46 protein-coding genes and 1 riboswitch (1 of these 47 running past the window's edge) are annotated in these 57671 nt (G+C 49.0%); of the genes, 31 read left to right on the top strand and 15 right to left on the bottom strand.

What is annotated here, in order from left to right; translation table 11 throughout:
* The 3 genes in view from HHX48_RS10290 to prsR are tightly spaced (at most 37 nt apart) and all read left to right on the top strand, a layout consistent with a single transcriptional unit that may run on beyond the window.
* Nucleotides 1-603, top strand: partial view of a beta-ketoacyl-ACP synthase III gene (locus tag HHX48_RS10290; protein WP_191024821.1) — the 3' portion only. The gene continues 522 nt to the left of window position 1, outside the view; only the last 603 of its 1125 coding nucleotides appear in the window; its start codon lies beyond the left edge, outside the window; it ends in the stop codon at nt 601-603.
* Between the two features lie 37 nt (nt 604-640).
* Nucleotides 641-2665: an XrtA/PEP-CTERM system histidine kinase PrsK gene (gene prsK, locus HHX48_RS10285; RefSeq protein ID WP_191024819.1), complete on the top strand. Its 2025-nt coding sequence runs from the start codon at nt 641-643 to the stop codon at nt 2663-2665.
* 34 nt (nt 2666-2699) lie between these two features.
* Nucleotides 2700-4061, top strand: a complete 1362-nt coding sequence (gene prsR, locus HHX48_RS10280; RefSeq protein WP_191024817.1) for a PEP-CTERM-box response regulator transcription factor — start codon at nt 2700-2702, stop codon at nt 4059-4061.
* Nucleotides 4062-4102: 41 nt separating this feature from the next.
* On the opposite strand, the gene HHX48_RS10275 is transcribed toward prsR, so the two are convergent.
* The 3 genes from HHX48_RS10275 to HHX48_RS10265 all read right to left on the bottom strand — a co-directional run bounded on the left by HHX48_RS10275 (nt 4103) and on the right by HHX48_RS10265 (nt 7343).
* Nucleotides 4103-6172, bottom strand: coding sequence for a tetratricopeptide repeat-containing diguanylate cyclase (locus HHX48_RS10275; RefSeq protein WP_191024815.1), 2070 nt, complete (start codon nt 6170-6172; stop codon nt 4103-4105).
* A gap of 171 nt (nt 6173-6343) precedes the next feature.
* Nucleotides 6344-6685 carry a ribbon-helix-helix domain-containing protein gene (locus tag HHX48_RS10270; RefSeq protein WP_191024813.1) on the bottom strand — a complete coding sequence of 114 codons (342 nt, stop codon included), beginning with the start codon at nt 6683-6685 and terminating at the stop codon, nt 6344-6346.
* Nucleotides 6645-7343 carry an AAA family ATPase gene (locus HHX48_RS10265; RefSeq protein WP_191024811.1) on the bottom strand — a complete coding sequence of 233 codons (699 nt, stop codon included), beginning with the start codon at nt 7341-7343 and terminating at the stop codon, nt 6645-6647. The genes HHX48_RS10270 and HHX48_RS10265 overlap by 41 nt, the downstream gene beginning before the upstream one ends.
* 105 nt (nt 7344-7448) lie before the next feature.
* Nucleotides 7449-7538, bottom strand: a riboswitch (cyclic di-GMP riboswitch).
* A 203-nt stretch (nt 7539-7741) separates the two neighbouring features.
* On the opposite strand from HHX48_RS10265, the gene HHX48_RS10260 reads away from it, so the two are divergent.
* Entirely contained in the window at nt 7742-8872 is a 1131-nt protein-coding gene (locus HHX48_RS10260; RefSeq protein ID WP_223858273.1) for an alpha/beta hydrolase, read from the top strand.
* A gap of 56 nt (nt 8873-8928) precedes the next feature.
* Here the strand turns inward: HHX48_RS10260 and HHX48_RS10255 are convergent, their stop codons facing one another.
* A complete protein-coding gene (locus HHX48_RS10255) occupies nt 8929-10134 on the bottom strand; it encodes a dipeptidase (RefSeq protein ID WP_191024807.1) in 1206 nt (401 codons plus the stop codon).
* Nucleotides 10135-10550: 416 nt separating this feature from the next.
* On the opposite strand from HHX48_RS10255, the gene HHX48_RS10250 reads away from it, so the two are divergent.
* From HHX48_RS10250 to lpxC, 17 genes are all read left to right on the top strand, one after another.
* Entirely contained in the window at nt 10551-11318 is a 768-nt protein-coding gene (locus HHX48_RS10250; RefSeq protein ID WP_191024805.1) for a SapC family protein, read from the top strand.
* A 335-nt stretch (nt 11319-11653) separates the two neighbouring features.
* On the top strand, nt 11654-12112 hold the full coding sequence (mraZ, locus tag HHX48_RS10245) for a division/cell wall cluster transcriptional repressor MraZ (protein WP_191024803.1): 459 nt from the start codon (nt 11654-11656) through the stop codon (nt 12110-12112).
* Nucleotides 12109-13044 carry a 16S rRNA (cytosine(1402)-N(4))-methyltransferase RsmH gene (gene rsmH, locus HHX48_RS10240; protein ID WP_191024801.1) on the top strand — a complete coding sequence of 312 codons (936 nt, stop codon included), beginning with the start codon at nt 12109-12111 and terminating at the stop codon, nt 13042-13044. The genes mraZ and rsmH overlap by 4 nt, the downstream gene beginning before the upstream one ends.
* Entirely contained in the window at nt 13041-13376 is a 336-nt protein-coding gene (gene ftsL, locus HHX48_RS10235; protein ID WP_191024799.1) for a cell division protein FtsL, read from the top strand. The genes rsmH and ftsL overlap by 4 nt, the downstream gene beginning before the upstream one ends.
* A complete protein-coding gene (locus HHX48_RS10230; protein WP_191024797.1) occupies nt 13373-15148 on the top strand; it encodes a peptidoglycan D,D-transpeptidase FtsI family protein in 1776 nt (591 codons plus the stop codon). Before ftsL ends, HHX48_RS10230 begins: the two co-directional genes overlap by 4 nt.
* Entirely contained in the window at nt 15138-16667 is a 1530-nt protein-coding gene (gene murE, locus HHX48_RS10225; RefSeq protein ID WP_191024795.1) for a UDP-N-acetylmuramoyl-L-alanyl-D-glutamate--2,6-diaminopimelate ligase, read from the top strand. Before HHX48_RS10230 ends, murE begins: the two co-directional genes overlap by 11 nt.
* Nucleotides 16664-18067: a UDP-N-acetylmuramoyl-tripeptide--D-alanyl-D-alanine ligase gene (locus HHX48_RS10220; RefSeq protein ID WP_191024793.1), complete on the top strand. Its 1404-nt coding sequence runs from the start codon at nt 16664-16666 to the stop codon at nt 18065-18067. The genes murE and HHX48_RS10220 overlap by 4 nt, the downstream gene beginning before the upstream one ends.
* Complete coding sequence (gene mraY / locus HHX48_RS10215; RefSeq protein ID WP_191024791.1) at nt 18061-19143, top strand: phospho-N-acetylmuramoyl-pentapeptide-transferase; 1083 nt, start codon at nt 18061-18063, stop codon at nt 19141-19143. Before HHX48_RS10220 ends, mraY begins: the two co-directional genes overlap by 7 nt.
* Before the next feature lie 6 nt (nt 19144-19149).
* Nucleotides 19150-20457 (top strand): UDP-N-acetylmuramoyl-L-alanine--D-glutamate ligase, encoded by a 1308-nt coding sequence (murD, locus tag HHX48_RS10210; RefSeq protein WP_191024789.1) that lies wholly within the window; start codon nt 19150-19152, stop codon nt 20455-20457.
* The gene (ftsW, locus tag HHX48_RS10205) at nt 20454-21767 is read left to right on the top strand and encodes a cell division protein FtsW (RefSeq protein WP_191024787.1); all 1314 of its coding nucleotides are present in this window, start codon (nt 20454-20456) and stop codon (nt 21765-21767) included. Before murD ends, ftsW begins: the two co-directional genes overlap by 4 nt.
* Nucleotides 21760-22833 (top strand): undecaprenyldiphospho-muramoylpentapeptide beta-N-acetylglucosaminyltransferase, encoded by a 1074-nt coding sequence (gene murG, locus HHX48_RS10200; RefSeq protein WP_191024785.1) that lies wholly within the window; start codon nt 21760-21762, stop codon nt 22831-22833. Before ftsW ends, murG begins: the two co-directional genes overlap by 8 nt.
* Nucleotides 22833-24278 (top strand): UDP-N-acetylmuramate--L-alanine ligase, encoded by a 1446-nt coding sequence (gene murC, locus HHX48_RS10195; RefSeq protein WP_191024783.1) that lies wholly within the window; start codon nt 22833-22835, stop codon nt 24276-24278. Before murG ends, murC begins: the two co-directional genes overlap by 1 nt.
* The gene (locus HHX48_RS10190) at nt 24278-25237 is read left to right on the top strand and encodes a D-alanine--D-alanine ligase (protein WP_191024781.1); all 960 of its coding nucleotides are present in this window, start codon (nt 24278-24280) and stop codon (nt 25235-25237) included. The genes murC and HHX48_RS10190 overlap by 1 nt, the downstream gene beginning before the upstream one ends.
* Before the next feature lie 3 nt (nt 25238-25240).
* Nucleotides 25241-25975, top strand: a complete 735-nt coding sequence (locus HHX48_RS10185) for a cell division protein FtsQ/DivIB (protein WP_191024779.1) — start codon at nt 25241-25243, stop codon at nt 25973-25975.
* 19 nt (nt 25976-25994) lie between these two features.
* A complete protein-coding gene (ftsA, locus tag HHX48_RS10180; RefSeq protein WP_191024777.1) occupies nt 25995-27224 on the top strand; it encodes a cell division protein FtsA in 1230 nt (409 codons plus the stop codon).
* A 112-nt stretch (nt 27225-27336) separates the two neighbouring features.
* Complete coding sequence (gene ftsZ / locus HHX48_RS10175) at nt 27337-28503, top strand: cell division protein FtsZ (RefSeq protein ID WP_191024775.1); 1167 nt, start codon at nt 27337-27339, stop codon at nt 28501-28503.
* Between the two features lie 141 nt (nt 28504-28644).
* Entirely contained in the window at nt 28645-29556 is a 912-nt protein-coding gene (gene lpxC, locus HHX48_RS10170; RefSeq protein ID WP_139755522.1) for a UDP-3-O-acyl-N-acetylglucosamine deacetylase, read from the top strand.
* A gap of 65 nt (nt 29557-29621) precedes the next feature.
* On the opposite strand, the gene HHX48_RS10165 is transcribed toward lpxC, so the two are convergent.
* Nucleotides 29622-31421 carry a DUF5060 domain-containing protein gene (locus HHX48_RS10165; RefSeq protein WP_317983500.1) on the bottom strand — a complete coding sequence of 600 codons (1800 nt, stop codon included), beginning with the start codon at nt 31419-31421 and terminating at the stop codon, nt 29622-29624.
* A 258-nt stretch (nt 31422-31679) separates the two neighbouring features.
* Between HHX48_RS10165 and HHX48_RS10160 the strand changes: the two genes are divergently transcribed.
* The 3 genes from HHX48_RS10160 (at nt 31680) to mutT (ending at nt 35802) form a co-directional block, all read left to right on the top strand.
* Nucleotides 31680-32558: a M23 family metallopeptidase gene (locus HHX48_RS10160; protein ID WP_191024772.1), complete on the top strand. Its 879-nt coding sequence runs from the start codon at nt 31680-31682 to the stop codon at nt 32556-32558.
* A 149-nt stretch (nt 32559-32707) separates the two neighbouring features.
* Nucleotides 32708-35416, top strand: a complete 2709-nt coding sequence (secA, locus tag HHX48_RS10155; RefSeq protein WP_191024770.1) for a preprotein translocase subunit SecA — start codon at nt 32708-32710, stop codon at nt 35414-35416.
* Complete coding sequence (gene mutT, locus HHX48_RS10150) at nt 35416-35802, top strand: 8-oxo-dGTP diphosphatase MutT (RefSeq protein ID WP_191024768.1); 387 nt, start codon at nt 35416-35418, stop codon at nt 35800-35802. Before secA ends, mutT begins: the two co-directional genes overlap by 1 nt.
* Nucleotides 35803-35907: 105 nt before the next feature.
* Here the strand turns inward: mutT and HHX48_RS10145 are convergent, their stop codons facing one another.
* The 9 genes from HHX48_RS10145 to HHX48_RS10105 all read right to left on the bottom strand — a co-directional run bounded on the left by HHX48_RS10145 (nt 35908) and on the right by HHX48_RS10105 (nt 42782).
* A complete protein-coding gene (locus HHX48_RS10145; protein WP_191024766.1) occupies nt 35908-36774 on the bottom strand; it encodes an aspartoacylase in 867 nt (288 codons plus the stop codon).
* Between the two features lie 12 nt (nt 36775-36786).
* Nucleotides 36787-37017: a DNA gyrase inhibitor YacG gene (gene yacG, locus HHX48_RS10140; protein ID WP_191024764.1), complete on the bottom strand. Its 231-nt coding sequence runs from the start codon at nt 37015-37017 to the stop codon at nt 36787-36789.
* 46 nt (nt 37018-37063) lie between these two features.
* Nucleotides 37064-37816 (bottom strand): cell division protein ZapD, encoded by a 753-nt coding sequence (zapD, locus tag HHX48_RS10135; RefSeq protein WP_191024763.1) that lies wholly within the window; start codon nt 37814-37816, stop codon nt 37064-37066.
* A gap of 68 nt (nt 37817-37884) precedes the next feature.
* A complete protein-coding gene (coaE, locus tag HHX48_RS10130; protein WP_223858272.1) occupies nt 37885-38505 on the bottom strand; it encodes a dephospho-CoA kinase in 621 nt (206 codons plus the stop codon).
* A complete protein-coding gene (locus tag HHX48_RS10125) occupies nt 38502-39374 on the bottom strand; it encodes a prepilin peptidase (RefSeq protein ID WP_191024759.1) in 873 nt (290 codons plus the stop codon). Before HHX48_RS10125 ends, coaE begins: the two co-directional genes overlap by 4 nt.
* Before the next feature lie 73 nt (nt 39375-39447).
* Nucleotides 39448-40659 carry a type II secretion system F family protein gene (locus HHX48_RS10120; RefSeq protein WP_191024757.1) on the bottom strand — a complete coding sequence of 404 codons (1212 nt, stop codon included), beginning with the start codon at nt 40657-40659 and terminating at the stop codon, nt 39448-39450.
* A 68-nt stretch (nt 40660-40727) separates the two neighbouring features.
* The gene (locus HHX48_RS10115) at nt 40728-41147 is read right to left on the bottom strand and encodes a pilin (protein ID WP_191024755.1); all 420 of its coding nucleotides are present in this window, start codon (nt 41145-41147) and stop codon (nt 40728-40730) included.
* A 244-nt stretch (nt 41148-41391) separates the two neighbouring features.
* Entirely contained in the window at nt 41392-42252 is an 861-nt protein-coding gene (nadC, locus tag HHX48_RS10110) for a carboxylating nicotinate-nucleotide diphosphorylase (RefSeq protein WP_191024753.1), read from the bottom strand.
* 20 nt (nt 42253-42272) lie between these two features.
* Nucleotides 42273-42782, bottom strand: a complete 510-nt coding sequence (locus tag HHX48_RS10105; RefSeq protein WP_191024751.1) for a retropepsin-like aspartic protease family protein — start codon at nt 42780-42782, stop codon at nt 42273-42275.
* Nucleotides 42783-42891: 109 nt separating this feature from the next.
* Here HHX48_RS10105 and ampD point away from each other — a divergent pair, with 109 nt between their 5' ends.
* The 5 genes from ampD to lpdA all read left to right on the top strand — a co-directional run bounded on the left by ampD (nt 42892) and on the right by lpdA (nt 50939).
* A complete protein-coding gene (gene ampD, locus HHX48_RS10100; protein ID WP_191024749.1) occupies nt 42892-43446 on the top strand; it encodes a 1,6-anhydro-N-acetylmuramyl-L-alanine amidase AmpD in 555 nt (184 codons plus the stop codon).
* Nucleotides 43447-43730: 284 nt separating this feature from the next.
* Entirely contained in the window at nt 43731-44477 is a 747-nt protein-coding gene (locus HHX48_RS10095) for a GntR family transcriptional regulator (protein ID WP_191024742.1), read from the top strand.
* Between the two features lie 159 nt (nt 44478-44636).
* Entirely contained in the window at nt 44637-47303 is a 2667-nt protein-coding gene (gene aceE / locus HHX48_RS10090; protein WP_191024740.1) for a pyruvate dehydrogenase (acetyl-transferring), homodimeric type, read from the top strand.
* A 19-nt stretch (nt 47304-47322) separates the two neighbouring features.
* Nucleotides 47323-49383 (top strand): dihydrolipoyllysine-residue acetyltransferase, encoded by a 2061-nt coding sequence (aceF, locus tag HHX48_RS10085; RefSeq protein WP_191024738.1) that lies wholly within the window; start codon nt 47323-47325, stop codon nt 49381-49383.
* 137 nt (nt 49384-49520) lie between these two features.
* Nucleotides 49521-50939, top strand: a complete 1419-nt coding sequence (lpdA, locus tag HHX48_RS10080) for a dihydrolipoyl dehydrogenase (RefSeq protein WP_191024736.1) — start codon at nt 49521-49523, stop codon at nt 50937-50939.
* A 63-nt stretch (nt 50940-51002) separates the two neighbouring features.
* Here lpdA and HHX48_RS10075 read toward each other — a convergent pair whose 3' ends face one another.
* Nucleotides 51003-52043 (bottom strand): LysR family transcriptional regulator, encoded by a 1041-nt coding sequence (locus tag HHX48_RS10075; RefSeq protein ID WP_191024735.1) that lies wholly within the window; start codon nt 52041-52043, stop codon nt 51003-51005.
* Nucleotides 52044-52173: 130 nt separating this feature from the next.
* Here HHX48_RS10075 and HHX48_RS10070 point away from each other — a divergent pair, with 130 nt between their 5' ends.
* Both HHX48_RS10070 and HHX48_RS10065 read left to right on the top strand, forming a co-directional pair.
* The gene (locus HHX48_RS10070; RefSeq protein WP_191024733.1) at nt 52174-53400 is read left to right on the top strand and encodes an efflux RND transporter periplasmic adaptor subunit; all 1227 of its coding nucleotides are present in this window, start codon (nt 52174-52176) and stop codon (nt 53398-53400) included.
* Nucleotides 53401-56523: an efflux RND transporter permease subunit gene (locus HHX48_RS10065; protein ID WP_191024731.1), complete on the top strand. Its 3123-nt coding sequence runs from the start codon at nt 53401-53403 to the stop codon at nt 56521-56523. It begins immediately after the preceding gene.
* Nucleotides 56524-57671: the final 1148 nt, after the last annotated feature.

Genomic DNA, 57671 nt, shown 5'->3' with positions numbered 1-57671 from the left:
AATGCCCGCTGTGTACTGGTTATCAATCCGGAACTGGTCTCCCCACAGATCAATTATACTGACCGGGACAGTCACTTTATTTTTGGCGATGTTGCCACTGCTACTGTGCTGGAAAGTGCAGAAACCGCCTCAGCGGAGCATGTGTATGAGGTGCTCAGCACAAAGGCACTGACGAAGTACTCAAGCAATATCCGTTCGAATTTCGGCTATATGTCTCGTGCTAACGATGTGGATCCCTACGGACCGGATAAATTGTTTCATCAGGCGGGACGCAAAGTATTTAAAGAGGTTTGCCCGTTGGCAGCTGAACACATAGAGCAGCATCTGGCAAAGCATGAGCTGACGCCTGCAAACGTTCAGCGCTGGTGGCTGCATCAGGCAAATATCAATATGAATACACTGATATGCAAGCGGCTATTGGGCCGTGAAGCATCAGCCGAAGAAGCCCCTATCGTACTTGATGAGTATGCTAATACCGCTTCAGCGGGCTCAGTCATCGCATTCGGGTTACATCACAAAGATCTTAAATCCGGCGACTACGGTGTGCTGTGTTCATTTGGAGCGGGTTACTCTATCGGCAGCCTGGTACTGAAAAAGCGATAAATTACCTTAGCCTGGTACACTAATAATAGGGATGTAGATGATTGCGGATATCGGCTATGGCATGAATGCGTTAGGTTACCTGACGCTTCTGTTGTTGTTATTTACGGTTCGTAAATCAGGGTTAGCCAAGTATCTTCTGATGCTGGCCTCTATGGTTACTTTTGCCTGGTCACTGAGCTTTGTAACCGTATTATTTGGTCCTATCAGCATGCCGCGTCTGCTTAACGCAGACACCTTTAAAATGCTGGTATGGTTACTCTTTCTTGCCAGTTGCTTGCGCGAAGACTTTGTGAGTCTGTGGCGGGTGCTCAGTCGCCCTGTCACGGCGGTAATATTGACGCCGCCGATCCTTACGCTGGTCCTCCCCCAAATCCTCCCAGTGGCCGCTTCTACGCATTTTCTGCTAATGACAATCCTGTCGCTGGAAGTGCTGGTGCTGCTTGAAGTACTGTACCGTCAGGCCGGCAAGGACCGTTGGGCATATAAACCGCTGGTTATCTATCTCGGGGCGATTCATTTATTCGAGTTTTTTACTTACATGAATGCAACGATGGTTAATCAGGTGGGGCTGGGATATATCGCCGCACGAGGATATGTTTATCTGATGTTGTTGCCGCTTTTAGTGGTGGCAATCCGGCGTATTAAGCACTGGGGAGTCGATATTTTTATCTCCAGGCAGGTGGTATTACACAGCTCAATGTTGGTAGTGGCCGGTGTATTTCTCTCCGTGGTCGCGCTGGCAGGGTATGCGGTGAACTATTTTGGTGGCAGCTGGGGCGCGACCATTCAGATACTTTTCTTTGCATTATCGCTGACCATGTTGGGCGCAGTGATCATGTCCAACAGCCTGCGCAACAGAGCCAAGGTCTTTATTGCCAAACACTTTTTTGCCAATCAGTTTGATTACCGTGTGGAGTGGGTCAAGCTGACCAAGGCGCTGACTTCTCAGACCGACAGCATTAATGATGTGTACAACAACGCACTGATAGGCACATGCGAGGCGGTAAATTATGAAAACGGGGTGCTGGTCAAGGTGGCGGGCAGCAATGTAGAAGAAGTGGCCCGCCGCGGACATGCTGTGTTGAGCGATGATGATAAAGTCATACTCAGACATCTTGTGCCGTTTTGCGCCACCACTAACTGGCTGGTGGATCTTCAGGAGTATCAGGTCAACCCGTTTAATTACGAAGGGCTTCATCTTGACAGAAGCGTGGTTGCAAACAGTCACTTTCACCTGGTAGTCCCCTTTTTTGAACAGGAAAAAATCTGGGGCTTTGCACTGCTCAGCTCAACCGATGAAAAAGTGAACCTGAACTGGGAAGTCAGAGATTATCTGCATGCTGTCAGTGAGCAGGTAACCACGTATATCCTGCACAGCGAAGCCGCCAAAGCGGTGGCAGAAAATGCGCAATTTGCAGCGTTTAGCCGGATGTCGGCGTTTGTATTACACGATTTGAAAAACGTGATGGCACAAATCGATCTGATTCTTTGTAATGCAGAACAGCATAAGAATAACCCTGAGTTTATTGATGATACGTTCGAGACATTGCATTACACCAAGGCCAGAATGGACAAGATGCTGCGTGAGCTTAATGAAAAGAAAGTGGATGAAAAGGGCCTGGATTCAGCGCAGACATTATCCATCATCATCGCGCAGGTTATCGATGCTCGCTGCCAATCGCTAAAGCCTTTGCCGCAATTAACTGTAGACGAAGAATTCCAGGTTGTTGTCGATGCGGACAAATTCGCCAATGTCATTTATCATCTGATTAGTAACGCCCAACAGGCCACGGATGATGCTGGTAGGGTAACAGTCTGTTTGTGTGTCGATCACAGTGAACACAAGCAACTTGTGAAGATCACAGATACAGGATGTGGCATGGATGAGCAATTTATCGCAGAACGTTTATTTAAGCCTTTTGATACTACGAAAGGTAACGCAGGGATGGGGATTGGCGCTTACGACGCCAAGCAGTATATGGCTTCTCTGGGAGGTCGTCTGACAGTGGAAAGCGAGGTAGGGAAAGGAAGCTGGTTCACGCTGGAATTTCCACTGGATTAGCCCGGATAACGAATAAAAAATATAAGGTATGTCAATGACGGATACGATACTGGTTGTAGATGATGATCTTGGGATCCAGAAACAACTCAAATGGAGTTTCACAGATTACAATGTAGTGTTTGCCGATGATCGCAGCTCTGCTATCGCGCAGTTACGTCGCCACGAGCCCAAGGTAGTCACGTTGGATTTGGGTCTGCCACCCGATCCGGCCAATGCCTCGGAAGGGCTTAAGACACTCGAGGAAATTATTGCACTTGCACCTCGCACCAAAGTCATTGTGGTAACAGGAAATAACGATAAAGAGAACGCGTTAAAAGCCATTGAGCTGGGCGCTTACGACTTTTATCAGAAACCTATCGATTCAGATACTATTAAGCTTCTGGTGCACCGCGCACAAAATCTGGCCAAACTTGAAGATGAAAACCGGATTCTGGCGAAAGCGCGTCCGGGGATGGGCAAAATCATCGGCAACAGTGAAGCGATTCAGGCTGTAGTCAGACGCGCTGAAAAAATCGCCAATACGGACATCAGTACCTTACTGCAAGGGGAAAGTGGTACAGGTAAAGAGGTATTTGCCAGAAGTATCCATGATCACAGCCCGAGAAAGGATAAGCCATTTGTGGCAATCAACTGTGCATCTATTCCCGAAAACCTGCTGGAAAGTGAACTTTTCGGATACGAAAAGGGCGCGTTTACCGGCGCGAACAAAACCACGCTGGGTAAAATAGAAACTGCGCAAGGCGGCACATTGTTCCTTGATGAAATCGGCGACATGCCACTGGGCCTGCAGGCTAAGATGCTGCGTTTTCTTCAGGAACGGGTCATTGAACGTGTGGGCGGACGCAGCGAAATTCCGGTTGATATTCGTGTCATATGCGCAACCCACCGTGACCTGCAAAATATGGTGGCAGAAGAAAGCTTCCGGGAAGATTTGTATTATCGAATCGGCGAAATTCCTATCATGATCCCACCACTTAGAGAGCGCGATCAGGATATCATTCTTCTGGCCCGAACCTTTTTAAATCAATATCGCGAAGAGTTTAACGCCAAGGCGAAAAGCTTCAGCGATGGTGCGATTAATGCCATGCTGGCGCATCGCTGGCCGGGCAATATTCGCGAGCTGCAAAACAAGCTTAAATCTGCTGTGATTATGGCAGAGGGCAGTTTAGTGCATGCAGAAGATCTTGGGTTAATGGAGCCGGCACAGGGCGCGGAGCCAGAAACCCTTAACCTGCGCGAAGTGCGGGAATTGGCTGAGAGCAGGGCGATTCGTCGTGCTTATCAGACGGCAGATAAAAATATGTCAAAAACGGCTGAGCTACTGGGTGTGACCCGACCCACGCTTTATTCACTGATTGATAAGTACCATCTTGAAGATGTGAAAACCGGCGCCTGAGCAAAAAACTTACGGAATCCCCCCGCTTTATGCGGGGTTTTTTATTCATAAGGCCAGGTGATGGAAGCCGTGTTGTTTAATGATGTAGCAATATTCACTGACGATAATTTATAGCGTCCCGCCAGCGGATTAGCAGGCGCCGAAATTGGTTTGTCGCTGATGGTGGCTTCCAACAGTCCTACCCAGCAATCACGGCCTGAGAGCTTGGCCGCATATAGGCAATCATCCATAATCGAGAAAGCCTGTTCCCACTGCATTTTGAAGGGTTGTTGGATATCCAGTGGAAAGGCGCAAAAGCCGATACTGCAGGTTGCAGATATTCGGGCCCCATCCTCAAGTTCAAAAATATGCGATTTTACAGCCTGCCGGAATCGCTCAATTAATGCTGCCATTTTTGTCCGGCAAGACTGACGACAAATAATTAAAAACTCTTCGCCGCCCCAGCGAATTTGTAGATCTGTATCGCGAAACACATCACTGATAATACGGGTGAATTGCACCAGGAAGCGATCACCACTTAAATGACCGTGTTCATCATTTATCGCCTTGAAGTAATCAATATCGATGAGGAAACAGAGCAAATCTGACTGTCCCTCATCAGCCTCGGCATGAGTCGCAGTGTAAGCAAACTGCGCACGCTTCAACTCACCCGGCAGGCGCGATTTAAGATAATAACGGTTGTACAGACCGGTCAGCGGATCGCGCAGACTGGCGTCTTCCAGCGTTTTATAGGCGTCTTTAAGTTGCTTGTTTTTTTGCTCAAGCTCGGCGGTGCGCGCTTTTACTTCCCGTTTTAGCAGCAAATTCTGTCTGCGGTGGTTATACCGGCTATAGAGCAGAAAAAGGAACATCAGCAGCGAAACCAGCGAGCCGAGAATCAGCATATTGCGAAGATTACGCTGCTCTGCACGGGCAAGCTCTATGGCTTTGTCACGCTTTAACGTATCAATGGATTCGGCCTGGCGCTCTACCTGTAATTGTGCACTTTGCTGCAACAGTGGCTGTATACGAAGTTCGTCTACCAGAGATGTGCTCAGCTTTTGACTTTTTTCTTGCGCCTGATAGGCCCACCGATAGTTTTTCATTTGAAAAAGTAGGTCCGCTTTTTCCCGCAAAAACTCGGCCTGCATCCCTATCTGGCCATATTTTTGTGCAAGCTCCTGACCTTGCCTTATATGCATCAGCGCCTCTTCATGCGCATCAGTCATTCGCATTGCCTGCGCATGAACCAGATGGAGTTCAAGCTGGAGGGGGACAATGTCCCGTTGCAGTGCAAAATCCATGGCTTGCGATATGGCTTTCATACCATCGCTGACATTGCCTTCCCTGACTGCTGCAAGTCCAATCAGGCTATGGGTAAGGTGCATTTCTGCCGATGCATTCATGCCGGCAAACACGCTAAGGGCATTAGCAAACCAGCCTTTAGCTTCAGCATAGTTTGCCTGCCTGAGCATCAATTTACCTTTGCTGATGTATGCTTCGCCAAGAAAAAATGAGTTAGGGAGTTGCTTAAGTGTTTCTACTGCATCTTTTAAATACTGACGCGCCATCTGGTATTGCTCAAGCTGCATGTAAGCGGTGCCAACATAATACAGCGCTCTGCCAACGACAGCAGGTTCCTGACTGACGGGCTCTTCTTTCAACACGTGCTGAAGCAGAGCCAGGGCGGGTTCAAAGCGGCCCTGGCTAATCAGAATGCCACTGACAATAACTTTCTGTTCCGCCTGGCCGGATGCATCCTCTAATATCTGATAGGTATTCAGGGCCAGATAAGCATACTCCAGAGCATCTGAAAATTCACAACGCGCCCGGTGCAAGCGGGCTAGCTCAGAATAGACCGACGCCTTGGGTGCCGGGTTTTCCAGCGTACTGAACAGTTCAAGCGACCGCTCAAAAGCGATCAGAGATTCATCGTAAGCACTTTGTAAGCGTGAAAAGCGACCTTTGTAAAAGTAAGCGGCTGCCAGCGCTTCGGTATGCGCGTCGCCGGTAAACGCATCAATCAGTCCGTCTAGCTGAGTACTTGCTTCAAGGGGCTTACCGCTTTGGAATTGAGATATAACAGGATCTATCTGGCCGCACTCGCTACTGCTACACGTTAAAGGTAACATTGCAGTTGCTTGGTTTACCTGAGTAAGTGTCAGGCAAATACTGACTAGGATACAGCGAGTCGCGTTCATCCGGCCTTAAAGTTTTAGGTGTATGGCAGGCTCCAGCTCATATTATAAGCTTTGAATATTTCATTCAATCACTTATTGCTTGCCCCAGCCACCAGTTTGCGATTAAGGGGTTGGGTCGTAAGTTAAATCCATGATATCGCCAAATTTACAGGCTCGTTCAACCCAAATTCTTATTAGCCGGGAGCGGGATACACCGGTTTGTTCACTAAGCTGGCTCAGTTTATCAATAGTGCTTTCATTAAGGCTGAAAGTGGCCCGGCGCCTGGCTGAACAAACGGTCACAGGTAGCAGCAAAGGCGGGCCTGACAGGCTATCGGGTATCGCTGGAAGTGGCAGCCGGCGTTCGCCAGCTGCATAATGTTGCGCACCATCAATAAACGTTTCTACTGAAACGTCCAGCGCTTTAGCTGACTGCGTGGATCGTTTGAGACTGCACAGGCCCATGCCCCTTTTCCTCTTTGCTACGAGCGACCAGCTCATCAAATATACTGCGAATTTCGATTGCCGCTTTACCCGTTGGCTCGCTTTCCACCACTGATTTTCCTGATTCTTCAGAATCGTCATAGATGTTGCGGCTATATGTCACAGAGTTGAGGACCGGGATCTCAAAAGAGCGACAGACCTCTTTTGCTTCCAGAATCCGGCTGGCTAATGAAGGAAGAGAAGGGCACTGGGTAACCACAAACGCGGCATTCATTTTCGGATTTACCATCTTGCACGTCGCCAGCAGATCTTCCATATGTGGTACGGTTTTTAAATCCCGTCGCTTAGGGCGCAAGGGGATGAGTATGTGGTCGGCAACGGCCATAGAAGAGCGTAAAGCCAGATTATCCTGACCACCACAATCAATGACCACATAATCATAATGTTGTCTGAGACTAAGTAAATCGTTACGGATTTTGCCATAGAGCTGTACGCAGTTGATTGGTGCTAGCCCCTCACTGGCATTTCGTTCCTGGATCCAGTCTGATGTTGTGCGTTGGGGGTCGCAGTCAACAATCAGTACGCTGGAGCTTTTTTCTGTGCGCAGGTAAACAGCGATATTCTGAGCCAGACAACTCTTACCGCTACCTCCTTTTTCACCACCCACAAGAATTATCATATATGCAGTCCTCAATGTTTATGCACCGACATCATTATCAAAAATGTGCACATTGGTATGACTGAAAAAGCGAACAGTTAATTGCGCCGGCTTTGGTACAACAGGTTCGGTAACCCCGCTATCTTTCAGCGTAAAGCTGGGGAAGACCGGAGGCTTTGCGTCACGGGCTTTCGCGCCGTTTTGCCTTTTTCAAAACGTGTAACTGATACTATCTGCTGAACAATGATCTGTTCAGTAAATGAGCAGATGTAGACTATCGTATTTGATGTGTGGTTCACGCATGAAGGTCGATAGCTGAATATTAAAAGTCATACCTATCCTGACGTTAATGGGGAAAGCGCTAAATCATGATAAACTTCGTATATGCATCGCATCGCCCATTTTGTAAGGAGATTCTGTTGAAATGTTGTAAATTCCTATCCGCCTGCCTGCTGTTATTTTCTTCGGCTGTATTTGCGACAGACTTTACTGACAACCTGAAGGCTTTCCGTCAGTTATATGAAGCAGAGCTGGGCAGTGTCAAACCGTGTCAGGAAACACGGTTACAGCGCTATGCAGTGTGTGCGAACACACTGAGAAGTGATGGCAATGGTCCGTTTATTCTGCACCACGGTGCACCGACCCAAAATGTCGCAGTACTTTTTCATGGTTTAAGTGACTCACCGTATTTCATGCGTGCGATAGCGGCGAATCTCCATGCAAACGGCTTTACCGTGATTGTTCCGTTGTTGCCCGGACATGGCTTAAGGGATGCTGACGATGATATGGAAGACCGGCAGCTTGCAGAGCGCTGGCAACGCCATGTTGATGACATCATGGGGCTGGCGGATAAGTTTGGCGACGATAAGTTCATTGGCGGCTTCTCAACTGGTGGTGCGTTGGCGGTAGATCAGTATCTGGACGATCCCGAGGAGATAGCCGGAATCATGTTATTCTCCGGGGCGCTGGCATTAACAGACAACGCCGAATCCATGTGGAAGATATGGGGGATTAAAACCCTTGCCAGCTGGATTGACGGTCACTATGAAACGCATGGCCCCAACCCTTATAAATATCCTTCCGTTGCCGGTTTTGCGGGCCTGGAGCTTATGGATATCATCGATAGTATCCGCACCCGACTTGAAGCAGGTAAGCGTATAAAAGTGCCTCTTTTTGTCGCCCATTCGCAGGCTGATGGCACCACCCCCATTTCAGGCGTTCGTTCGCTGCTTGCTAACGCTGAAGCTACCAATACATTTTTTGAAATCGATGAAGACTATGACCTGTGTCATGCTGATCTTCCACTAAATAGTAAGCTGGTTGCAGATATGCATTTTAAGACCAGCATGGTTAATCGAAATGAGCGTTGCGCCGTGCCTAAAGCCAACCCGCTATACCGTCAGATGATGTTCATGCTAAATGCATTTATTGATGCGAATACGAAAAAAGGCGCGACCCAATACGATATAAACAGACCGGCGCCAATTGAGTTGCCCAAGCCACCTGCCGGTCTGACACAACGCGATACGAAAAAGGATGACTTAAAATAAAAAAAGCGCCCGCAACATGTGGGCGCTTTTTTCGTTTTAACCTGTACGTTTAATGGTTATTTTTGACGAGCCGCATAGCGCTCTACTTCAGACCACACGCGCAAAAAGTTCTCGCCCAGCAGTTTCACAATGTCTTCATCGCTGTAACCACGATTCAGCAGACCCTGAACCAAGTTCGGATACGCGGCCACGTCTTTTAAATCAGTAGGCAGGGAATCGCCCACACCGTCGAAATCCGAACCGATCCCAACATGGTCAATGCCAATCAATTCAACTACATGATCAATATGGTCTAATACTTCATCCAGTGAAGAATAAGGATAAGGATTTTCTTCACGGTACTGCTTTTCGAATTCATCAATATCAGCTTTGGTATTTTCCTGTTTACGTAAAAAGGCATTGGTGGCCTTTGCCAGGCCATCGCGCCACTGACGGGCTTCCTTACTGACAAACCCTGAGCCGAAGTTAATCATGACGATGCCGCCATTTTCACCTAGCTGCTTGATCATCTCATCACTCATATTTCGCTCAAAACCCGGCGTGAAATTTCTCAATGACGAGTGAGAGGCAATAACGGGCGTCTTAGTTTGTGCAATGACCTGATGAAATGCATCATCGGAGACGTGAGAAATATCAATCAACATGCCGATGTCATTCATGGCTGTTACCAGTTTTTTTCCGAATGGACTGAGACCTTTCCACTGGCGGCGCAAGTCGTAAGAAGAATCACTGATGTGGTTAGACTGTGAGTGCGCAAGGGTAATATAACGAATACCGCGCTTGTAAAAATGCTCCAGATTGGCCATGTCGCCTTGTATGGGGGAACCATTCTCCATTCCCATAGGCAGTGAGATCAGACCTTTTTTAAACTGCTTACGTACGTCTTCAACGCTCGTGGCAATGGCAAATTTGTCCGGAGCCCGGTAAACCATCGCCTCAACCAAATCGATAAGCTGGTGTGCAAGTTGTGTAGACTCTGGAGAGTTGTCCATAGACGCCGGTACATATACAGACATAAACGGCGCGTTAAGACCGCCGGCGCGTGCGCGAGGATAATCAAAGTCTCCGCCGTCGGTCGCCTCGGTAACATCAACCCAGTTGTCATGTACACGATAAGGGACATCAATATGGCCATCCACAATGATGTTTTCCTGGGCCAGCTTGTTGGCTTTGTCGGAAACATCGATGGCGTGGGCGAATGTCGCTGACACTCCCAGCGCCAGGGCTACGGCCGTTCTCACAACACAGTGCCTTAAAGACATAACAGTTCCTTTTTTATTGTAATAAGTTACAGGCGTCAGACGCCGGTGAAATTGTGCAGATTTTATATTGCCATGACGCCGTCCTGTTTCCAACAACGGGATAGTGGCCCAATGCGCGCAACGCCCTTAACTGAAAAAGTTGTGTGAATTGCTTGTCATAAAAAGTTAAAACTTGATATGGTTCTGTCGCGTGACTTACGCCCGTAAATACGGGATACTGACCGCCTCTGTCTGTTTCATGCCGGTTTCAGGCACCTGTCAGGGCAGGGCGATTGTTGAAGTAAATAATGTGGTAATTATCCTCATCTGAATAATACGTCGAAAAACGTTCAGGCGCAGACATGTATATGTGCACCGTGGTAACCACGTGGGCGAACGCAAATAATTACCACCCTTAACTGTTACGAGAAAAGATTATGGCGATTAACTACATCCCGCTAGATAAAGAAAAACATAAAAACACGAAATTAGCGGTGAACAATACCTTTGCGTTTGCAAAGAATACTCACCTGGCCGCGGCATCTATCAAAGAGTATGCGCAACTGGCTTCTACCATGCCTATCGTGTTCATCAGAGATCCTAAATCAGAGCGCTTCCATTCTGTTGCCATGCTGGGCATGGAGCAGGGTCAGAACCTGTTCTTAGCGACAGACCGCTGGAAGGGCCCGCACGTTCCTATGAATGTTATGCGCTATCCTTTTGATGTTCGTCCAGAAGGCGACAAGCTGGGTATCTACATTGACGAAAATGCAGAGATGCTGGGTGACGAAGGTCAGCCACTATTCACAGATGCTGGCGAACCGTCTGATTTCCTGAAAAACCGTCAGGAGTTTCTGGGTGAGCTGGCGAACAGCGAAATGATGACCCAGCGCTTCATCAAGCAGGTGACAGAACTGGATCTGCTCGAAGAAGTGCAAATTCGTCTTGTGTACCAGAACAACCAGCAACGTAATGTGACTGGTATGCTGAGCATCAACGAGAAAAAACTGTTGGAGCTGCCTGAAGAGAAGGTACTTGAACTTCATAAAGCCGGTTTCCTGGGTGCGATGTATGCAATGATGCTTTCATTAGGACAGCTTAATCGTCTGGTAGAACTGTCTAAAGATACTGAGAATCCAATTCAGAGCATGCAGATGAGCGTTGTGAAAAAAGAAGAAGCGCAAGAAGAAGCGACTGCGCAATAATCATCAGTAAACATAGTAAAAAACGGGCTGCAATGGCCCGTTTTTTTATTTATTTAAATTTTTTTGCATTTATTTTCCCCTCTCCCTTTCAAACCTGTACTTTTTTTAACCTTATTTTCAATGGCTTCACGCACTTACTGTATGTAAAACCAGTTAAATGCCAGACCTGACGCGGTCTCCAGCACAGTTTTTTGCTTGACAGTGGGAACGTTCCCTACCTAAACTGTCAATCAGTGGGTAAAAGTGGCAAATTGTGGATCAAGTGATTATGGATTTGCAGAACGGCACTCGATAAAACAAGAAAAACACAGCAAAAAATAAAAAAGGCTAGGGGAATGTTCCGCGGCGCTAATGCAATCAATCTGGACGCAAAGGGAAGGTTGGCTATACCAACAAAATACCGTCAACCTTTACTGGATGATTGTAACGGACAGCTAGTCTGCACCATAGATACACAACAAAGTTGTTTGCTGCTTTACCCACTTCCCGAATGGGAAGAAATTGAGCTTAAGCTCAGTAAATTCTCAAGTATGGTCCCCGCTGAACGTCGGATGCAGCGCTTACTGTTAGGCTATGCCACAGAAGGCGAAATGGATAAAAGCGGGCGATTTCTTCTTTCTTCTCCTTTACGCCAACACGCTAAACTTAATAAAGAAGTGATGTTAGTCGGGCAGCTTAATAAGTTTGAGATATGGGATGCCGATATCTGGGCAGCGCAAATTGATGCTGATATGCATACCGAGCGCGAAGGTAGTTTTGAGCTGACAGAACGTTTACAGGATTTTTCTTTATGACCAGTGAACTGGCTCACATTTCAGTGTTGCTTAATGAATGCATCGAGGGGCTGGCAATTGACCCTGACGGCATTTACGTGGATGCGACATTCGGACGCGGTGGTCATTCTGCAAAAATCCTTGAACAACTATCGCCACAGGGGCGTCTTATCGCTTTTGATCGTGATCCGCAGGCCATTAAAGCGGCTGAACGTTTTGCTGATGATAAGCGCTTTACCATTATTCATGAGCCGTTTTCAGAAATGGAAAATCAGCTTACTGAGATGGGCCTGGCAGGACAAATCAATGGCGTGCTCATGGATCTCGGCGTGTCTTCTCCGCAATTAGATGATGCCAGCCGCGGATTCAGCTTTTTACGCGATGGCCCGTTAGACATGCGCATGGATACCTCCCGTGGCGTCAGTGCAGCGCAGTGGCTGAACAATGCTGAAGAGCAGGATATCGCTCAGGTCATCAAAGAGTTCGGTGAAGAAAAGTTCGGTAAGCGTATCGCCCACGCTATTGTGAACCGTCGTCAGACGGCGCCATTAAGCCGTACAGCAGAATTAGCAGCACTGATTGATGAAGCGGTCCCGGTAAAAGATAAATACAAACATCCCGCTACGCGCGCCTTTCAGGGCATCCGGATTTATATTAATGCGGAGCTTGAACAGCTTCGGGTTGGTCTTAAATGCGCCGTCGCCGTGTTAGGGCCCAAAGGACGATTAGCCGTAATTTCGTTCCATTCGCTGGAAGACCGTCTCGTCAAACGTTTTATAAAAGAGCAGAGCAAAGGAAAAGCGGTACCGCATAATTTACCGGTAACACAAGCCGAAATAGATGCGGATAAAGTCCTCAAGCCCATCGGCAAGGCAATAAAGCCGTCAGATGAAGAGATAAAACAGAATGTGCGCTCACGCAGTTCGGTACTTCGGGTGGCAGAAAAGCTATGAGTTCCCAACGGCAGGATGCCCCCGAAGGCCAGTTACATCTGGCCTATCTACTGCTCGCTGATTTAACCCGCAATAAACTGCGGGTTTTGTTGTATTTAATGGTTATCGCTTCGGCGTTCGCGGTGATCCTTTCCAGTCACCATAATCGGCAGCAAAATATTGCTTTAGAAAAACTAATGCAAGAGCGTGATGAGCTGGATGTTCAGTGGCGCAATCTGGTGTTGGAGCAACGTGCACTCACCGAGCACAACCGAATTGAAGCCATGGTTGAAAAACAGCTTGATATGCATCGTCCGGGCGCTGAAGAAGAAGTGGTGGTAAGAATAAAATGAGTCGCCAGATAAACACATCAAAAAAGCGTAGTCGCGGCGCCCGTCAGAATGTAAAACCCAGTATGGTTCACTGGCGTTTTTTGACGGTTATGGGCGCGGTGGCGCTGGTATTTGTAGCCATTGCAGTGCGCGCCGCGTATATCCAGGTCATCTCGCCGGATAATTTGATTGAACAGGGCGACAGCCGTACCCTGCGTACCCGCAACATGCCCACCTATCGTGGACTCATTAGTGATCGCAATGGTGTCGAGCTGGCCGTCAGCGTGCCGGTACGCGCGATTTATGCCGACCCGAAAATTGTTCATGAACAAAACGGATTGGCCAAAACCCGTCGCTGGGAAGCGCTGGCCGATGTGTTGGGCCGCGATGTAGAGTCACTAAAGAAAAAAGTCAGCAATCCCAGCCGCCGGTTTGTTTATCTGCAACGCCAGGTATCCCCGGCGATGGCCGACTATGTCAGCGAACTTGATATTCCCGGCATTTACCTGCGCCGAGAGAGCCGTCGATACTATCCCAATGGCGAAGTTACGGCTCAGCTGATTGGTATAACCAATGTCGATGATACCGGCATAGAAGGGCTGGAGCGCTTGTACAATGACTGGCTGACGGGCACGCCAGGGTCCAAGATTATACGACGTGATGCAAAAGGTCGTCAGGTAGAGATTTTAGAGACCAAAGACGGTGAAGCAGCCGGCAACCTTACACTGACCATTGACCAGCGCATTCAGGCTCTGGCCTATCGTGAAATCAAAGAAGCGATGTTGTATTACCAGGCCACGTCCGCCTCGGCAATGGTCCTGGATGTTGAGACCGGTGAGATCCTGGCAATGGTCAATGCGCCATCGTTCAATCCTAATGATCGCTCAGATGTGTCCCCGCGCCGCATGCGTAATCGTGTGTTAACCGATGCTTTTGAGCCAGGTTCATCAATGAAACCGCTGGCCGTATTGTCAGCGTTAGAGTTTGGTAATGTCGATATTGGCGATACGGTAGACACTCATCCTGGCTGGATGCGCCTGGGCGGCAGTCTGGTCAAAGATCATCGTAATTATGGCGAGCTGACTCTGGAAGAAATTATCCAGCATTCGAGCAATATGGGTACATCCCGCCTGGCGCTGGGCGTGCCTAAGAATTTCCTGCTGGATACTTACTACAATATGGGGTTGATGACAGACACCGGGACTAACATGCCGGGAGAAAGCAATGGTATTTTTCACGAGCGCAGTCGCTGGTCTGAATTTGAGCTGGCGACCTTGTCATTCGGCTACGGCATCTCTGTAACGACCGCGCAAATTGCCCGCATGTACGCCACCATTGCAAATGGCGGCACCAAATATCCGCTGAGTATTGTTAAAAGTCCGAAATCCAAAGGCTGGAAACCACAGGCCGAGCGGGTGGTAAGTGAACGCAATGCCCAGGCGGTACGAAATATGCTGGAGAGTGTTGTACAGCGCGGCGGAACTGCTGTGAAAGCCGCTGTGCCGGGGTACCGCGTTGGCGGTAAAACAGGTACCAGTCGTAAAGCCGTGGCCGGCGGGTATGGCGAAGAGTATGTCAATATCTTTGCTGGCATTGCGCCATTAAGCGACCCTAAGCTGGTGACGGTTGTGTTAATTAATGAGCCTGGCGGGGATCTTTACCATGCCGGTGACACAGCAGCACCGACGTTCTCAGCCATAATGGGCGGCGCCCTGCAGCTTTTGAACATCCCGCCGGACGATAAGCAAGTCACTTCGACCCAGTGGCTCAGCGGAGACCAGCATGGCAGCTAATACCTTTACTCAGAGTATTCGCCCCTTATTGGCGAAATTCGGCATTGAAGCACCTGACATCAGAATCAATGGTCTGACCCTTGATAGCCGTCAGGTTTCTAGAGATTTAGCCTTTGTGGCGGTACAGGGACATAACCTGGATGGACGCGACTTTATCCCTCAGGCCATCAGCCTCGGCGCGCGGGTTATTATGACGCAAACTGACGACAGTGAAGCGCATGGCGCGCTGGAGATGCGCGCTGGAACGGTCATTGTTCATCTGTTTGATCTTCCCACGATGTTGTCGTCACTGGCGGCCGCATTTTATGATTATCCAGCCACCAAGCTTGAGACCGTCGCTGTAACCGGTACAAATGGTAAAACATCGGTCGTTCAGCTACTTAGCCAGTTAAAGTCATTGCTTGATAGCCGCAGTGCAGCCATCGGCACACTGGGCAGTGGGGTGTATGAAGGCACCACCACGCGTTGGGTGCCATCACCGGCAGATAACACCACGCCCGATGCCATTCATATGCAGCAAATCCTGGCAGACTTTGTGCTTCAAAAGGTCCGTCATGTGGCCTTTGAGGCATCATCACATGCGATAGTACAAGGGCGGTTGAGCCAGGTAAAAACAGACTTTGCTGTGTTTACCAACCTGTCCCGTGATCATTTGGATTACCACCAGACGATGGCTAACTATGCCGCCGCCAAACGTGCGCTGCTAAAACAACCCGGCTTGCGTGCAGCCGTACTTAACGCCGATAACAGAGAATATAAAAACTGGTGTGATGCCGCGCAGCCCGCTACTGAAATTGTGCTGACCGCTGTGGGACACAATTCCCCGCTTTTACCAGAACATCGCCATTGTTTAGCCACAAATGTGCAATACCATCAATCAGGCGTCCAGTTCAGACTGGAAAGCAGCTGGGGCACAACAGTGGTGAGAGCGCCATTACTTGGCGAATTCAACGTCAGAAATCTGCTTAGTGCAATGGCGGTTTTATTTTTACAGGGGGAGCGGTTTGACGATGTGGTGCGTGTTCTGCCCATGGTGGCACCTGTTAACGGCAGAATGGAAGTATTTTCATTCCCGCATCACGCCAACATTGTGGTGGATTATGCACATACACCGGATGCGCTTGACCAGGTGCTTACCAGTGCCAGGGCGCATACTAATGGCGAGCTGTGGTGCGTGTTTGGATGTGGTGGTGATCGGGATAAAGGCAAGCGGCCGCTGATGGGAGAGGTTGCCGAGCATAAGGCTGACCATGTGGTGATTACCACCGATAATAGCCGCTCTGAAGATCCGAAGCAGATCGCACAGGATATTCGGGACGGACTCACGCAGCCTGCGGCGGCCATCTATGAGCCGGATCGTGAAGCCGCGGTGCGCTACTGTCTGACTCAGGCAAAACCGGATGATTTAATTATCGTGGCAGGCAAAGGTCACGAGAACTATCAAATTATCGACCAGAAAAAAATTGATTATAACGAGCGGGCAGTGATTGCACGCCTGCAAGAGGAGTACAGCAAATGATAATAAGAACGCTGTCCTGGATTGCCGAAAAAGTACAGGGTCGCTTACAGGGCGATGATCGGGAAGTTGGCGGTGTAAGCACAGACACCCGAACACTGGCAGCCGGTGATCTTTTCATCGCCCTTACAGGGCCAAACTTCAATGGTCACCGTTTTTTGCAGCAGGCCATTGAAAAAGGCGCCAGCGCCGTAATCGCCAGCGAGCCGGTGGATGTGTCGGTACCTGTTATTTATGTAGAGGATACCCGGCTGGCATTAGGCGCACTGGGCAGTGCGGTTAAACAGGAAGTGAACGTTAAAACCGTGGCAATTACCGGTAGTAGCGGTAAAACAACGGTGAAGGAAATGACCTCTGCCATTCTTTCGCGCCGGGGCAATGTGCTGGCTACCGCAGGCAATTTCAATAACGATATTGGCGTACCGCTTACTTTGTTACGTCTTGAGGAAAATCACGACTTTGCTGTCATGGAGCTGGGCGCTAATCATCTTGGTGAAATTGCTTACACCACGGATTTAGTCAAGCCGGACGTGGCTACGGTGGTTAATGCTGCGGCATCGCACCTTGAGGGCTTTGGCAGCTTATTAGGTGTGGCCCGTGCGAAAAGCGAGATTTTTAAAGGCCTGGACAATAGCGGTGTAGCGCTGGTCAATGCTGACAGCCAGTTTTCAGAATTCTGGCTGGGTAAGTTAAAGCATCAGAAAACACTGACTTTTTCTCCTGACCAGAAGAACGACGCTGATTATACCGCCGAAGATATCAGCCTTGGTCTCAATGGTTGCGCAGAATTTCAGATGGTCACCCCGCAGGGACGAGTCAGCATTCAGCTCACTGTGCCCGGGCTGCACAATGTGGGTAACGCATTGGTGGCAGCTGCATTAAGCCTTCATGTGGGCGCGTCACTGGATGACGTGCGCGATGGGTTACGTGAAATGAGTCAGGTAAAAGGCCGGTTGAACGTAAAACAATTGTCAGGGCAGGTGCGTCTGCTGGATGACACCTATAACGCCAATGTCGCGTCAGTCAATGCGGCTATCGACACCCTTGCAAGCTTTAGCGGTATGAAGGTGCTGGTATTGGGCGATATGGCAGAACTGGGTGAAAAAGCCCGTTACTACCATGAGCAGGTAGGTGAATATGCCAGACAAAAAGGCATTGATCATCTGTATTCGCTGGGTGTGCTGAGTCAGCACGCCAGTTCGGTGTATCAGGAGTTAGGACAACACTTTACCGATGTGCAACCCCTGGTGGCATCACTTGAAAACATATGTGCAAGTGAACAACGTGACATTTCCATTCTGGTAAAGGGGTCACGCAGTTCAAAAATGGAAAATGTAGTAGAAGCAATCGAGGTATCCCCGCTGGGAAAGCTTGAACGCCGTCGGGAGCGTATGGCATGTTAATTTGGCTGGCTGAGTGGTTAACCCAGTTCGAAACAGGATTTAACGTATTTTCATATCTGACAATGCGGGCAATTCTGAGCACCCTGACGGCGCTGCTTATTGCGATTATTATTGGCCCCAAAATGATTCGTGCGCTGCAGCGTATGCAAATTGGCCAGACAGTGCGTGATGACGGTCCTGAAAGTCACCTTTCCAAAGCCGGAACACCCACCATGGGTGGACTATTGATTTTAGCGGCTATCGTAGCCAGCGTGCTACTTTGGGCAGACCTTACCAATCGCTATGTTCTGGTCACCCTTACCGTCGTGATAGGTTATGGCATCATTGGCTTTATTGACGATTACCGCAAAGTGATCCGCAAGGATTCCAAGGGCCTGATTGCGCGCTGGAAATATTTCTGGCAATCCCTGATTGCGCTGGGCGTTGCGTTATACCTCTACAGTACGGCCAGCTCTCCAGCTGAAACCAGTTTACTGGTGCCGTTTTTCAAGGACGTCTTTCCTCAGTTGGGACTGCTCTTTATTGCGGTAGTGTACTTCGCCCTGGTGGGAACCAGCAACGCTGTCAATCTGACGGATGGACTGGACGGTCTGGCGATTGTGCCCACTATTCTGGTGGCAGGCGCACTGGCGATTTTTGCTTATGTGACCGGTAATACGAACTTTGCTTCTTACCTCAATATTCCCTTTATTCCGCTGACCGGCGAACTGGTCATTGTGTGCACGGCAATAGTGGGCGCGGGCCTGGGCTTTCTGTGGTTCAACACGTATCCGGCACAGGTATTTATGGGTGATGTAGGCTCTCTGGCCCTGGGCGGTACGCTGGGAATTCTGGCTGTTCTGGTTCGGCAGGAAATTGTGCTGATCATCATGGGTGGGGTGTTTGTTATCGAAACCCTGTCTGTCATCCTGCAGGTGGGCTCTTATAAACTCAGGGGCCAGCGTATTTTCAGAATGGCACCTATTCATCATCATTACGAATTGAAAGGCTGGCCTGAACCGCGTGTGATTGTGCGTTTCTGGATCATTTCTCTGATTCTGGTTCTGGTTGGTTTAGCCACGCTGAAGCTCAGGTAATTGGACATGCGTAGTACTGTCGAAAACAAAAACATCGTGGTCGCTGGCTTTGGAAAAAGCGGGCAGGCGAGTGCGCAGTTTTTGAACGACAAAGGTCTCAACTTCTCTGTCTGGGACACCCGGCAGGATATCGCTATACCGGACTGGGTGAACGGACCTTTCTATGCCGGCGAATTACCGGATAACTTCTGGCAGAATATCGACATCGCCATTGTATCACCGGGCCTTGCGTTATCTCATCCGGAACTGCAGCGCGCAGTTGCGCATGACGTTGAACTGATTGGCGAGATTGAGCTGTTCGCGCGTTACAACAATGCCTCCGTTATCGGTATCACCGGTTCAAATGGCAAAACAACCGTCACACTGCTGGTTACGCATATTTTGAAAGCAGCCGGTATGGATGCTGTTGCAGCAGGCAATGTAGGGACGCCCGCGCTAAGTACACTCAACGATGCGCCGGATTGGGTCGTCCTTGAGCTGTCCAGTTTTCAGCTTGAAACCACACATTCGCTGCAACTTGAAGCTGCTACCATTCTTAACATCAGCGATGACCACCTGGATCGCCATAAAACGCTTACCGCGTATAGTGATGCCAAACAGCGTATATACAATCATGCCAGCCACGCACTGTGTTGGCGTGAGCAGCAGGTTACCTATCCGCTGCCTCTGGCGGTAGAGGTTACTGAATTTGGTGCGTCCCGGTCTGACGATGATTTTGGTCTGAACGACAACTGGATAACCTGGCAGGGTGAAAAGTTACTTGATGTCACCAGAGTTAAGCTGACCGGCACGCATAACATTCTGAATATCCAGGCGGCGGTAGGGCTGGCGATGCTGGCTGGCGTGCCGGCAGCAGCGGCCGCCGAGGCCGTTTATTCTTTTGAGCCAGTACCGCACCGCTGCGTGCAGGTTGCCAGCTACAATGATGTCAGCTGGATCGATGACTCAAAGGCAACCAATGTGGGGGCGACCCTTGCTGCAATTACGGGAATTGGCGCACAGTGTGCCGGTAAGCTGATTCTTATTGCAGGCGGGGATGCCAAAGGGGCTGACCTTTCAATAATGCGTGATGCGTTGCATGCCCACGTAGATATTCTGATCACACTAGGCAAAGATGGACCAGCAATTGCCGCATTGTATCCTGAGGCGATTCAGGTTGAGACAATGCACCGCGCCGTCGAAAAAGCGTACGATCTGGCCTGCGCCGGTGATACCGTTTTATTGTCTCCGGCCTGCGCCAGCTTGGATATGTTTGACAATTATGAGCATCGGGCGGCGGTGTTCAAACATGCCATCAGCGAGGTACATGCATGATCGCCAGCATGAATGCAAAGCTGAGTGAACTGTTCAGCGCCCGCCACGGCGTACCCGCGCAGTCAGCGTCTACCAACCTTTATGATAAACCACTGATTCTGGTGACGCTGGCTCTGATGTCAATCGGCCTGATCGTGGTGACCTCCGCCTCAATGCCCGTGGCTGAAAGAGAGTACGGTAATCCATTCTTTTTCTCGATTCGCCATGGCATTTATCTGGTGTTGTCGTTAATTGCCGCGGGCGTCGTCCTGCAGATCCCTATGCGATTCTGGCGCATCTTCAATCCCTACTTATTGTTATTCGCCATGGGTTTATTACTGGCAGTTTTGCTGGTGGGAAAAAGTATTAACGGCAGTACACGATGGATTGTTATCGGCCCCATGACCCTGCAACCTGCAGAGCCGGCGAAACTATTTTTCTTCGCCTATCTGGCTGGCTATCTGGTTCGCCGGTATGAAGAAGTCACTGAAAACCTTAAGGGCTTTTTCAAACCCCTGGTTGTGCTGTTTTTTGTTGCCATCATGCTGTTGATGCAGCCGGACTTCGGCACGGTGGTTGTTATGCTGACAACCACTATGGGCCTGTTGTTTCTGGCAGGAGCCAGATTGTGGCAGTTTTTCGGCGTGGTATTTGTTGGCCTGGCAGCAGTGGTTGGCCTGATTGTCATGGAAGAATATCGTTTACGACGGGTCACTTCCTTTCTTGACCCGTGGGCAGATCCGTTCGGTAGTGGGTACCAACTTACACAATCACTGATGGCTTACGGACGCGGCAGCTGGTTTGGACAGGGGCTAGGTAACAGTTATCAGAAGCTGGAGTTTCTGACCCAGGCGCACTCTGATTTTGTTATGGCGATTCTGGCCGAAGAGCTGGGGTTTGCAGGCGTCTTGCTTATTCTGGGGTTGATTCTTTTTCTGGTGCTACGCGCCTTGCGAATCGGCAATCGCGCCTTACAGGCCGGACGGCCCTTTGAGGGCTACCTGGCCTATGGTATCGGTATATGGTTGAGTTTTCAGACTGCAGTAAACGTGGGAGCGAGCGTTGGCGTCGTGCCTACTAAAGGACTGACCCTGCCGCTGGTCAGTTATGGCGGAACCAGCCTGATTGTCATGATGGTTGCCATTGCGCTACTGATCAGAATCGATTTTGAAATCAGACTGGATGGGCAGCTTCCACCGAAAAAGAAAAAAACGGTTAAGCGATTGGAAAATAAGTCCCAGTCTCAGGGGGACGCCCGCGAACAATCTCAAAGCAAAGCGCAGGTGAAAACCATGCTTGAGGATGTACAGCAGGAGGCTGGACATGACTAAGCGTTGCCTGATTATGGCAGGAGGCACTGGCGGCCATGTTTTCCCTGCACTTGCTGTAGCACATGCGCTAACGGCGAAAGGCTGGCAGGTCGAATGGCTGGGCACGGCTGAACGGATGGAAGCCAAGGTTGTGCCTGAGCAGGGCTTTCCTATCCACTTTTTGCCTGTTAAAGGTCTGCGCGGCAAAGGGTTTTCAGCACGTTTGCAAGGGGTAAGCGGGCTAATCAGGAGTCTGGGACAGGCGAAAGCGTTAATGACAGCACTGCAGCCCGATTTAGTCATCGGTTTTGGCGGGTATGCCAGCGGACCGGGTGGCGTGGCTGCCCGTCTGTCAAAAATCCCCTTGGTTATTCATGAGCAAAATGCCGCGATTGGTATGACCAACAAATTATTAGGCAGAGTTGCCAATCGAATTTTGCTCGGCTTTAAAGAGGCCGCTGCGCAGTTTGGTGCGGCTTCTTCAAAATGCGTGGTAGTGGGCAATCCCATTCGTGATGAAATACGCCGGCTGCCTGAAAAAGCGAGTGTTCACTCACCACTAAGAGTCCTAATTGTAGGGGGAAGCTTAGGTTCGGTGCCGTTAAATACGATGGTGCCCGCTGCATTGACGTCTCATGCTCAGGTGGAAGTCTGGCATCAATGTGGAAAGGGCAATCAGGAGAGGCTGAACGGTGCTTACGAAAATGCACAGTGTCAGTGGAAGGTGACCGAGTTTATTGATGATATGGCGGGTGCTTACAAGTGGGCAGATGTGATAATCTGCCGCGCGGGTGCACTCACGGTTGCTGAAGTAGCGGCAGCCGGCTTGTCTGCCGTATTTGTTCCGCTACCTCACGCTGTCGATGATCATCAGACAAAAAATGCCGCGGCGCTGGTCAACGCCGGTGCTGCTACGCTAATTCAACAAAACGAATTAACACAACAATTACCCGACGTTATTGCCCGATGGATAGCTCATCCCGAGGAATGCCTGGCGCAAGGCAGTAAAGCGCGTCAGCTGGCAATCGTCGACGCAACAGAACAAGCAGTAAACCAGTGTCTGCAGCTGGTAGGAGATACGGCCTGATGGTATTGGAAACGCCGTTTCAAAGTCCGCAGATGCGGAAAGTAAACAAGATATTTTTTATCGGAATTGGTGGTGCTGGAATGGGCGGCATCGCAGAAGTACTGGCTAATGAAGGTTATCTTATTGCCGGATCGGATATTCAACCAGGTGCAATGACCGAGCGTCTGAGCGAGCTGGGTGCGCAGGTCTATATCGGTCATGCGCAGGAAAACGTGGTTGGTGCAGATGTGGTGGTGGTATCCAGTGCCATTAACGAGCAAAATCCGGAAGTTCAGTACGCGCGCAAGCACCGAATCCCGATTATTCGTCGGGCGGAAATGCTGGCCGAATTAATGCGCTTTCGTCATGGTGTTGCTATAGCCGGTACGCACGGCAAGACCACGACAACCAGTCTTATTGCCACGATCTTTGCTGAAGCGGAACTGGACCCGACATTTGTGATTGGTGGTCTGCTCAACAGTGCAGGCACCAATGCCCGGTTAGGAAAAAGTCGGTATCTGATTGCCGAAGCAGATGAAAGCGATGCCTCTTTTTTGCATTTGCAGCCTATGGTGTCGGTAGTGACCAATATCGAGCCAGACCACATGGATACGTATGAGGGTGACTTCAACAGAATGAAGGACACTTATATCGATTTTCTGCATAACCTGCCTTTCTATGGTCAGGCGATTATGTGTGGCGATGATGAAAATATTCAGTCGATGCGCGACCGAATTGGTCGCAGCATTATTACCTACGGTTTCGATGAGAGTAATGATGTGCGGGCAGAAGATGTGATCCTAGGCTTTAACCAGGCGCGCTTTACCGCTATACGTAAAGGAGCGCCGGCGCTGGACGTCACCCTGAATCTCAGTGGGCGCCACAATGTACTTAACGCATTGGCAGCAATAGCCGTGGCCACCGATGAGGGCGTAGATGATGCAGCGATCGCCAGAGCCCTGGCAGAATTTGGGGGTATTGGTCGTCGCTTTGAAATGCTTGGTCAGTTCGACACGTCGACCGGTCTGCTGACACTGGTTGATGATTACGGTCACCACCCTACGGAAGTGGCCGCTACCATTGCCGCTGCCAGAGCTAACTGGCCTGAAAATCGGCTGGTTATGATTTATCAGCCGCACCGGTTTTCCAGAACCCGCGATTTGTACGAAGACTTTGTCGAAGTGCTCTCACAGGTTGACGTACTGCTGATGCTTGATGTCTACGCAGCGAGCGAGCAACCCATCGACGGTGCGGATAGTAAATCACTGTGCCGCTCAATGCGCGTTCGGGGTCAGCTTGAGCCCATCTATGTTGGTGATAAGGAAAACTTGCCCGGTATTCTGGCCAATATTTTACAGGATAATGACGTGGTAATGACGCAGGGCGCGGGAAATATTGGCCAAATAGCACGATTTCTTGCTGCCAACGACCTTGAGCCAAAAAATTTTTTGGATGAGAAAAAGTAATGAACGATCGGTATCAGACAACTGATTTTGGCCGCGTCGCTGTGTTGCTGGGAGGCAATTCAGCCGAGCGGGAGGTGTCCCTACGGTCCGGGCAAGCCGTTTTAGCTAGTCTGCAAAGGCAGTCGATAGAGGCCTTTGCCTTTGATCCTGCAAAGTCACAACTAACTGATTTAATAAAAGAAAAAGTGGATCGCGTGCTGATAATGCTCCATGGTCGCGGCGGCGAGGACGGCACTGTTCAGGGGGCGCTGGAATGGCTTGAGATCCCCTATACCGGCAGTGGTGTTTTGGGCTCTGCGTTGGCCATGGACAAGATTCGCAGTAAGCAAATTTGGGAAAGCCGTGGGTTGCCTACGGCAAAATACCAAATTGCTGATAAAACAAGCTTTGAAGCTGGATCATGCAGCGCTATAATGCAAAAATTGGGGAATAAGGTCATGGTAAAGCCAGCTCGGGAAGGTTCGAGCATCGGAATGGCTAAAGTGACCAGCGCTAAACAACTCGAAACTGCCATTCAGGACGCCTTTAACTATGATAATCAGGTCCTGTTGGAACAGTTCATAGACGGACCAGAATACACCGTATCGCTGGTACAGGGCCGCGCCCTGCCGTCCATTCGAATGTCTACCCCCCATACGTTTTATGATTATGCGGCAAAGTATCACGACAATACGACAGAGTATTTTTGTCCAAGTGGCTTAACTGACAGCCAGGAGGCAGAACTGGCCAGGCTTTCTACAGAAGCGTTTTATGCGTTATCTGGGAAGGGCTGGGGAAGAGTCGATGTGATGCAGCAAAATGATGGTTCTTTCTGCTTGCTGGAATCAAATACAGTACCCGGCATGACAGAAAAAAGCCTGGTGCCAAAAGCTGCCAAAGTAGCAGGTATGGATTTTGACCGTCTGACCCGCGCCATACTGGAAACCAGTATGCCGGATGAAATGACGGATTTTGGATAACGCATGCAGTTATTGAGTCGGGAACAGGTACGGTTTTACAGTGGTGTACTTTTTCTGCTGGCAGTTGTTGGCAGCCTGATCTATGGCTCGATGGTGGTAAGGGACTGGCTCAAAGATGAGCAGCGCATGCCTGTGCAGGTAATTGATTTTTCCGGCCAGTATGAGCACATCAATATCGCCCGGCTGGAACGTAAAATTCGACGCTCGCAACCAGGTAGTTTTTTTGAGCTGGATGTGAATGAAGTTTTCGAACTGATTGAATCACAGCCGTGGGTGTATCGGGCATCGGTGAGAAAACAGTGGCCGAACCGATTAAAAATTTATCTGGTCGAGCAGCAGCCAGTGGCCCGTTGGAACGATGATATGCTGCTTAATCCTTACGGGGATACCTTTGAAAGTGAAGGAATAACACTGTCGTTACCGCAATTATTCGGGCCTGGTGGTAGCGAGAAAACAGCGCTGGAAGGATATAACGCCATGAAGTCATTACTGGCAACCTCGTCGATGAGTATCGCCGAGCTTTCCTTAAGCGAACGTTTTGCCTGGCAGTTGCAGCTGACCAGTGGCATTAAGCTCAATTTGGGGCGTAAAGAATTTATTGATCGGTTACAGCGATTTATTGATGTTTTTCCGCTGCTTAGTAAGCAGGACAAGCCGGTCAAATATGTGGATTTGCGCTACGACACCGGATTAGCGGTAGGGTGGCAGTCAGATGAAAACGATAACGAACAAAGTTAGTAAGAGAGTATAAGTAACCATGTCAAAAACGGCTGAACGCAACTTGATCGTCGGACTGGATATTGGAACCAGTCAGGTGAAGGCGGTAGTGGGCGAAGCGCTCAACGACGGCCAGATCAGCATTGTTGGCGTGGGAACCCATGCATCAAAGGGCATGGACAAAGGTGGTGTTAACGACCTGAATCTGGTGGTGAAGTCGGTTCAAAGCGCGGTCAGTGAGATGGAGCTAATGGCTGACTGCCGGGTTTCATCGGTATTAATGTCGATTTCTGGTCGCCATGTTAAATGCCAGAACGAAAACGGCATGGTGCCAATTAACAATCAGGAAGTGACCCAGGAAGACGTCGACAACGTTATACATGCAGCCCGCTCAGTGCCTATTGCTGCGGAACGCAGGTTGCTTCATGTTTTACCCCAGGAATACACCATTGATGTGCAGGAAGGGATCAAAAATCCTATCGGAATGTCAGGTGTGCGAATGGAAGCCGACGCGCACATTATTACCTGCGCTGATGATATGGCAAAGAACCTGACTAAATGTGTAGAGCGCTGTGATTTACAGGCTGATCAGTTAATATTTTCAGCCCTGGCATCGAGTTACGCCGTACTAACTGATGACGAAAAAGAATTAGGCGTGTGTGTTGTTGATATTGGTGGCGGAACCATGGATATCGTCATCTACACCGATGGTGCTATCCGTCATACAGCGGTGATTCCCGTAGCGGGAAATCAGATAACCAGCGATATTGCGAAAATCTTTCGCACGCCCATAAGCAACGCTGAAGAAATAAAAGTGAATTACGCATGCGCACTGAAAGATATGGTGAGCATGGAAGACAATATTGAGGTACCAAGCGTAGGAGGGCGTCCGGCAAGGGCAATGTCCAGACATACGCTGGCAGAAGTGATCGAGCCACGGTATCAGGAACTATTTGAATTAGTGCACGATGAAATTCGTGCCAGTGGCCTGGAAGAACAAATTGCAGCAGGGCTTGTCCTGACTGGCGGAACCGCCAAGATGGAAGGGGCAGTTGAATTCGCTGAAGAGTTATTCCAAATGCCTGTGCGTGTGGGCAAACCCATCGAAGTAAGAGGGTTGTCCGAATATACTGACGATGCTGGTTTTGCTACCGTTGTAGGCCTACTACAATATGGCAAGCTGCAGTCAGAAAATAAGAAAATCAGTAAGCCAAAACCGGTGGAAACATTTTTACACCGGGTGCAAAGCTGGTTCAAAGGTGAATTTTAGTTTTTAAATTTTTGGGGGCGCTAAGGTTACGACATGAGGTCGACAAGGATGCAATTGGCCTGCTGTAAGTGAAGTAACTTAGTGTTAGAAGACGTACAACCGGAGAGTAAGTATGTTTGAATTAATGGATAGTCATGGCGAAGAAGCCGTAATTAAAGTTATCGGTGTCGGTGGCGGCGGCGGTAATGCTGTAGAACACATGGTTGCACAAAGCATCGAAGGCGTTGAGTTTATCGCGGTTAATACCGACGCTCAGGTCTTAAGAAGCTCTAGTGCTGATGTCACATTGCAAATCGGTTCAAGTGTGACCAAAGGTCTGGGTGCAGGAGCCGATCCGAACGTTGGGCGCGATGCCGCTCAGGAAGATCGCGAGACCATCCGACAGTCTCTTGATGGCGCCGATATGGTGTTCATAACCGCAGGTATGGGCGGTGGTACAGGGACCGGTGCAGCACCAGAAGTTGCGAAAATCGCCCGTGAAATGGGGATCCTGACGGTTGCGGTAGTGACTAAACCTTTCCCGTTTGAAGGTAAAAAACGCACATCATTTGCAGAGCAGGGAATTGTTGAACTTGCTAACAATGTTGACTCTCTAATCACTATCCCTAATGAAAAACTGCTTAAGGTCATGGGACCGGGTACGCCGTTACTGCAGGCATTCAGTGCTGCTAACGATGTACTTCGCGGCGCGGTTCAGGGTATTGCTGAACTTATTACACGTCCGGGTCTTATCAACGTTGACTTTGCTGACGTACGTACAGTGATGTCAGAAATGGGCAAAGCGATGATGGGCAGTGGCGCAGCGACTGGGCCAGATCGCGCGGAAGAAGCGGCAGAAGCGGCCATCGCGAGTCCGTTACTTGAAGATATCGACTTGTCAGGCGCACGAGGAATCCTGGTAAATATTACTGCTGGCCCTGATTTTGCAATTGATGAGTTTGAGACGGTAGGTAACGCTGTAAAAGCCTTTGCTTCAGAAAATGCCACAGTCGTTGTCGGTACAGTTATCGATATGGAAATGACAGAAGAACTCAGAGTTACTGTCGTGGCCACGGGCATCGGCGCAGAGAAAAAACCAGATATTTCTCTGGTTAGTTCAGAAGGGTCTCGTCTGCAGTCATCTGCCAGAGAGTTTGGTGGTAGTAATGAAAGCCATGGACGCGCCAGTGTTGGTGGGACTGATGGTAATCAGGCGCTGAAAGCAGACGATGAGGCACAGCCAAATAACGACCTGGAATATCTGGACATTCCGGCGTTCCTGCGAAAACAGGCTGACTAATTCAGTCTGTACTGAATGAAATGCGGTGTGACGTTAGCTGGTACGACGTCACGTAGTCTCTGTCAAACTGGCACAGTTTTGACAGGGCGTGGTTTTATCTGTATGATACGCGACCGCTTTTTGAATAGGTAAAAGCAAACGATGATTAGACAACGTACAATCAAAAATCCGGTTCAGGAAACTGGAATCGGTTTGCATAAAGGGGAAAAGGTCACCATGACTCTCCGGCCTGCGCCTGCGAACACGGGAATCGTGTTTCGGCGTATCGACCTGGACCCGTTTGTGGATATTCCTGCGCGCGCTAACGCTGTAGGTGACACCGTGTTGTGTACGTGTGTTAATAATGAAGATGGCGTAAGCATTCATACTGTTGAGCATCTGGCATCAGCCCTGGCGGGTCTTGGCATCGACAATATTATTGTTGAGGTTAACAGCCATGAGTTGCCGATTATGGATGGCAGTGCAAGCCCGTTTATCTTCCTGCTCCAGTCAGCAGGCATTGAAGAGCTGAACGCACCTAAGCGTTTTATACGTATCAAAAAGCCGGTTCGCGTTGAAGATGGTGATAAGTGGGCAGAACTTGTCCCCCACGATGGTTTCCGTGTTGATTTCAAAATTGACTTTGATCATCCGGTTATCAGTCAGACGCGCCAGCACATGGTAATGGATTTTGACAGCTGCTCGTATGTAAATGAAGTCAGTCGTGCACGTACTTTCGGCTTTATGCGCGATGTCGAGTACATGAATGCGAATAACCTTGCCTTAGGCGCAAGTATGGAAAATGCGGTTGCATTGGACGAGTTTCGTGTTCTGAATCCGGAAGGGCTTCGCTACGATGATGAATTTTTGAAACATAAAATTCTGGACGCCGTTGGCGATTTATACTTGGGTGGTCACAGCATTATCGGTGAGCTTCGCGCGTTTAAAACGGGTCACGGTTTGAATAATAAGTTGCTTAACAAAGTTCTTGAGACGCAGGATGCGTGGGAATTTGTTACTTATGAAAACCCGGAAGAAATGCCAATTCGTTATGCAGAGCCGGTACTGGCGTAATTAACACGATCATATAAAAGCCGCCTTAATGGCGGCTTTTTTGTGTCTGTGAATGTTTAGGTGTTTTACTGCTTAGATACTGCAGAGATAAGTGCAACCCAATCATTATTTGATGGCGCTTTCGGTAGCGTGATTTGCTTACCCGAAAGTACTTCCCGATGAGGTTTTAAAGCACCACCATTAACAGGGTCAAACCAGAATAAGGTATAGCTATTTGCATCCTCAACAGTGAGTGTCGTCGTTTCCCCCGCAGGCAAATACATAACATAGTGTTTTCCGAGCTCCGCATAGGCATACACATTCGGATTACTGACCTGCTTGTTTATCGGTGTCATTGCCCAGTACCGCGTATACGTATTAAAGAAGTTAAGGGCAATACTTGTCTGTGACCACAGGTTGTGGCGTGAGCGCAAGTCCTCGGCTGTAAGGTCATTATGTGCCTGATGGGCACCAAAATACCATTCAACGCCAGCGCCGCCTGCCATGATGCTTCCCCATAGCGCATGTCGACGGAGCGAATCATGTGTTGGGTCAACGTCATCAGTTTTCGCACCCTCCATCCATTCACCTATCTCATCCATGGTGATGGCCCAGGGCTTCCCAAAAGATTCAGATTTTTTTATCCACTTTTGCATCTCGGCATTTACCTGCTCACGGTGGTTAACCTGGAATGACAGGCCGTCTAAAGCCTTAAGGCCCAATAACGGTGTAAGAATCTTATCCTTTAAGTCAGGCGTGGAGTGCGTGTGTATAATCACCGGGTGCTCATACGGGTCATGGTGCTTGAAGTAATTCGCCATCGCGATGCGCTGACTGTCGGTTTGTGCGTCGGGTGAGAATTCAGCCGGCCCATTCTCTTCGCCAAGATTCCAAATGAGACCGGGAAGATGCCCGAAGCGCGCGATGAGTTCATCAAAATACAAGCGCCGCATCGGGCCGGTGTCGCCTCCGTCCAACATCCTTTCGTTTTCTGTTTCCTGTATGACAATATGAACTGCGATGCCCAGTGATTGCATGTGCTCAAACAGAATGTTCCATTGTGCAAGCTTACTGACATCGAAGCGATTAAACGACGTCGGTGAGGTATAAGGCCACACATCCTTGCCATCACCCTCAATATTGAGCGTCAGCATGTAGGCGCTGTTCATACCCATTTGCGCAAGGTAGTTCATCATACCGATGATATTTTTTCCCTTACCGTCTTGCCAGGTAGGATCGCCGGGTTTCCAGTCCTGACGATGGGGGGAGAAGTGATGGATTTGCGTGCCGCTTTGGGCCTCGCCGTCCCGGTCTTGTCCGGTGATACGATAAGTCTGATCGAAGTCTTTAAACCCGAGCAGGTTCTCTGGGCTATTCGTTCCTCCTTTTAACCAATAGCTATCATTACCTGCCGTCTTGTAATAGCGCCCCTGTGTATAGAGTTGGCCAAGAGCAAAAAAGCCAGATGATGCGTTACTGCCTGGCTTTACCTCAAAACGTCCTGAGGAATTTTTCAGTGAGATGGTTTTACCTGCACTCGGGTCGTTATTTAACGCGATATCATTGCCGGTATACATTGTTGCTTCGTACTGCCAGACGCCCGGCTGCGGTGGGGAAAACCTCACCCGCCATACATTACCTTCACGGGCGCCCGAATTAGCGGCGTTGCCATCCGCGGCGTAAAAGCCACGCACCACTTTCTGTGTCCTGCCGTTGGAAAATGTCACCCAAAGGCGGTAATCGGTAAACGGGTTTATATTGGCCGTTTCAGATGTGTCCGGTCCTTTAAAATTAATCGAAACAGACTGCCACTGTAAATATGAAGGCGTAGCGCTATCAGCGGTTTGGCAACCAGACAGAAAAAACGAACAAGATAATGCGAACACAGCAACGAACGCGTAACAGAAGACAGATTTACAACACATGTAGCACCCGGAAGTTCATGTAAGCGATTACATGTAATTTACATGTGACTACGTTGTAAAGCAAAGACATGGACAGACTGGCAGCGTAATGCAAATGGTTTCAGTGCGATATTTAAAGCGCTTATAACTATACGGAGGCCTCTTGTACAGCAATCGAATTTGTTCATTAGCCTCAACAGCGGTAAACTACGCACAGATACAATTTTTTTATGTTGTGGAATGAAACTAACAATAAATCTCATCGGCAAACAGAAGCGTTATCGTTATGCTATCAGTGTACGTACACTGGTGAGTATGACGGTATTGTCTTCGTTGCTGATGCTGATTTCCAGTCGTTCGACGCATCTTGTTAGTGAAGATATTGCTCGCCTGGCGTTAGCCGAGCAGTGGAACGAAAAAGACCGCGTAGCCTTGCAGGCTCTTGAAGCAAAGACCGGCGCGCAGCTTGTCGTGGTGGTTTCACAACTTGCCAAATTAAACAGTCAGTTGTCACAGCTCGATTTACGGGCAGGGCAATTAGCTGAGCAATTAGGAATGAATGCAAAAGACCTTGAGGCTTTTGCTGATAACGTCGTATCACAGCCGGTGGAAACTGAAATCCCCTTTAAACAAGCATTTACCGCGGCCAGACAGTCAATTGATTCAAGATCGCGGCAAATAGCGATGCTTGAAAGTCTGGTTAAAGGGCACCATATCCATCAGCAAAGCCAGTTATCCGGGCGTCCGGTAGAGTCTGGCTGGTTGTCTTCTTATTACGGTATGCGTAAAGACCCATTTTCTGGCACTCCCGCTATGCACAAAGGCTTAGATTTCGCCGGTGCCTCCGGGGATGCTGTTGTAACCACTGCCGCTGGAATTGTAACTTGGGCAGGGAAACGCTACGGCTACGGCAATTTAGTTGAAATTGAGCATAAAGATGGGTTTATTACCCGTTATGGTCATAATCAGTCTATTGATGTTGCCGTTGGCGATGTTGTTACCAAAGGGCAAACTATCGCCCGAATGGGCAATACCGGTCGTTCGACCGGTGCACACGTACACTACGAAGTAATAAGAAACGGCCAGCCTGTTGATCCTCTGCCTTTCACCCGTCAATAAAGCGGCCGTGAGCAATTACGGCGCTAATAATAAGTAAACTGATAAGTTAGGGTGGCGAGCCTTACTGAACTCAAGTAAGGTGTCATTTTTCTAAAACATCGAGATCGCGCGTCAATAGCGTCCTCATAAGTAGTGGAATTTGCAACGTAATGTTTTCAAGCGTCCTGAGAAAAGTGTTCGGTAGCCGAAATGACCGACTAATAAAAAAATTAAAAAAATCTGTCGATGCCATTAACGGCCTGGAAAAGGAATTTGAAGCGCTTTCTGATGAAGAACTGAAAGCCAAGACACAGGAATTCCAGCAACGTATTGCAGACGGAGCCTCACTGGACGATCTACTTGTAGAAGCTTTTGCCACGGTGCGTGAGGCCAGTAAGCGTGTGTATGGTATGCGACACTTCGATGTGCAGATGTTGGGTGGACAGGTACTGCACCACGGTAAAATCGCTGAAATGCGTACCGGTGAGGGTAAGACGCTCACCGCAACACTGCCAACTTATCTTAATGCCTTGTCCGGTAAAGGGGTCCATGTCGTCACCGTAAACGATTATCTGGCAAAGCGTGATGCTGACTGGAGCCGGGAGTTATTTGAATACCTGGGAATGACCGTTGGCTGTAATATCCCCGGTATGCCTCAGGATGCCAAGCGTGCTGCTTATCAGGCGGATGTCACTTATGGTACCAATAACGAATTTGGTTTTGATTACCTGCGCGACAATATGGCATTCAGCCCACAGGAACGCGTTCAAAGAGAGCTTAACTTTGCGGTTGTGGATGAAGTTGACTCTATTTTAATCGATGAAGCCCGTACACCACTGATTATTTCGGGTGCTGCAGAAGATAGCTCTGAATTATATCGCAGCATCAATCAGGTAATTCCTAAACTTATCCAGCAGGAAAAGGAAGATGAGGAAGGTGAAGTTGGTGATGGTGACTACACCATTGATGAAAAAGCCAAGCAAATTCATTTGACAGAAAATGGCCAGTTGCATGTTGAAGAGATCCTGCACGAAGCCGGCATTTTGCCCGAAGGCGAGTCATTGTTTGCGGCCGGAAACATTTCTCTTTTACACCACATCAATGCAGCCCTTCGCGCACATAAGCTCTTTCAAAAAGACGTTGATTATATTGTAAAGGATAACCAGATTGTCATCGTTGACGAACATACTGGTCGTACAATGGAAGGGCGCCGCTGGTCTGAAGGTCTGCATCAGGCTGTAGAGGCAAAAGAAGGCGTTAATATTCAAAACGAAAACCAGACGCTCGCATCAATTACCTTTCAGAACTATTTCCGTTTGTTTAACAAGCTGTCAGGTATGACAGGTACAGCTGATACCGAAGCCTTTGAGTTTAATCACATATACAGCCTTGAAACGGTCGTTATTCCTACCAATAAGCCAATGGTTCGTAAGGATATGGCGGATCTTATCTATATGACGGCTGAGGAAAAGTACGAAGCTATCGTTAAAGATATTCAGGGATGTGTGGAACGTGGTCAGCCGGTACTGGTCGGTACCATTTCAATTGAAAACTCTGAGCTACTGTCTAACGTCCTTAAAAAGGCTGGTATTAAACACAAAGTACTTAATGCCAAATTCCACGCCCAGGAAGCTGATATCATTGCTGAAGCCGGTCGTCCTGGTGCAGTGACTATTGCCACAAACATGGCCGGTCGTGGTACCGATATCGTGTTGGGTGGCAACTGGCAGTCGGAAGTTGAAAAGCTGGATAACCCGACTGATGCGCAAATTGAGAAAATAAAAGCTGAATGGAAAGAGCGCCACGATGCGGTGCTGGAGTCAGGCGGTTTGCACATTATTGGTACCGAACGTCATGAATCACGTCGTATCGATAATCAGCTTCGCGGTCGTTCAGGTCGTCAGGGTGATGCAGGTTCAAGTCGTTTTTACCTGTCTCTGGACGATGCACTGATGCGTATTTTCGCTTCTGAAAAAATGGCCGGCATGATGAAAAGGCTGGGCATGGAGCACGGTGAAGCCATCGAGCATCCCTGGGTATCACGCGCTATTGAAAACGCCCAGCGTAAAGTAGAGGGACGTAACTTCGACGTACGTAAGCAGTTGCTTGAGTACGATGATGTCGCCAATGATCAGCGTAAAGTGATTTACGAGCAACGCAACGAATTGCTTGATGAAGGTAACATCAGCGAAACCATTGAAGTGATTCGCAAAGATGTGCTGGATGGGGTTATCTCAGAGTATATTCCGCCACAGTCGTTGGAAGAAATGTGGGATATCCCGGCGCTGCAAGAGCGTCTAAAAGCTGACTTCGCGGTTGATTTGCCTATACAGGAATGGCTGGACAGCGACGATAAGCTTTTTGAGGAGAAGCTTCGTGAGCGTATTCTTGAGGAAGTTGAAGGCGCTTATAAAGAAAAAGAAAACATTGTTGGCGCAGATGTTTTACGTCAGTTTGAAAAAGCGGTGATGCTGCAAAATCTGGACAGTCACTGGAAAGAGCATTTAGCGGCGATGGATCATCTGCGTCAGGGCATTCACTTGCGTGGTTATGCACAGAAAAATCCGAAGCAAGAGTACAAGCGTGAATCATTTGAGCTGTTTTCAGAAATGCTGGAAGCATTGAAGCTTGAGGTCATCACTGTACTTAGCCGTGTACAGGTTAAAGCGGAATCTGATGTGGAAAAAGTGGAAGAGCAACGTCGTCAGGCGGATGATGTGCCCAAGAATTTTGAACATGAAAAAGTTGATAAAGCGCCTGAGCAGGAGACCGGACGCGTCAATACTGATGTCCGTGAAGGGCCTAAAGTAGGTCGAAACGATCCTTGCCCCTGTGGATCCGGAAAAAAATACAAGCAGTGTCACGGTAAGCTGAAGTAATGAAACAGGTGGATGTAGCCGTGGGAGTGGTAAAGCGTGGCACGCAGACATATGTCACGCTTCGCTCACAAGACAAGCACCAGGGTGGCAAATGGGAGTTTCCCGGCGGCAAGAAAGAGGCGGGGGAGACGACGTTTGATGCGTTGAAGCGTGAACTTGCCGAAGAAATCGGCATCACGGTGAAAAGCAGCGAGCCACTGATTTTGATTGAGCATGACTACGGCGATAAGCGTGTTTCGCTAGATGTTCATCTGGTCGAGTCTTTTGAGGGTGAACCCTACGGACGCGAAGAACAGCAGGGAAAGTGGCTGGCTATTAATGCCCTGGAGCCTGAGGATTTTCCCGCCGCAAACGCCACCATTATCGACGCGTTACACAATCAGTAAATCCTGACAAAAACAAGATGCCTGAAAAAAGCCCCGAGCACAGTGATGTGTTCGGGGCTTTTTAATGTGCGGTTTTATCACTTCACAGATTGCGCTTTTCTTATGCTATAGCGTCACTTGTGAGGCGGTAGCGAACGCTACATGCGTTTTGGCATAAGCCGCTTCGTTAATAAAATGCGGGTAAGTGACAGCTTCCTGATCCCAGGTGATTTCGGTGCCGTCAAAGCATTTGAATACCGGTGCGCCGGGTAACAGAGGCTGGAAGTCATTGTCCTGCAAGCTATGGTGGATCATAGCTGTGCGCGCTCCTGTTTCATCAAGCGGGAAGCTGATATTTTCACCGAGTCTGAATACGTCACAGGGTGCAAGTTCAGGCAACGTCTGTGCATTGTAGGCGATGCAAAAATCCAGAATGGTTTCAGTTAGTGTCTGGGTGAGCTGAAAGATATCTTCGCGTAAGACACCTTGAGGCTGCCCGCCTACTTCAACCATCACACCCTGTTTGCCCACTGTGCATAAATAGGGGTGCTCTGCATACGCTTTATCATCTTCAAGGAGAATATTGGCTTCAGGCATGTGGTGCTTCACATACCTGGCAAGCTGAATATTAAAATCATCGCGTTGAAGAATGATTAATGTCGCACCCATTGCACTGGTTGTATTGTGAATATCAATTACAAAATCGGTTTTGGGGTCATTTTTAGGCCCCATTGTCTGATTGAGATGCCTGGCTAAGCGGGCTTCAGCGTCGCTACTTTGTTGATCTAATCGTTGCTCAGTGAACTGACGGTTAAGATCATCATCCACATATCTGACATTGGCCTCAATAGCCTGCTGATTAACCAACATCATCTGTGGTGCTAACGCGCTGAAACGTTCGGGCAGATTATGATTTTGCCAATGGCGGACAAGCTGAATCCCACTGGTTTCATTACCATGTGTCCCGCCGAGAATAACGATGGAATTAAGCATCCTGTGTTCGCCTTAATGTTTGAAAAAACTATCCTGCTGCTGACTCAGCATCGCTTCTATATCCTCAATCTCTTCCTGAGAGGGAGTTTGCTCTGTTTGTTTGTTCTGAGCAGGGATACTTCGTTCTTCGCTTGCCCACTCACCCAAATCGATAAGTTGACATTTTTTTGAACAAAACGGTCGAAATGGACTGCTCTGCGACCATTCAATTTCTTTTGTACAAATCGGGCACTTTACACGCATGCGGATACCTCCGGCATATAAATAATTTTGAGGGTAGAGCTGAGAATTAACAGGCGGCCAGCGAGAACGAGACATCCTCATCCACAGAGGCAGATTTGCCTGGTTCAGCATCGAACACCATAAATCGTAGCGCGAAGCGATACTTGTTGCCACTCAGAGTAGGGTAGAAACCCTCATCAACGGAACAGCGCACGCGGATCAGCTCATTTTTATCTTCAGCAACGCCCTGGTAAAAGCCGTTTGAGGCAGTCAACGACCTGAAGGTACCGCGCTCACGAAGAAAAGATAAACAGATGGAGATAGTTTCTTCGACACTGATCAGTGTCATCATCCACTGTTTCATTTCATCCTGGCGATACGGCTGACTCTGGTTCAGCCAGTAATGCAGGTTGGGTAAGTCGAAACTGCATGCACCACCAGGAATGGCAAAGCGCTGCCTGATAGAGGCCAGAAACTTATCTTCTTTAAGTTCAGTGCCAAATTTCTTGCCTAACTTAAGCTTCTCACGCATGGCAACAATGGTGTCCAGTGTTTGCTTAAGGGCGCTGGCATCAATATTAGGATGCTCAGACCAGTGGCGAAGATTTTTTTCGTGGGCATCCAGATCTTTTATAATATCCGTGCGAATATCAATACGCTCAAACAGATCGAGCAACGTAAACAGTTGGTCGAAAAAGTAAAGCTGTAGCTGCGCAGAAGGGACTGACGCGCCGCTTTTTAGTTGCGCAATGAGTTGTTCAATGCGCAGGTAATTTCGCACCTTTTCTTTGAGTGGAAATTCGAAAACGGTGTCAGACATGTACTTCCTCGTGAATGCTTAATCAGAGCACTTAAACGCAAAAATACAAAAATTTCAAGTAAAAGGGCTTAATGGCCTTGTGCAATGGTCAGATAACGCGCATGGAGAGTGTTTACCTGCTCTTTCAGGCTGGCGAGCGTGCCGCTGTTGTCGATAATATCATCAGCCGCAGCCAGTCGTGTTTCGCGGCTTGCCTGAGCCTGCATAATCCGCTTGATGGTAGCTTCATTGCTTTGTTTATCTCTGGCGCACGCCCGACTGATTTGCAATGACTCAGGGCAGTCTACCACCAGAACACGATCGGTCATTGTGGTCAGATTGTTTTCAATTAACAATGGCACAGATAAAATACAATAAGGGTAGTCAACCGCCTCTGTATCACGGCGCATTTGTTGACGTATAGCAGGGTGGAGCAGGTTGTTCAGCCAGGTTTTCTCGGCCGGATCGGTAAATACTTTTTCTCTTAGGGCGGCCCGGTCCAATGTGCCGTCAGCCGTAATTACCTGGTTGCCGAAGTGCTCAGTAATTTTTTGGAATGCGCTTGTCCCGGGTTCGACCACGTGTCTGGCGACAACATCAGCATCAATAACAGGCACGCCTAACTCTGCGAACGCATCAGTAGCGGCGCTTTTGCCACTGCCGATACCGCCTGTCAGACCGACAACGAAGGGTGTTGATTTTTTGCTCAAGGCGTTATCCATTGTAGATAAGCATCAATAATAGGCTGTTTGTACAGCAAAGTCAGGAATCCGGCAACTGCGAGGTAAGGGCCAAACGGGATGGCCAGGTCTCCGCTCTGCTTACGGGAAAATTGTATAATCAGGCCGATGATCGCGCCAACTAGCGAAGACAGAATGATGATAACCGGTAAACCTTGCCAGCCTGTGAAAGCGCCAAGCGCTGCAAGCAGTTTAAAGTCACCATACCCCATACCTTCCTTACCGGTAATCAGTTTAAACAGCCAGTATACAGACCAAAGACTCAGATAGCCGGCTGCCGCCCCAATAATCGCTGTGGCAGGGTCGACGAATACGGTGTCCAGGCTTAGCAATAAACCAAACCATAACAGCGGAAGGGTTAGCTGGTCCGGTAAAAGCATATGATCCAGGTCTATCATCACGAGCGGGACCAGGAACCAAACGACAATGACCGCAGCGACAGCCTGCATGCCAGGGCCAAAGTGCCAAGCTGCCAGAGCACTGAACAATGCTGTGGCGATCTCTACACAGGGATAGCGCGCTGAAATGGCGGTGCCACAGCCGGCGCATTTACCTTTTAAAAGCAGGTAACTGAGAACCGGAATATTTTCCCATGGACGGATCCGATGCCCGCAAGATGGACAGGTACTGTCTGGCTTCATCAGGTTATAGGTTTCAGCGGGCGTTATCTCTTCCTCACTGACATACGCTTCATATTCTGCTTTGAAGCCGCGTTCCATCATGATGGGAAGACGATGAATAACGACATTTAAAAAACTGCCAATCATTAAACTTGTCACAAAGACAACGAAGAGAAAAAAGAAAGGACTTTGTGCGCTAAGTTCAACAACTGTGTTCATAGAAGTGACTTCAAAAATGAAAAGTTTGCCAGCGCAGCTGCTCAGGAGCAACCGCAAAAGCGAAAAAGGAACGTTAAACCACGTTCCCCATTTGGAAGATAGGCAGATACATTGCCACAATCAGGCCGCCGATTACGACACCAAGTACCGCCATAATCATAGGCTCAATAAGACTGGTCAGGCCGTCCACCATATCATCAACCTCAGCCTCGTAAATGCTGGCTACTTTGCTAAGCATATCATCTACCGCACCAGACTCTTCACCGATGGCCACCATCTGCGTCACCATATCCGGAAAGACGCCGGTTGTGCGCATGGCGGTATTCATTTGTAAGCCGCCGGCCACCTCTTTTTTAATAAACAGGATGGCATCGCGATAAACAGCATTGCCTGACGCACCAGCCGCTGAATCCAGTGCGCCGATAAGCGGAACGCCAGCACTGAAGGTGGTTGATAACGTTCGGGTAAAACGGGCTACAGCAGCTTTTTGTAAGATTTCCCCGATGACAGGAATTTTTAAAACAGTAGCATCAACTCTGTCCCGTAAAGCTTTAGAATTTCGGTGTGCGCGAATAAACATAAAGCCAGCACCGACCATGCCCATGCCGATGAATATGCCAAAGTCCTGCACAAATCGGGATATGCCTAAGACAAACTGGGTAAACGCAGGCAGTTCAGCGCCAAAGCTACTGAAAATTTCTTCAAACTGGGGAACCACGAAGACCAATAGAATAGTTGTCACGATAAACGCGACGACCAATACCGCGATAGGATAGAACATCGCTTTTTTCACTTTGGATTTTAGCGCTTCTGCTTTTTCTTTATACGTGGCAATACGATCATAGATGGTTTCAAGTGAACCGGATTGTTCACCGGTTTCTACCAGGTCACAATACAGATCATCAAAATACAATGGGTGTTTGCGTAGAGAGTTAGAAAGGGGAGTACCTGCTCGAACTTCATCCGCGATAGAAGAAAGCAGTTTTCTCATTGCTGGTTTGCTATATCCATGCGCAATCATTTCTAGTGACTGAAGTAAGGTCACGCCAGCGCCTAGCATTGTAGAAATTTGTCTGGATACTACAGAAATATCTGCTGCGTTGATTTTTTTACCTTTGCTGCCGAATAAAGGTTTTGGCTGCTTTTTGACTTTCTGAGCGGAAATACCTTGTCGTCTTAGAACATTTTTGGCTTCAATTATGCTCGTCGCTGATACTTCTCCTTTGCGGCTAGCTCCCTGTCGGTCTCTACCTTGGTAATCAAAAATCATTGCAGCTTTAGACATGATTTCACCTCTCAGAAAAAAACCCAGCTACGCTGGGTTTTTAAGTTAAATTCTTTTTACGTGAGCGATTAGCAAAGACCAGCTGTTTTACATGTGCCAGAAACAGTCCACTGTACGGGGGCAGTTACACCATTAGGCGTCATTACATAAGTAGCGCCGTCTACGTCAGTAGTTCCTGTAGCAGTAATTACACCATCTGCAATGGTTACTGATGCTACCATGCCATTTGCAACTGTAATCTCTGCGGGTAGGCCATTTGTTCCGGCATCAGCGTCTAATAAAGCTGTAATATCGCCACTTTGAACAGCTACTTCATACGAAGTTTTAAATGGAGTTGTCGCCATCATGACCTCAGAAAAACGTGCTTTTTTCGTATATGTCTGATAAGCAGGCAGTGCTACTGCAGCCAGGATACCGATGATAGCAACAACGATCATCAGTTCGATTAGTGTGAAGCCTTTTTGGTTTGAAGGTTTGAATTGTTTCATGATAGTTCTCCGGGTTCGCGTATAATGCGTTTATCTAAATTAGTTCATTCAAAGTTTACGTTTTATACCTGGTTTGTTTTTTATTTAACGCCCCCGGTACTTGATGCTCAGTATAGGGTGGAAGACCCCAGTGACAAGTATTGGAAACTATACATATGTTTAGGAATTAGCCGATTGGCCTGAGAGGGGGAACGCCTGCAAGCAAAATGCTGGCAGACTTTAAAACATCATATTTTACAATGCCTTAATTGTTGTTCATCGAGACCCGCAGTGACAGATCTATAGCCTGAACATGCTTGGTTAAAGCACCTGAAGATATAAAGTCAACCCCCAATGTGGCCAGTGACGACAGCCTTTCATCAGTGATATTTCCAGAGACTTCAAGTTTACTTTTTCCGTTTGTCATGGAAACTGCGCGTTGGATCTGTTCGTTGGTAAAATTGTCCAGCATGATGATATCGGCCCCGGCTTTAAGGGCCTCGGAAAGCTCATCCAAACTTTCTACTTCTACTTCTACTGGTTTGTCAGCATGTCTTGCTCTTGCGGTACTGACTGCCCGGGCAATGGAGCCGCACGCAAAAATATGGTTTTCTTTAATCAGGTATGCATCGAATAACCCAATTCGGTGGTTCTCACCCCCGCCGCACTTGACTGCATATTTTTGTGCCAGGCGAAGGCCCGGCAGGGTTTTACGGGTATCCAGAATTTTAGTGCCCGAGCCTTCCAGCAACGAGGCGTAGCGACGGGTAACCGTTGCTGTACCGGATAAGGTTTGCAGAAAATTAAGTGCGGTGCGCTCTGCGGTCAATATGCTGCGGGCGCTGCCGGTCAGGGTGACAAGCTTCTCATTTGCCTGCACGTTATCACCATCTGCAACATGCCATTGTAAACGTACCTGGCTGTCAATCTGTGCAAAGGTTTCGTTAACCCATTGAACTCCACATACCACCGCGGGCTCCCGCGTGATGATCGTAGCGCTGGCCTTTGTTGCCTCATCAATAAGGTTCGCCGTTATATCATTGTCAGCATTAATCTCACCGCCTAAATCCTCGAGCAGCGCGGTGTGAATCTGTTGATAAATATCGTTTGGTGTGGGGTAGGTCATAAGTGCAGAATCCGATACCTTTAATTTAAGGTCCGCAATATTAACCAATCCTGACGCTGAGTAAACTCTAACTGCCGTAAAACACTCATTCCCAGTAAGATCTGCCCATCCCCCAGTCCAGGGTTGAGGTGGGCCTGCACATTGGTCAGTACTATCTCACCAATGGTCAGGCTATCGATAGTGGTCTGGGCAACCCTCACTACCCCGTTAGCGGTTTGGGCCAGACCACTTCTGCCAGCGGTCAGACCAAGTTCATTTTGCATCGAAACGGGAATAGCCACATTGGTTGCGCCGGTATCTATTAAAAAGGTTACAGGCTGGCCGTTAATAGTGCCATTAGTCACATAATGCCCCTGGCGATTTTGCTTCAGGCGAACTTCGGTCTGGCCGTCAATCCGCATGGATTCCGGTTCCTGGTTGGGGTTGTGCTGCGACTCAAGCACATCGCTGAATATCAGTGTTAGTAAGCCCAGTCCGCATATCCATGCCAGAATAAACATCCATTTTCCTGCCGAACTCTCATTACTCATACTACTTCTCTTATCGTTTAATACCCGAATCCATACTTGCTGACATTGACTTGCTAAAGGTGATGGGTAAGGTAAGTGTACACATTCAGACTTGTATATGGGTTAGCTGGTGAAAACATACCCCGGTGCGACGCAAAAGCACTCTCCCTTCTACGATGAGCGTCCGTCAGATGCTGAAATCTCGCTGTTAGTAATACACAATATATCTTTGCCTCCCGGTCAGTTTAACACACCTGGAATCGAACAATTATTCACCGGCACACTCAACCCGGACGATGATAACTTTTACAAGGAAATTGCTGGCTTGAAGGTGTCAGCGCATTGCGTTATTTATCGTGACGGTAGTATCGACCAGTTTGTGCCCTTTACCCAACGGGCGTGGCATGCAGGTGTATCCGTATTCCAGGGAACACCACGGTGTAATGATTATGCTATCGGCATTGAAATGGAAGGCACTGATACGCAGCCTTACACTGACGCGCAATACCACGCACTCATACAATTAAGCACCTCTGTCTGCACTGCGTTTCCGGCGATTACGGCGGGGCGGATCGTGGGGCATAACGATATCGCGTTTGGTAGAAAGACCGACCCGGGCCCCTTTTTCGACTGGGCACGCTATCGCAGCGGACTTTTTCTGAATGCCGGCGTGGCAGGTAGGTAGCGTGATCTAGCACAAGTGATACCTTGGTCAAACGTAATTTGATGATAAATTCAGCGTGTCCGGCTATTAATGATGCAAGTCAGACCAGTCGTGAAATTATGAAATTATATTATTTTTCATGAGGTTGTCGTAGCCTTGATTAAATTTCACTTTATCGACATTTGCATTAGTTACATGCTTGGATTTACACTGCCAAACAGTTTATAGGTAAATTGGTATGACCAATCAAGCCGTGTTGCGCAAATTTTTTACAATAGCCACGGTTTGAGCGAAAAGGGACATTCATGCAAACGGGGCGAAAAAAGCTGTCCGATGTCATTACGGAACAACTGGAATCCATGATTCTGGATGGTTCGTTGCTGGCTGGCGAAAAGCTTCCGCCCGAGCGTGAGCTTGCGATCAAATTCGATGTTTCCCGGCCGTCGTTGCGCGAAGCAATCGGTAATTTGCAGGCCCGGGGGCTGGTTGAACGCAAGCAGGGAGGCGGCACATTTGTCAGCAAAAGCCTGAATGCAGTGATGCGCGACCCGTTGATGGCGCTGATTAGCCGTCGGCCCGAAACGCAGTTTGATTTGCTTGAGTTTCGTCATGCCCTGGAAGGTATGGCTGCGTACTATGCCGCGCTTCGTGGTCAGCCGGAAGATTATCAGGCACTGCATGCGGCGCTTGAGGCGTTGCCAAAGCCTGACAGAAAAGACAACCAACGTGCACTGGCTGAATCGCTGGGGCAATTTTACATCATTATGGCAAGAGCATCGCACAATATGGTGCTGTTACACGTGATGAGTACCATGCAAACCATGTTGACCGAGAATATTGAACGCAACCTGGAAATGCTGGCGCAACATGTTGATGTAAGTAAAGAGTTATCCCGGCAGCGGGCAGATATCGTTGATGCGATTGCGCAGCGCGATCCGGAAACAGCCAGGCAGGCATGCAATGCACACCTGGCCTTTATTGAAAAAACCCTACTGACGATTAATCAGCGTGACAGCCGTGTGCAGCGCGCGTTAAGACGTCTGGAAATATAGAGGCGTAAAGCCCGAAAGAATTGTGCAGGTCTGCTGGTCAGGCTGGCAAAAATAGGTGAGCCGTTGGGGCTTGCCGCAAGTACAACGTAATCTAGGTATACCATCCTTGCCGCAGCGGCAACGGATGGTTTTCTATATCAGCAAAAATAGGATGGCACCATGACTGAAATGATGCACCAAGATGTGGATCCCCAAGAAACACAAGAATGGCTGGAGTCGTTAGAGTCAGTTTTAGAAGAAGAAGGTAACGAAAGGGCTCACTTCTTATTAGAATCATTGATTGAGAAAGCACGCAGAAATGGTGCCCACTTACCCTATGATGCGACCACCGCATACATCAATACTATTCCTCCTGGTCAGGAACCCACCATGCCTGGTGACCAGACCATCGAAGGTAAAATTCGCAACGCGCTGCGTTGGAATGCGTTGATGATGGTGTTGCGCGCCTCCAAGAAAAATCTTGAGCTGGGCGGGCACATTTCGAGTTTTGCGTCATCTGCAATGCTTTACGATGTTGGCTTTAACCACTTTTATCGTGCGCCGAACGAAAAAGACGGCGGCGATTATGTGTTTTATCAGGGGCACGTTTCTCCGGGTATCTATTCGCGCGCCTATATTGAAGGCCGCCTGACCGAAGAGCAGCTTGACGGTTTCCGTCAGGAAGTGGATGGCAAAGGGTTGTCTTCTTACCCGCATCCTAAATTAATGCCTGATTTCTGGCAGTTCCCTACGGTTTCCATGGGCCTTGGCCCGATGCAGGCAATCTACCTTGCCCGTTTTCTTAAGTATCTGACAGATCGTGGAATCAAAGATTGTTCAGAGCAGCGCGTATGGTGTTATCTGGGTGACGGCGAATGTGATGAGCCAGAATCCTTAGGTGCCATAGGTCTGGCTTCACGTGAAGGGCTGGATAACCTTACCTTTGTTATTAACTGTAATCTGCAGCGTCTTGACGGACCAGTGCGTGGTAACGGCAAAATCATCCAGGAGCTGGAAGGAAACTTCCGCGGCGCTGGCTGGGAAGTGATTAAAGTAATCTGGGGTCGCTACTGGGATCCGCTGTTGGCCCGTGATACCTCTGGCAAACTGCTTGAGTTGATGAATGAAACCATTGATGGTGAGTATCAGAACTGTAAAGCAAAAGGCGGTGCTTATACCCGCGAAAACTTCTTTGGCAAATACCCAGAGCTTAAAGAAATGGTTTCTAACATGTCAGATGAAGACATCTGGCGTCTGAACCGTGGTGGTCACGACCCGGTGAAAGTCTATGCGGCCTACGACCGCGCGGTGAAAACCAAAGGCCGTCCTCAGGTTATTCTGGCCAAAACGGTAAAAGGTTATGGCATGGGCGCCGCCGGTGAAGGTAAGAATATTGCCCACCAGGTTAAGAAAATGGATATGGAAGCGGTCAAGGGTTATCGCGATCGTTTCAACATTCCTGTGGCTGATGAAAAACTGGCTGATTTGCCTTACTACAAATTTGATGAAGACAGCGAAGAGATGAAGTATCTTCGCGAGCGCCGCGAAGCGCTGCATGGTTACATGCCTGTGCGTCGTGCAAAATCGTCTGAAGATTTGCCTGCTCCGCAGATGAAGGCGTTTGAGTCAGTAACAAAAGGTTCTGGCGACCGCGAAATTTCAACTACGATGGCGTTTGTCCGGGTTCTTACCGCACTGCTTAAAGATAAGCAAATCGGTAAGCGTATCGTGCCTATCATTCCTGATGAAGCCCGTACCTTTGGTATGGAAGGCTTGTTCCGTCAGGTCGGTATCTATTCGTCGCAAGGTCAGAAATACGAACCACAGGATTCAGATCAGGTTGCTTATTATCGTGAAGATAAAAAAGGCCAGGTTCTGCAGGAAGGTATTAACGAGCTGGGTGCAATGGCATCGTGGTTAGCTGCAGGGACACAATACAGCCTGAATGACCTGCAAATGGTTCCTTTCTATATTTACTACTCCATGTTCGGTTTCCAGCGCGTAGGTGATTTAGCCTGGGCGGCCGGTGACTCGCGTACACGCGGGTTCCTGATTGGTGGTACTGCTGGCAGAACAACCCTGAACGGCGAAGGTCTGCAGCACCAGGACGGCCATTCTCTCACCCAAGCTGCGCTGATTCCAAACTGTGTCAGTTATGACCCAACTTACGGCTATGAAATTGCAGTAATTGTTCAGGATGGTATGCGTCGTATGCTGGAAGACCAGGAAGATGTTTTCTATTACCTGACCGTAATGAATGAAAATTACAAGCAGCCTGAAATGCCAAAAGATGTCGAAGAAGGCATCGTTAAGGGTATCTACAAACTGGATACGCAGGGCAAGAGCAAGAAAAAAGTGAAACTACTTGGCTCTGGTACCATTTTAGAACAAGTTCGTGAAGCGGCCGTTAAGCTGGCTGAAGATTATGATGTTGAGGCTGAAGTTTACAGCGTTACGTCATTCAACGAACTGACACGCGATGGTATCGACTGCGATCGTCAGAATATGCTGAACCCTGAAGAAGATGCCAAGGTTCCGTATATCACTGAGGTACTAAAAGCAGGTAACGATGGCCCGACCATTGCTGCTACAGATTACATCAAAAACTATGCAGATCAGGTTCGTAACTTTGTACCAGGCAGTTATCGCGTACTGGGCACAGATGGGTTTGGTCGGTCTGACAGCCGTGAAAATCTGCGTCGTCACTTTGAAGTGGATGCTGCTTCTGTCACATACGCTGCGCTATATGAGCTGTACAAAGCGGGTGACCTTGACGCCAAAGTGCTTTCAAAAGCGATGAAAGATTTGGCTATCGACCAGAAGAAAATCAACCCACTGCACGCATAAGCACAGGAGAGATATCGACATGGCAGAGATTAAAGACGTACTCGTACCGGATTTAGGCGAAGACGACGTTGAAGTCATTGAACTGTGTGTAGCAGAAGGTGATGACGTCGAAGCTGAAGGGGCTTTGGTTACTGTTGAAAGTGACAAGGCCAGTATGGATGTTCCTGCACCGTTTGCAGGTAAAGTCAAAGAATTGTGTGTCAGCGTGGGTGACAAAATTTCGCAGGGAGATTTGCTGGCGAAAATTCAGGAAGCCGGTGGCGCAGACAGCGGTGATGACGACAATTCAGACAAAGCAGACGATAAACAGGAAGAAAACGCCGAGTCAGCAGACACTTCCTCTGATGCAGATGCTGAAGAAAAAAGTAGTGAGTCAAAATCGGCTTCAAAGGGTGGCAGTTCCACTATTGAGGTAACGGTTCCGGACATCGGTGACGCGGAAGAAGTTGACATCATTGAAGTGTTGGTTGCAGAAGGTGATAAGGTTGAAGCCGAAGATGGGCTGATTACACTGGAAACCGACAAGGCCACCATGGATGTGCCATGCCCGCAAGCGGGTACGGTCAAATCGCTTAAGGTTAAAGAAGGTGACAAGGTCTCTGAAGGCTCGCTTGTCCTTATTCTTGAGGTTGCCGGCAGCGGTGATGCAGGTGCTGATAGCAGTGAAAGCGACGATCAAAGCCAAAGCAGTGATGACGATGACGCACAACCTAGTCAGTCTGACGCTGACGATAGCGATGATGCTCAGGCATCAGGCGGCGAAGAAGAAATCGAAGTTACTGTGCCGGATATCGGTGATGCTGAAGATGTTGAGATTATCGACGTGCTGGTTTCAGAAGGTGATACGATTGAACCTGAAGATGGTCTGATCACTCTTGAGACTGACAAAGCAACCATGGATGTGCCTGCACCTAAAGCCGGTACCATCACTAAAATGCTGGTTAAGCAGGGCGATAAGGTATCGCAGGGCTCTGCAGTATTGATGCTAAAAGTAGCTGGCAGCGCGAAATCTTCTGAAAAGCCTGAAAAGTCTGATCAGAAAGCGAAGCAGGACGCGCCCCAGCAGCAGAAATCTTCTGATAAAAGCGATAGCAGCAGGCCCAAGCCGCCGCCGGTGCCCCATCATCCGTCTGCCGGTGAGAAGAAGAAGAGTGGTAAAGTGCACGCCTCGCCGTCTGTTCGCAGACTGGCTCGCGAGTTCGGTGTGGATCTAACGCAGGTTTCAGGCTCTGGCAGGAAAGACCGTATCCTGAAGGAAGACGTGCAATCGTATGTGAAATACGAATTGTCTCGCCCCAAAGCCAGCGCCGGCTCTGTCGGTCAGGGTGAAGGTGGTCTGCAGGTTATTGCACCGCCAAAAGTCGATTTCTCGAAATTTGGTGAAGTGGAAGAGAAGCCGCTTACCCGTATTCAGAAACTGTCTGGCCCGAATTTGCATCGCAACTGGGTAACCATTCCGCATGTCACGCAGTTCGAAGAAGCTGACATTACCGAAATGGAAGCTTTCCGTAAGCAGCAAAACAAGATCGCCGAAAAGCGTAAGTATGACTTTAAAGTGACGCCGCTTGTCTTCATGATGAAAGCTGTGGCTGATGCTCTGAAAGCGTATCCGGTATTTAATACTTCACTTTCTGCTGACGGTGAGTCTTTAATTCAGAAAAAGTATTACCATATAGGTATTGCAGTAGACACGCCAAATGGTCTGGTTGTGCCGGTTGTTCGTGATGTAGACCAAAAAGGTATCCATGAGCTGTCAAAAGAGCTATTGGATATCAGCCTGAAAGCCCGCGATGGCAAGCTTAAGTCTGCGGATATGCAAGGCAGCTGCTTTACCATCTCAAGCTTGGGTGGTATTGGTGGTACAGCGTTTACACCGATTGTTAACGCACCGGATGTCGCCATTCTTGGTGTTTCCAAGAGCGAGATGAAGCCGAAGTGGAATGGCAGTGAATTTGAACCGCGCCTGATGTTGCCGTTATCACTGTCTTACGACCACCGGGTCATTGACGGTGCAGTAGCGGCCCGCTTTGCCGTGCACCTTAAAACCGTGCTCGAAGATTTGCGGGAAATGTTACTTTAAGTTTGAACAGGGGAGGGTAAAACCTCCCCTTTACGCTTTTTTGTCAGCATTTAACGATGTTGGCTTTACAGGGCAGATAAGCCCTAGTTAAAATTCTTAACGCATATTTTTCAGATATTTGACAAATTGAGGTCACGATGAGCGATATAAAAACTCAGTTAGTTGTATTGGGTGCAGGACCCGGCGGATATTCTGCCGCTTTCCGCGCTGCCGATATGGGCGTAGAAACCGTTATTGTTGATGCCAGGGAAACACTGGGTGGTGTGTGCCTGAATGTAGGATGTATTCCTTCTAAAGCACTGTTGCACGTGGCCAAGGTTATTAAAGAAGCCAAGGAAATGGCAAATCATGGGGTCTCGTTTGGCGAGCCGGAAATCGATTTGGACAAACTGCGTGACTACAAAGACTCTGTCGTTGGTCAGCTGACCAAAGGGCTTTCTGGCATGTCAAAAATGCGTAAGGTTAAGCATGTACGCGGTACCGGTACATTCACCGGCGCGAATACCCTGGAAGTGGAAGGCGAAGACGGCAAGACGACCATCGAGTTTGAAAATGCCATCATCGCAGCAGGCTCAGAGCCGGTATCACTGCCATTTATTCCTGAAGATGATCGCGTTATCGACTCTACCGGTGCCCTGGAAATGAAAGATATTCCGGAAAAAATGCTGGTACTGGGTGGCGGCATTATCGGTCTGGAAATGGGCACGGTTTATCATGCACTGGGCTCTAACATTGACGTGGTAGAATTCCTCGATCAACTGATTCCTGCGGCTGACAAAGACATCATGAAAGTATTCATGAAGTCATATAAAGACAAATTCAACGTAATGCTTGAGACCAAAGTGACTGACGTTGAAGCAAAAGATGATGGTTTGTATGTAACCTTTGAAGGTAAGAACGCACCATCAGAGCCAGTCCGTTACGACAAAGTGCTTGTTTCTGTAGGTCGTACACCGAACGGTAAGAAAGTTGGCGCAGACAAAGCCGGCGTGAAAGTTGATGATCGCGGCTTTATCAATGTTGATAAGCAAATGAAAACCAACGTTGATAACATCTTCGCAATTGGTGATTTAGTCGGCCAGCCGATGCTTGCGCACAAAGCGGTTCACGAAGGCCATGTTGCTGCCGAAGTGATTGCCGGCAAGAAGCATTACTTCGATCCGCGCTGCATTCCATCTGTTGCCTATACCGAGCCGGAAGTTGCCTGGGTTGGTCTGACTGAAAAAGAAGCCAAAGAGCAGAATGTTAGCTATGAATCAGCAACATTCCCATGGTCGGCATCGGGCCGCGCTATTGCTTCTGATGCGACTGACGGCATGACCAAACTATTATTTGATAAAGAGTCTGGTCGTGTTATCGGTGGTGCAATGGTAGGTACTAACGCCGGTGAGATGCTGGGTGAAATTGGTCTGGCTATTGAAATGGGTGCTGACGCAGAAGATGTTGCACTGACAATTCATGCTCACCCAACACTGAATGAATCTATCGGTTTGGCCGCAGAGATTCAGGAAGGCAGCATTACGGATATGCCTAATCCTAAAGCGAAGAAAAAATAATTAATTGATTCGCAAATAGAAAAAGCGAGGTTGTTCCTCGCTTTTTTTGTGTCTGCTAATTATTTACTTGCCCACAGGTACAGGTTTGACTGAGACACCGGTGCACGCTTCAATACGTTCATCATGATGCTGCGCCCTGGCTGAACGTAGCGCATCCTCACAGTAGCCCTTACGGCAACATTGCGCTAAAAGCGCCTCATGCTGTTTACCGCGCTCATGAATAATTCTGACAATATGACTTCGCAGCCAGCGCAGACCAGCATCATGGTCCTGTCGCTTATGCCAGAGCAACGATAGCGGTGTCCGGGGTAGCTCAACGGGCGCCTCAAATACGGCGAGCTGCTGAGAGAATATCTCTTTCTCAAACACCATCGAAGGTGCAACACATATTAAGTCAGTTTGTTTCAACAGGCTTGGCACATTGTGAAAGTTATTCACCGTCATGGCGATGCGCCGTGATTTACCAATACTTTGCAGTGCCTGATCGGTAGGACCAGACACATCGCCGGTTAAAGAAACCAGCAAATGTTCAGCCTGTATAAACTGCTCAAGGGTCAGGGCCTCTTTGGCCAGCGGATGTCCCGGGCGCATTACGACAACGTAGCGCGGATCCAAAAGATGTTCAGAGTGAATCACGCTTTCAGGCCGGATATATTTACTGATTGCCAGCTCAGCTTCGGCATCTTTCAGGATATCAGCAGTTTCAATAGACTGGATCGGAATCGCATAGATGTTGATACCAGGAGCCTCGCGTTCAATCATCTGACGTAACGGACCCCATACCATTTCTACAAAGGTGTCTGTAGCAGCAATGCGGAAAGTACGGTTTGCAGTGGCTGGTTCAAAAAGGGCCGGGTTCACAGCATCTTCCAGCGCACCGAGGGGCGTCTGAATCTGGCTCCATAAATTGCGCGCAAACGCGGTTGGTTGAATGCCGCGTCCGTCTTTTACAAACAACTCATCACCCCATGCTGTTCGCATCCGCGACAACGCGTTGGACACTGCGGGCTGCGTCATTGCAAGACGATCTGCAGCGCGGGTAATAGCGCCCTCGGTCATGATGGCATCAAAAATCATTAACAGATTCAGTTCCTGTGGCCGCATTTGACACTCCTGGTACATGGACAATTTCAAACATATTAATACACGTGATGCATTGCATACAAAATAATAATTATTTTTATTTTTATGGGTGCCGCATACTACGCGCAACTTAATATTTGCGAGAGACACCATGCATACATTTATACGCGTAAGTATAGTGATATTCGGATTGATTGCGCTGTCGGCATGCAATTCAGAACCGTCAACACATAGTCAGGCTCAGGCACAGTCTCAGGGCGTTCCTGTCGATGTTGCTACGGTAGTAGCCCGGCCGATCACTGAATGGGATACCTTTACCGGCAGACTTGAAGCACCTGAATCAGTGGCGCTGCGTCCAAGAGTCTCAGGATATATAGAGATGGTAACCTTTGAAGAAGGTCAGTATGTCAACCGGGGCGATACGTTATTTCTGATTGATAACCGACAGTTCAAGGCAGAAGTCGACCGTCTTACTGCGCAACTCGACGAAGCAAAAAGCCGCCTAAAACTGGCTAAACAGGATCTGGCTCGTGCTGAAGGGCTTCGCCGTTCACAGTCCGTTTCTCAGGAAGTACTGGATACGCGCGCAGCATCTGTTGATCAGGCCAGGGCCGCAGTCGCCCAAACCACCGCTGCACTCGATCAGGCTCGGCTGAATCGCGGTTTTGCCCGTGTAGAAGCGCCTATCTCAGGCAAGATATCTCGGGCTAATATCACGCAGGGAAATTTCGTCACAGCAGGGCAGAGCATTTTAACGACAATCGTCGCCACTGACCGCCTTTATGCGTATTTTGACATTGATGAGACTACCTGGCTGAACTATCAGAAAAATGCGTCAAATGCGCAGACAGTGGATGATAAGCCGGTGGCTATGCGACTGGCAAATGAGGACGTTTTCGGTCACTGGGGGAACATTAATTTTGTTGATAATCAGGTTAATGGTGGCACTGGTACGCTGCGCGTGCGCGCCGTCTTTGCCAACGATGAAAATCAGTTGCTCCCAGGTTTGTTTGCCCATCTTAAGCTGGCGGGCGAGCACCAGGAAGAAGGCATTCTGATTGCTGAGAAAGCCATTGGCACGGATCTTAACAATAAATACGTGCTGGTCGTTGATAGTGACAAAAAGGTGCAGTACCGCGCGGTCACCCTGGGCGACAAAGTGGGCTCGCTGAGAATTATCGAAGCAGGCTTGCAGCCGGACGATACCATTGTTGTGGACGGTTTGCAGCGCGTCAGACCCGGCACCCCGGTAACGCCCAACAAAGTAGACATGGCGGATGATGACACTCTGCAAAGCCTGAATGCCTGGCAACAGCAGTTAGACCGGAACAACGATTTAGCGCGTGTGTCAGCAGACCAGATAGCAGGTACCCGCTAAATGAAATTCTCTCAATTTTTTATTCATCGGCCCATTTTTGCCGCCGTGCTATCACTGCTGATATTTATCGGCGGTGCACTGGCTGTGTGGAAGCTGCCAATCACCGAATATCCGGATGTGGTACCGCCGACAGTGGTCGTCACAGCTAATTATCCGGGGGCCAATCCCAAAGTGATTGGTGAAACCGTTGCCACGCCGCTGGAACAGGAAATTAACGGCGTCGAGAATATGCTCTATCAATCATCTCAGGCAACGTCCGACGGGCGTATGACGCTGACGGTAACCTTTGCAATTGGCACCGACCCCGACGAAGCAACAACCCTGGTACAAAATCGCGTCAACCGCGCGCTGCCTCGCTTACCACAGGAAGTACAGCGTCTGGGTGTGGTAACGGAAAAATCTTCACCGAATCTTACAATGGTGGTGCATCTGACCTCGCCGGATGATCGCTATGATATGTTGTACATGTCTAATTTTGCCGAGCAGAATGTCAAAGATGAGTTGCAGCGTATTCAGGGAGTTGGACAGGTCCGACTGTTCGGTGCCGGAGAGTACAGCATGCGCGTTTGGCTGGATCCGAACAAGCTGGCTTCCCTGAACCTGAATCCGGGCGATGTGGTGGGCGCTATTCGCGCGCAAAATCAGCAGGCCGCCGCAGGCAGTCTGGGCGCACAGCCAACCGGCACCAGTGAGTTTCAGTGGCTTATCAATGTAAAAGGCCGGCTGATTGATGAGACAGAGTTTGAAGATATTATCGTTAAAACCGGTCAGAACGGTGAGATTACCCGACTTAAAGATGTGGCCCGTGTCGAGCTGGGCGCAGACTACTATACGCTTCGCTCGCTGCTGAATAACCGGCCAGCTGCCGCTCTGCCAATTTTTCAGGCGCCCGGATCCAATGCGATAGAAATTTCCGATAATGTCCGTACCACCATGGACAGACTCGCAGCGACCTTTCCCGAGGGGCTGGAATACGACATCGTTTATGACCCTACCGTGTTTGTCAGGGGCTCTATTGATGCGGTAGTAAGTACTTTGCTTGAAGCCGTTCTGCTGGTTGTTCTCGTGGTGGTCCTGTTTCTGCAAACATGGCGGGCGTCGATTATTCCTCTGGTAGCCGTACCGATTTCGCTGGTCGGCACATTTGCCTTTATGCACCTGATGGGCTTTTCTCTTAATGCGCTGTCATTGTTCGGTCTGGTTCTGGCTATCGGTATCGTGGTGGATGATGCCATCGTGGTAGTTGAAAATGTTGAGCGCAACATCGAGCGTGGACTAACCCCGGTGCAGGCCACGCAGCAGGCGATGAAAGAGGTCACCGGCCCGATAGTCGCCACCACACTGGTGTTGGCTGCAGTCTTCATTCCTACAGCATTTATGAGTGGGCTTACCGGGCAGTTTTATCGTCAGTTTGCGTTGACCATTACCATTTCTACCGTTATTTCGGCGCTGAATTCACTGACGTTAAGCCCTGCGCTTTCCGCGCTGCTGCTCAAACCTCACGGCGCAAAAAAGGACTGGATGACAAAATCTATTGATAAGGTCTTTGGTAAATGGCTGTTCAGCCCCTTTAACCGAATGTTTGACCGCGCATCGGATAAATACACATCAGGTGTAGGCTCGCTGGTTCGCAAAGGCTCTATTGTTATGGTGCTTTATGCCGGATTGCTCGGGCTGACCTGGCAGCAATTTGAAACTACGCCAACCGGCTATGTGCCGCCGCAGGATAAGATGTATCTGGTGGCTTTTGCGCAGCTGCCCAATGCGGCATCGTTGGATCGTACAGAAGCTGTTATCAGGCAGATGTCAGAAATTGCCATGCAGCATCCTGGTGTATCAGACGCTGTGGCGTTTCCCGGTTTAAATATTAACGGGTTTACAAACAGCCCCAGTTCAGGGGTATTGTTTACCCCGCTGGAGTCATTCGATAAGCGCCAGTCTCCCGTCTTATCAGCAGGCGCTATTGCGGCGGATCTTAATCAGAAATTTGCTGCCATAAAGGGCGCTTATGTTGCTATTTTTCCACCGCCACCTGTACAGGGACTGGGCACAATCGGTGGATTCAGATTGCAGCTTCAGGATCGTTCGGGTCATGGATTTGAGACGCTGGAAAAAACAGCCAATGAAGTGATTGCAAAAGCCTGGGCCGATCCGGCACTTACCGATGTGTTTACCAGCTTTACCGTGAATGTTCCGCAGCTTGATGTAGATGTTGACCGTGAAAAGGCCATGAGCCAGGGCGTGGGGATCGACACCCTGTTCGATACCATGCAGGCTTACCTTGGTGCTGTTTATGTCAATGATTTCAATTTATTCGGACGTACTTATCAGGTCAATGTACAGGCTGATGCGCCGCATCGTCAGAATGTTGAGCAGATTCAGCAGATGAAGGTGCGTAATAGCGATGGGCAGATGATACCTCTGGGTTCACTGCTGGATATCGATTACAGCGCAGGCCCTGATCGGGTGATGCACTACAACGGTTATGTCACGGCAGAAATAAATGGCGCGCCCGCTGACGGATACAGCTCTGACCAGGCCCGTGCTGCCATCGAAAAGATCCTGGATGAAAATCTGCCTGTTGGAATGACGTATGAGTGGACTGAGCTAACTTATCAGCAGATTCTGGCAGGTGATACGGCAATGTATGTCTTCCCGCTGGTTGTACTGCTGGTGTTTCTGGTACTGGCTGCACAGTACGAGAGCTTGCGCCTGCCGCTGGCTATCATCCTGATTGTACCCATGACATTGCTCAGCGCACTGCTTGGCGTTGCCATTTATGGTGGGGACAACAATATCTTCACGCAGATTGGCTTGATTGTACTGGTAGGCCTGGCCACTAAAAATGCCATCCTGATTGTCGAGTTTGCCAAAGAATTGCAGGAGCAGGGACATGATGCGCTTAGCGCTATCAAGGAAGCCAGTCGACTCCGCCTGCGCCCCATTCTGATGACATCTATCGCCTTTATTATGGGTGTGCTGCCCATGGTTATTTCTACCGGTGCAGGCGCTGAAATGCGTCAGGCAATGGGTGTGGCCGTCTTCTCCGGCATGATTGGCGTGACATTCTTCGGTTTGATATTAACGCCGGTCTTTTATTACCTGCTTCAAAAGCGACGATAAACCAGCTACCCGAGCGTTGCCCCTCTCTTTAAACAGGGGCCTTTGGCCGCCCGCTTCCCTGGGCGGCTTTTTTTTGCTTACGGGTAAGCAGTGCAATCGTAGCTCTTCAATCCAAAATCATCTTTTAGTCACATGGCTTTGAGTATTTAATTTGCGAGGAAGAGTTAGCTTTCGCCGGTGTCGACCGGCAACGACCAGAGGGGAAGAGCGTTTCCCCTCTGGACTCCCCACTTTGCCTGAACGCGCAACACAACAGCACGGCTGAACAGGCAAAAGCAATCGGAGCAAAAGGCGCATCCCTGCGCCTGTTTGCTCCTGCTGTCTTGCGATGGGTTCCGCGGGGCGTGCAGAGGGCGTGGCACAACGCCTTCTGCTTGCTGGCCGTCAACACGGCCGAGGCTGTTTAAACTCTGATGTCAGGATATTTACGTTCTTTTTTAAAATACTCCTTTTGATTTGTAGCGTTTATTTAGGTCTTGCGGTTGTACTTACTTTCGCCGGTGTCGACCGGCAACGACCAGAGGGGAAGGGCGTTTCCCCTCTGGACTCCCCCTTTACCTGAACGCGCAACACAACAGCACGGCTGAACAGGCAAAAGTAATCGGAGCAAAAGGCGCATCCCTGCGCCTGTTTGCTCCTGCTGCATCATCCATGATGCATCTTACTTTTACTTAATCTGTTCAGTCGTGCCGTCTGCGCGTTAAGGCCCAAAAGAGCGATGTTTCTTCGAGTAATCAAAAGTTGCCGATAGAAAGATATCGATGAACCGTGGAGCAAGAGTGGCAGGCTGTCCGGATAAGAAAATATCAGACGCATCATGGATGAGGCGTCAGTAGTGTCAGGGGCAGGAGGCCCCTTACACTGCGGTGCTATTTTCCCGGGCAGGCTGGCACTGCTGTCTTGCGATGGGTTCCGCTGGGAGTGCAGAGGGCGTTGCGCAACGCCCTCTGCTTGCTGGCCGTCAACACGGCCGGGGCTGTTTAATCTTCTATGTTGAAATCACTATCTAATATAATAAAACAGCTCTTTTAAGTTAATGGCTTTCACGCACACCTTTCACAGTTGTATTAGCTTTCGCCGGTGTCGACCGGCAACGACCAGAGGGGAAGGGCGTTTCCCCTCTGGACTCCCCCTTTACCTGAACGCGC

This window comes from Salinimonas profundi, from assembly GCF_014750655.1.
Lineage (GTDB): Bacteria > Pseudomonadota > Gammaproteobacteria > Enterobacterales > Alteromonadaceae > Alteromonas > Alteromonas profundi_A.
Note: the sequence above shows the minus strand (reverse complement) of the source record. Positions and strands in the feature narration are given on the sequence as shown.

Excerpts from the sequence above, each read along its gene's own strand:
- prsK (WP_191024819.1), top strand. The coding sequence starts at position 641 with ATGATTGCGGATATCGGCTATGGCATGAATGCGTTAGGTTACCTGACG.
- prsR (WP_191024817.1), top strand. The coding sequence starts at position 2,700 with ATGACGGATACGATACTGGTTGTAGATGATGATCTTGGGATCCAGAAA.
- HHX48_RS10275 (WP_191024815.1), bottom strand. The coding sequence starts at position 6,172 with ATGTTACCTTTAACGTGTAGCAGTAGCGAGTGCGGCCAGATAGATCCT.
- HHX48_RS10270 (WP_191024813.1), bottom strand. The coding sequence starts at position 6,685 with ATGGGCCTGTGCAGTCTCAAACGATCCACGCAGTCAGCTAAAGCGCTG.
- HHX48_RS10265 (WP_191024811.1), bottom strand. The coding sequence starts at position 7,343 with ATGATAATTCTTGTGGGTGGTGAAAAAGGAGGTAGCGGTAAGAGTTGT.
- HHX48_RS10255 (WP_191024807.1), bottom strand. The coding sequence starts at position 10,134 with ATGTCTTTAAGGCACTGTGTTGTGAGAACGGCCGTAGCCCTGGCGCTG.
- HHX48_RS10250 (WP_191024805.1), top strand. The coding sequence starts at position 10,551 with ATGGCGATTAACTACATCCCGCTAGATAAAGAAAAACATAAAAACACG.
- mraZ (WP_191024803.1), top strand. The coding sequence starts at position 11,654 with ATGTTCCGCGGCGCTAATGCAATCAATCTGGACGCAAAGGGAAGGTTG.
- rsmH (WP_191024801.1), top strand. The coding sequence starts at position 12,109 with ATGACCAGTGAACTGGCTCACATTTCAGTGTTGCTTAATGAATGCATC.
- ftsL (WP_191024799.1), top strand. The coding sequence starts at position 13,041 with ATGAGTTCCCAACGGCAGGATGCCCCCGAAGGCCAGTTACATCTGGCC.
- HHX48_RS10230 (WP_191024797.1), top strand. The coding sequence starts at position 13,373 with ATGAGTCGCCAGATAAACACATCAAAAAAGCGTAGTCGCGGCGCCCGT.
- murE (WP_191024795.1), top strand. The coding sequence starts at position 15,138 with ATGGCAGCTAATACCTTTACTCAGAGTATTCGCCCCTTATTGGCGAAA.
- HHX48_RS10220 (WP_191024793.1), top strand. The coding sequence starts at position 16,664 with ATGATAATAAGAACGCTGTCCTGGATTGCCGAAAAAGTACAGGGTCGC.
- mraY (WP_191024791.1), top strand. The coding sequence starts at position 18,061 with ATGTTAATTTGGCTGGCTGAGTGGTTAACCCAGTTCGAAACAGGATTT.
- murD (WP_191024789.1), top strand. The coding sequence starts at position 19,150 with ATGCGTAGTACTGTCGAAAACAAAAACATCGTGGTCGCTGGCTTTGGA.
- ftsW (WP_191024787.1), top strand. The coding sequence starts at position 20,454 with ATGATCGCCAGCATGAATGCAAAGCTGAGTGAACTGTTCAGCGCCCGC.
- murG (WP_191024785.1), top strand. The coding sequence starts at position 21,760 with ATGACTAAGCGTTGCCTGATTATGGCAGGAGGCACTGGCGGCCATGTT.
- murC (WP_191024783.1), top strand. The coding sequence starts at position 22,833 with ATGGTATTGGAAACGCCGTTTCAAAGTCCGCAGATGCGGAAAGTAAAC.
- HHX48_RS10190 (WP_191024781.1), top strand. The coding sequence starts at position 24,278 with ATGAACGATCGGTATCAGACAACTGATTTTGGCCGCGTCGCTGTGTTG.
- HHX48_RS10185 (WP_191024779.1), top strand. The coding sequence starts at position 25,241 with ATGCAGTTATTGAGTCGGGAACAGGTACGGTTTTACAGTGGTGTACTT.
- ftsA (WP_191024777.1), top strand. The coding sequence starts at position 25,995 with ATGTCAAAAACGGCTGAACGCAACTTGATCGTCGGACTGGATATTGGA.
- ftsZ (WP_191024775.1), top strand. The coding sequence starts at position 27,337 with ATGTTTGAATTAATGGATAGTCATGGCGAAGAAGCCGTAATTAAAGTT.
- lpxC (WP_139755522.1), top strand. The coding sequence starts at position 28,645 with ATGATTAGACAACGTACAATCAAAAATCCGGTTCAGGAAACTGGAATC.
- HHX48_RS10160 (WP_191024772.1), top strand. The coding sequence starts at position 31,680 with ATGAAACTAACAATAAATCTCATCGGCAAACAGAAGCGTTATCGTTAT.
- secA (WP_191024770.1), top strand. The coding sequence starts at position 32,708 with ATGTTTTCAAGCGTCCTGAGAAAAGTGTTCGGTAGCCGAAATGACCGA.
- mutT (WP_191024768.1), top strand. The coding sequence starts at position 35,416 with ATGAAACAGGTGGATGTAGCCGTGGGAGTGGTAAAGCGTGGCACGCAG.
- HHX48_RS10145 (WP_191024766.1), bottom strand. The coding sequence starts at position 36,774 with ATGCTTAATTCCATCGTTATTCTCGGCGGGACACATGGTAATGAAACC.
- yacG (WP_191024764.1), bottom strand. The coding sequence starts at position 37,017 with ATGCGTGTAAAGTGCCCGATTTGTACAAAAGAAATTGAATGGTCGCAG.
- zapD (WP_191024763.1), bottom strand. The coding sequence starts at position 37,816 with ATGTCTGACACCGTTTTCGAATTTCCACTCAAAGAAAAGGTGCGAAAT.
- HHX48_RS10125 (WP_191024759.1), bottom strand. The coding sequence starts at position 39,374 with ATGAACACAGTTGTTGAACTTAGCGCACAAAGTCCTTTCTTTTTTCTC.
- HHX48_RS10120 (WP_191024757.1), bottom strand. The coding sequence starts at position 40,659 with ATGTCTAAAGCTGCAATGATTTTTGATTACCAAGGTAGAGACCGACAG.
- HHX48_RS10115 (WP_191024755.1), bottom strand. The coding sequence starts at position 41,147 with ATGAAACAATTCAAACCTTCAAACCAAAAAGGCTTCACACTAATCGAA.
- nadC (WP_191024753.1), bottom strand. The coding sequence starts at position 42,252 with ATGACCTACCCCACACCAAACGATATTTATCAACAGATTCACACCGCG.
- HHX48_RS10105 (WP_191024751.1), bottom strand. The coding sequence starts at position 42,782 with ATGAGTAATGAGAGTTCGGCAGGAAAATGGATGTTTATTCTGGCATGG.
- HHX48_RS10095 (WP_191024742.1), top strand. The coding sequence starts at position 43,731 with ATGCAAACGGGGCGAAAAAAGCTGTCCGATGTCATTACGGAACAACTG.
- aceE (WP_191024740.1), top strand. The coding sequence starts at position 44,637 with ATGACTGAAATGATGCACCAAGATGTGGATCCCCAAGAAACACAAGAA.
- aceF (WP_191024738.1), top strand. The coding sequence starts at position 47,323 with ATGGCAGAGATTAAAGACGTACTCGTACCGGATTTAGGCGAAGACGAC.
- lpdA (WP_191024736.1), top strand. The coding sequence starts at position 49,521 with ATGAGCGATATAAAAACTCAGTTAGTTGTATTGGGTGCAGGACCCGGC.
- HHX48_RS10075 (WP_191024735.1), bottom strand. The coding sequence starts at position 52,043 with ATGCGGCCACAGGAACTGAATCTGTTAATGATTTTTGATGCCATCATG.
- HHX48_RS10070 (WP_191024733.1), top strand. The coding sequence starts at position 52,174 with ATGCATACATTTATACGCGTAAGTATAGTGATATTCGGATTGATTGCG.
- HHX48_RS10065 (WP_191024731.1), top strand. The coding sequence starts at position 53,401 with ATGAAATTCTCTCAATTTTTTATTCATCGGCCCATTTTTGCCGCCGTG.